Genomic DNA, 45,380 nt, shown 5'->3' with positions numbered 1-45,380 from the left:
TTGCGCACGGACAGGCCGGCGTCGAACTTTAGGCGTAGTACCTCTCGGATTTTACGCATGGATAAACGCTCCACGACGACCTCTTCGCTTCGAAAAAAGAGGTCGATAGTAGTGAATAGTCCCGCGTTGCTGCCTGCCTGAAAGTGTCCGGATGGCCGTGGAATCGGTGTCCGGATGCTTGTGGAATGAGTGTCCGGATCAGCGTGGAATCAGTGTCCGGATGTCGGTGGAATGGGTGTCCGGATGGTCATGGAATCCCCAACATGCTTGCATGATCATATGCTAACGCCTGGCCGCACAGGATTTATGGGCATTGCGCCAGAGACGATGCCGAAGTGGTGTTGAACATTCGATGACACGGGCGTTCACACCACCATAAGTCACTATTTGACGAGGGAATACTTCATGCTCCCATCCCTACTGGATGACCTCGAGTTGCACTTGGCGGGAAAATATCAATTGGGCGACTCGGCCGAGCAGCATCTGCATCGGGGACTATGGAACGGCAGCGCCCGCGCAAGCACTGCAGTGCTGGTTGAATGCGCATCCTGCGAGGATGTGCAGGCTGCTGTGAGAATCGCCAAGGCCGCTGAATTGAAGGTTTCGGTACTTGGTGGCGGCCATGACTGGGTCGGCAGAGCCATCAGCCCTAACGGCATGACGCTGGATCTGCGCAAGATGAATAGCGTGGAAGCAGGCACGGAGCCCAACCGACTCAACGTAGGGGGCGGAGCGCTTGTCAAAGACGCACTAGGCGGTCTTCCATCAGGCTCAGCATTTGTGGCAGGGGTCCACACCAAGGTAGGTGTTGCCGGACTCGCCCTGGGAGGCGGTTATGGAAAGCTCAACTATCGGTACGGTCTGGCTGCAGACGCGTTGCGGGAAGCAGAGGTTGTTCTGGCGGACGGTTCGAAAGTGATCGCCAGCCAGCAACACCATGCTGATCTGTTCTGGGCATTGCGCGGCGCCGGGAAAAATTTTGGCGTGGTAACGGCCATGCAGTTTGAAATATTCCCTGTCGTCAAGGTTCTCAGCGGCGTGTTCTTCGTCCCGCTTGAGTGCGCCCGGGCTGCGTTGCACGAGGTGCAAAAAATTCTGGATGAAGCGGGCAGCGATCTGAGCATCTTCTCGTCAATCACCGATGTTCCAGAGTCAGGCTTCGGGCTATTGCTTGAATTATTGTGGGCAGATGACGAGGAACGCGGCGCCAGCTATTCAATGCGCATCGAGAAGCTGCCTGAGGTGAAAGTGATAAAAAAGGCCTGGATGGAGTACAAGCAGATATTCGATGAAAGTGGCGATGCACTCTGGCCGCCTGGACGCGGTTACAGGATGGATGCGTACAATATTTCCAGGCTTGAAACAGAGGTCATCAATGCAATCATTCAGTTGGCTCGTGATGCGCCGTCACCGCGCTATTGCATCATGCTTCATGATTTTCATGGACTCGCCGCTGATGTGGATGTACATGCAACAGCGTTTCCTCTAAGGCGCAATCACTACAATATGCAGATCGTGGCCAGTTGGGATCCTGAGGACGCCGATGCGGCTGAGCAGGGTCACGAATGGATAATGAAAGCCAGGCAACAGATCAAGCCTTCGAGCGTTTACGGCGGTTATCCTGCCGTCCTTGATCTTGAATGCGCACCCCGTGCGCGGTTGTTCTACCGCGACAATCTGGACAGGTTGAAGGTGATCAAGAACACCTATGATCCTGGCAATATGTTTGCGGCGGCTTACGGTATTTTTTCGACGGTTTGAGGCGTTCGTCTGTCAGACCGGGTTGGCAAAAAGCGAGCGTTGCGCAACGGAAGCCGGAATGCAGGAGGCAGCGCCCCCTGCATCCTTGCGTCGTCAGTTGCCCGCCACGCGACCCTTTTCGGTCTTCTGCATGAACTGCTCCAGCTCCTTGCTGTAAAACTTTGCCATGCTGGTGGTGCCGTGGCCGCGTGTGTCGGGGCTGGCAGGGATCAACAGCAATTTCGCGTTCTTGACCTCGCGCAACGAGGCCTCCAACAGCCCCGTTTCGGGAGGGTTGCGTTCATCATCTGCCGAGTTGATGGCCAATACCGGCGCCTGAATCCTGCTCAAATCTTGCGATGCGTCGTAGTCGGCTGATGACTGCCATTGGTAAATGAAGTCATTGGCGTCCGAAGTCTGCGGGGTGTTGAGCCGCTCATCCACAAACCTGTCGGCCAGCGCACGCGTCGGAGCAATCGCCTGATAGGCCAGCGCGCCGCCGCTGGTGCCGATACTGAACATTGCGTTGGCCAGGCGTAGAGAAGGCGGTTGGCTGGTGTAGTTGCCATTGTTCCAGGCCGGGTCCTGTTTGATCGACTCCACCAGCAGTCGTCGCATCATCCAGTTGCGCGAGGACATTGCAGTAGGCTGGGAGGCCATGGGCACCAGCGCGTCCATCATGTGCGGCCAGGTCTGCCCCCACATCCAGGTCTGCATGCCGCCCATGGAGTTACCAATGATCAGGCGCAGGTGCTTGACCCCCAGACCTTCGGTGACCAGCCGATACTGTGCTTGAACCATATCGGTGTAATTGTATTCAGGGAATTTTGTGCGCAGACCGTCCGAAGGTTTGCTCGATTGGCCTACGCCAATGCCATCGGTCGAAATAATGTAGTACTTGCTCGCGCTCAACGGCTGGCCGGGTCCGAACAGCTCTCCGCCGAAGTCCTTGCTCAATATGTCACTGCCGGGCCGATAGGTGCCGTGCAGAAAGAGAATGGCGGGGTTCTTCGGGTCACCCAGGGTGGTGTAGTGCAACTTCAGGTTGGCGAACTTTTCACCGGTATGAAAGGTGAATTCCGGCGCAACCCAGTCGCCCTCAGTCGCTGGCGGCAGGGGTGCAGCGTGGATACAAGAAGCAAAGGAAAGCAGAACAAACAGCAGCCCTTTGGCGGGCTGTGAAATCAAGCGCTGCATGAGGAATATCCTGTTTGGTTTTATTGTCAGGGCGTTATGCGTGCGGGACGGATATTCCTCCGATGATCCAATCTTGTGAAGTCTTTTCTTTATTAACAATTATGAATATTTTTGACGCTGCCTCTCGGCATGGCTGGTGAGGTTGAGTCGAGGTGGGCGGCGGATTTGCGCCAGGCGCCCTCCATCGTGCCGCTGCGCTGTGAAGCGACGGTCAGTCAGGCACGTTTGACAGCGGCTTCAATGGCATCAGCTCGCAAGTAGGTGCGAAACACATGATCCCAGAGTGGCGAGGAAACGCCGAAGTTCTTCTCGATGCCCTTGCGGTGATGCAGGTCATGATTGGCGACCAGCCCGGTGATGAACCGAAAGGCCGGATGCCGAGGGCGATGCATCACGAAATGCACGCTGATGTAACAAAAGTAGCCAACGACCAGACCGATGAACGCCGAGGTCAGCCCGGTGGGCCAGGCGAGCAGCAGCAGTACGGCATAGGCCGAACTGGTCTTCCAGCTCGAAACGCCGATATAGGCCAGTACGTCCACGTGATGGGTCCAGTGCTCCTTGCGGTACAGCGAGTGAAACAGGAAACGGTGCACCCCGTATTCAAGTAACGACCAGGTCAGCAGCCCTGCGAAGGCCTGAACGGGATGGAAGGGCGCAATGCATAGAGCAAGAATCACAAACAGGGGAATGGTGAAGAAATCAAGGTAGTAAGCAACCGACGACATCAGCCACTTGTTGGAGGCAGCCATGCGCAATATGTCCTGGAAGGCCCGAAGGCGTGTGGGGTGGGTCAGCGGGATGTTGAAAGCCGGCCAATGTATCTCGACGCGGGCGGCGACGTGGTAACTATCGCAGCGGCTGGGTGAAACGGTGATGTCTGTCACGAATCCCGAATGTGAGCGGTGATCAAACGGACCGCGCAGCATGATGGCTGGCACATCAATGGGGCGGAGCAGCAGGTTCGTGCAGCGCGGCAGCTCAATCAGGGCTGACCACGAGCCATATAGCTCGAATCAAGCCCTTTATGCTTTTAAACCCGTACACAGCGTTTTTGGAGTGCGTTCTAATCCGCCCGGATTTTTCGCCTGATCAGGACATCGGCTGCTGAAACCTCTCGCGTTGTTATCTCCTGGTCTGGCAGCAACCACCGGTTGCTCGGCGCCTTTGCGCCGCCGCGCACCGTCCAGATGACTTGCCCCCCAGGAAATATCATGTCCGATCCGAAACCGCTGTGGTTTGCCCTGTATGAGCAAGCAAGTGTTGGCTGTGGAGGCGCACCCAGCCTCTGGACGCACCCGGCCGATGAACGACTCTCGATCAACTCGCTGAGCTATTGGTCAAACCTGGCACGCATTGCCGATCAGGCTCATCTCGACATGTTGTTCTTCGGCGACGTGTTGGGTTTCTACGACGTGTTTGGCGGCAACGCCGATGCCGCCATGAAATGGGCCGTAGAGGCACCGGCCAATGACCCGCTGATGATCATTCCGGCGCTGGCCGCCGTGACGGAAAACCTGGCGTTCGGCGTGACCGTCACGACCAGCTATGAACATCCATTCACCCACGCCCGGCGCTTCAGCACGTTGGATCACCTCACCAATGGCCGGGTCGGCTGGAACATTGTCACCTCGTATCTTTCCAGTGCCGCCCGAAACTTCGGCCTGGAAAACATGATCAGGCACGATGAACGCTACGAACGCGCTGAAGAGTTTCTGGATGTCGCCTACAAACTCTGGGAAGGCAGCTGGGCGGACGACGCAGTGGTCGCCGACAAGGCTCGTCAACTCTATGCACAAGGTGATCGTGTACGCCCGATTCATCACGTGGGTGAACATTACCGAGTTGCCGGGCCGCACCTGACGTCTCCCTCGCCCCAGCGCACACCGTTGCTGATTCAGGCAGGCTGGTCAGGGCGGGGCAGGGAGTTTGCAGCCAAGCACGCCGAGCTGATCTTTGTCGCCAAATCCGATCCGCTGGAGATACGCCAGGGACTTGAGCAGATATGGGCTCAGGCCGAGGCTCGTGGTCGTCAGTCTGAAGATGTCAAGGCGCTCACGGTACTGCGCATTGTCACTGCCAAAACCGGAATCGAGGCACAGCGAAAATACGATGAGCTGCAAAGCAACTATCACCTGCAGGCCCAACTGGTGAGTTACGCGGGCGATACCGGCATCGATATCAGTCGCTACGCGGACAGTGATGCGCTGTCGACTCACACTGAAGGCATGACCTCCTATGTGATGCGTCCCGACGGCAGTGGCAAGCCGTTGACCGCCGGTGACGTCAAACAGCGATTCGCCAAAGTCACCCGGGGCAGCGACCTTATCCTGGTCGGCACGCCGCACCAGATTGCTGAGCGCATCGAGGTGCATGCCCGCGTGTCGGGCACCACTGGCTACATGCTTAATCCGCTGATCAGCCCCGGCAGCCTTGAAGACTTCGTCGAGCTGATCATTCCTGAGCTGCAGAAGCGGGGCCTTTACCGCACCGAACCGCAACGCGGCACGTTTCGGTCACGTTTGCGGGCTGACGGTTCGAACCATTTGCCAGCGTCGGCGTACGGTGCTTCGTTCCGTTTCGACACTGCTCGATAAAGGCCTCTGCTTAAAAGGCTGCGGTATAGATCGCCAGCGCATCGGCCTCTGTCACAGGTCGCGGGTTGTTGACCAGCAGCCGTTGCTGGAGCATGGCGCTGCTGGCAAGTTCCGGCAGGCTCTCGCGGGTCACGCCAGCCTCTTTGAGGCTGAGCGGCAGGCCGGTGGCCACATGCAGACGTTGCAGCTCATCAATGAACTGTTGAGCCGCATCGCCCGGCTGCAGCCGATCACCCAGCACCAGCGGAGCGAGTTCGGCATACAACGCCTGAGCAGAAGGCAGGTTGAAGCGCAGCACTTGCTGCAACACCAGAGCGTTGGACAGGCCGTGGGGCAGATGAAAACTGACGCCCAGCGGGTACGCCAGCGCATGCACGGCGGCTACCGGCGCGTTGGCAAATGCCTGGCCAGCCAGACACGCCCCCAGCAACATCGCCTGGCGTGCCTCAAGGTCATCAGGTACTGCCACCACGCGCTCGAGATTGGCAGACAGCAGCTTGAGTGCTTCACGGGCCAACAAGTCAGAGAGCGGGTTTTTACGGAGTTTGCTGGTATAGGCCTCGATGGCATGCACCATCGCGTCGATCCCCGTGGCTGCCGTCACCGCTGCGGGCAGGCCAATGGTCAACTGCGCGTCGAGAATCGCCAGGTCCGGCAGCAACTGCGGGCTGACCACGCCGGACTTGCCGGTGGCGGTGGTCACGATCGAAATAGGTGTGACTTCCGAGCCGGTGCCAGCGGTGGTCGGTACTTGAATCAACGCCAGTCTTGCGCCGGTAGCCTGGTTGACCCCGTAAATATCACTCAGGCCCTGCTGCTGTTGGGGATGCGCCAGATAGGCGACCAGTTTTGCTGTGTCCATGGAGCTGCCGCCGCCAAAACCGACGATCAGGTCCGCTGAAATTGCCCGCGCCTGCGCGGTTGCCGCGAGCACCAGGTCCTCTGCCGGATCAGCCAGCACGTCGCTGTAAATCGATAGATTGATACCGCTGTTGGCGAAGCCCGGCAGCACGCTGTCGAGCAGGCCATGGCGCAGGATACCCGCGTCGGTGACCAGCAGAACGTTGCGTGCACCTCGAGCCGTGCAATGCTCAGCCAGGCTTGCGGCAGCGCCAGTGGCGCAGATCAGATGGGCAGTGCTGCTGAAGGTAAATCCTTGCATGGTTGACCTCGTATTCTTGTGAGTATTGGCGCTGCTAGTCGGATTCGGCAAGCAAACCGGCATCAATGATTTGCTGGGCGATGGCTTCCATGCTGGTGCGGCTTGCCATGGCTTCGCGCTGGAGACGCCGGTGGGCGTCGTTTTCGCCCAGATGATGGCGCGCCATCAGCAGCGCCTTGGCCATCGAGATCTTCGAGACCGCAGGTTGTCGGCTCTGCAGCTTGCGCAGTTCGGCGAGCATGTCGATGCGTGCCCGCCAGGCCGCGCGTGCCATCAACAACTGGGTCAGCAGGCCGAATGGGCGCAGCGGGCGCTCGATGATTGCCGCAGGTTGGGTTTCAAGCACCAGCTGCAGCATCGAAGGGTTCTCGTAGCCCACCACGGCAATGATCGGCGGTGCCTGTTCATTGAGGCTTGCGATCAAGGCCAGCGTGTTGCTGCGCTGACTGACTTCAACGGCCAGCAGCACCACATCGACCGCGTCAGGCAGCCTTGTTGGTACGGGCCAGCACTGTTCAACGATGCAGCCGATGCGCTGCAACTGATCCAGCACGATGTGGGCCTCTCCATCCTGAGGGTGAACGACCAGCACGCGCAGGCCTTTGAGTTCCCTCAGCAGAGCAGGGGTGCTGGTCATATCGGCCTCCGGCGCTTCATGCCTGCACGTCCATCTGATAATCGACCATGTAGGGACTGGGCTGCACCGCTTCGGTACTCTCCAGCACTAACCGAAACCGGCGCTGATGGTCGAGGCGGGCGATACGCGGCCATAGCCAGGTGTGCTGGGTCTGGGCGTCAATTTGTACCGGGCCTTGCGGCGCATCGAAGCGAGCCCCGGCAAGGGCATGTCGCAGCGCCTGCACCGAGTCATCAGCGGATCGGCGCGCAGCCTCAGCAAACAGATGCACCTGGAAGTACGCGGCTTCCGCTCCGGCTGTGATCGGTGCCTGTTCACCAAAACGTTCGCGATAGCGCCTGACGAAGGCCTGACTCGCAGGGTTTTGCAGGGTCGAAAACCACGGTGCCGCTGACACATGCCCTTCGGCTTCCTCGGCGCTCATGGCAAGCACGTCGACCTCGTTGGTGGCCAGGCTGACAATCGGCACGACGGCCGGGTCGAAGCCTGCTTGCCGATAAGCGCGGTGCAACGGCGGAATATCACTCCCGACAATGGTCGAGTAGATCGCATCGGGCGACGTCTCACGTACCCGCTGCATGACCCGCTCGAAGTCTTCGGTCGTGGCATGGAAGGGCAGGTAGATCTCATCGACAATCTCTCCGCCTGCCTGCTCGAACAGCTCGCGCATGATGCGATTCGATTCGTACGGGTAGACGTAGGAACCGCCGACGAACAGTACCCGTCCGCCATACGTCTGCAGTACGTGGCGGGCCAGTTGCAAAGAGTTCTGGTTGGGCGCCGAACCGGTGTAGTAGCAGTACGGCGAATACTCGAAGCCCTCATACAACGTTGGGTAGAACAGCAGACGACGGCGGCTTTCGACCACCGGCAGCACCATCTTCCGGGTGCTCGACATGTGCGTGCCGAACAGCACCTGCACGTGATGCTCATCGCACAGGCGCAAGGCGCTTTCCCGGTAGTCGGCTGGGTCTGCGCCGGGATGCCCGTCGATGGCCACCAGCGGCCGGCCATTCACGCCGCCAGCCTCGTTGACCTCGGCAATGGCCAGGTGGGTGGCATTGGCCTGGGTGGTTTCAGAGGCCGCGGTCAGGCTGCAGGCCGAAAACAACAGGCCGACTTTGTAGTCGTGGGTCTTCATGACGTCAGGCTTTCCCAGTCAATCTGTTGTTCGAAGCCATAGGCAGCCTGGTAAAGCGTAGCTTCGTCGTAGTCGCGGGCGATCAGCATCAGGCCTACCGGTAACCCCTGCGCCAACCCACAAGGGATCGATATGGCCGGGTGTCCGGTCACGTCGAAGGGCGCAGTATTGGCGTTCATCTCCAGGGCGCGGACGACCCAGGTGCTCGCGCTGGCGTCTGCATCGGGCAGTTTGGGGGCTTTCATCGGCACTGTCGGCATCAGCAGCAGATCGAAGCGGGCCAGTTGCTCGTCGTAGGCCGCGCGCAGTTGGCGAGCGGCGTTCTGCGCCCTGGCGTAATACTGACCCGAGTAGCGTTTATGGGCGTACTCACCGGCGAGCAGGCAAGTTTTAAGGTCGTGAGGGAACGTGTCTGCCTGTTGTTGCCAGTCGTCCTGCGCACGCATCAGGCTCTCCACATAAAGACCCTTCCAGTTCGAGCCGTAATTGTAGCCTTGCAACAGCTTGGTGGTACCTTCCACGGCAATCGGCGTCCAGATCGCATGGCCCAGGGCATGGAGCGGGATCGACACCTCTTCGACCACCGCACCCCACTCGGCGAACAGTCCGGCGGCACGACGTACTGCCGCGTCGACATCGGCCTCGGAATTGACATGACCGAACCCTTCGCTGACCACACCAATGCGCAGGCCCTTCAAGCCCTTGCCCAGTGCCTGGGTATAGGGCTGCACCGGCATATGACGATCCTGTCGGGGATCGAGCCCGTCGGCACCTGCCAGCACTTCCAGCAACAGGGCGTTGTCGGCCACGTTGGCGCTCATCACCCCGGCATGATCGAGGGTCATTTCGATCGGCATGATACCGGTGTAGGGGATCAGCCCGTGGGTGGGCTTTATGCCATAGATACCGGAATAGGCCGCCGGGATGCGCACCGAGCCGCCCTGGTCGGTGCCGATGCCCAGATCGACTTCACCGGCGGCAATCAGCGCCGCGCACCCGGATGACGAACCGCCAGTTGAATGGCCGGGATTGCGTGGGTTGTGCACCGCGCCCGTTGCATTGGTGTGGCTGCTGCCGGACACACAGAAAAACTCGCAGTGAGCCTTGCCGAGGATCAACCCTCCGGCATCCAGCACGCGGCTGACGACTGTCGCGTCGATATCAGGGACGTAGCCGTGCAGGGTCGAGGAGCCATTCATCATGGGCACGCCTGCCAGACAGATATTGTCTTTCATGGCCAGACGCTTGCCGCTCAGCTTGCCCTCGGCAGCGCCCTGCAGGTCGGTGCGTACATACCAGGCGTTGTACGGGTTTTGGGCCGGGGTGGGCAGATAACCTTCAGTGCGCGGGTATCTGATATTTGCTGGTGGTACGGCGAGTTGCTCAAGAAGGTCATAGTCTTTCCAGACCGCTTCGAGGATATCGGCGTACTCGGCCAGCAATGGCGCTTCGATGTGCAGGCCCAGTTGGTGCCCGGTGGCAGCGAGCTCCGCCTGGGTGGGACGTTGAATGGACATGTCGCAAAATCCTTATGAGTGGAAGCCCATGAAGCGCTCGGCGAGGGCTTCGGCGCTGGTGCAGGAGGGGTCGACTTCTTCGACCAGTTGGCCGTTCTCGATGATCAGGATGCGATCCGCCAGGGCAGTCAGAAACTCGATGTCCTGCTCGACCAGAATGATTCCCAGACCCTGCTCGCGACGCAGACGTTGCAGTGTTTCGATGATCTCGTCGCAGATGGAGGGCTGGATGCCTTCAGTGGGCTCATCGAGCAGTATCAGTCTGGGGTCGCCGCACAGACAGCGGGCCAGTGCCAGCAGTTGTTGTTCCCCTCCGGACAGCGCGCCACCCGGCTGATCAAGCAAGCGTTGCAGGCGCGGAAAGTAGTCCAGGATCCGTTCGATGGTCGCGTGTGCGCCGGCGAAGTCCTTGACGCAACCCATGCGCAGGTTTTCGCCAACACTGAGAAACGGAAATATCTGTCTGCCTTGCGGCACGTAGCCGATACCGGCCCGGGCGCGCTGGTGAGCTGCGGCACGGGTGAGGTCCTGCCCGCCGAAGTGCAGGCTGCCCGTGCGGGTCGGCAACTCACCGATCAGCGCACGCAGCAGGGTGGTCTTGCCCATGCCGTTGCGGCCCAACACGCCAATGCAGGCATTGGCGGGGCTGCTCAGGGCAATGTCGCGTAGCACAGGCACGCGGCCATAGCCTGCGCACAAACCGTTGACTTCAAGCATGTTTGATCTCCTGTTTGCCCAGGTATGCCTCGCGGACCGCAGGATCCTGGGTGACATTGGCAAAACTGCCCTGTGCCAGCACGGCGCCCTGGTTGAACACGGTGACCGTGCCTGCGATCAGGCGAATGAACTCCATGTCGTGTTCAACCACCACCACCGTGCTGTGTGCGTTGATCTCTTTGATCAATGCGGCGGTCTTGCGCACCTCCTGATAGGTCATACCTGCAGCCGGTTCGTCGAGCAGCACCAGCGTGGGCCGCGATGCCAGAATCATCCCCAGTTCAACCCACTGACGTTGGCCGTGCGCCAGGTCGCCAACCAGACGGTGACGCAGCTCGCCCAGACCTATACGTTCCAGGGTCTGTTCAGCGGTCTGCTGCGCCTGACTTTTGGTCTGCACCCGGCTGGCGGCCAGACGCAGATTCTCGAGCACATCAAGCCCGTCGAAAACGCTCGGGGTCTGAGTCTTGATGCCGATGCCAAGGCGAGCGATGCGGTGTGGCGCCAGACCGCTGATGCGCTGCCCCTGAAAGTCACAGGTGCCGTGGGTCGGTTTCAACTGGCCGCTGAGCAGCTTGAAGAACGTGCTTTTGCCAGCGCCGTTCGGGCCAATCAGGCAACGCAGTTCGCCGCGTTTAAGGGCAAAGTCCACGGACTTCACCGCATGCACGCCGCCGAAGCTGACGCCGAGGCCTTGTGTTTGCAGAAGAATGCTCATGCAACGCGCTCCTGTGGGTCAGGGACTGTCGGGGCGGTGCGTTGATTGAACAGACGCGACGTCAGCGAAGTCAGGCTTGGCAGCAACCCGCGCGGGAGCAACATGACGAAGGCCAACAGAATCAAGCCCAGCACCAGACTGCTGTCGATGCTTTGCTGCTGGCCCAGGCGGGCCATCAGCGCTTGCAGGCCAATGCACGCGATGATTGGGCCGAACAGCGTGCCGCGCCCGCCGACGATCACCCAGATGATGATCTGCGCAGACTGCGCCAGGCCGAACACGCCAGGGCTGACGAACGCTCCCCAGTTGGCGAACAGGCAACCTGCGAGGCCAGCAATACCGCCGCCGAGGCTGAACACGATCAGTTTGTGCAGACGTGTGTCATAGCCCAGCAGACCGGCACGCTGTTCGTTTTCACGGATGGCCACGACGACTTTGCCGAAACGGCTGGCGAGCAGCCCCCGCAACCCCAGGTAGCACAGGATCAAGGTTGCAGCGATGACCTGGAACAGCGCTTCGGGTTCCAGCACTTGCTCTGGGTTGAACGGCACATTCAGTGTGGGAATTGCCGGGATGCCATTGAAACCGCCCAGCAGCGCGCTGCCGATGTGGTATTCACTGCCTGATGTCGAGTTCATGACATTGAACAGAATCAATGTTACGGCGAGCGTGATTACCCCCAGATACACATCGCTGATGCCGCCATAAAACATGAAGTAACCCATGGCGGCAGCAAACAGCGCCGGTACGACGATGGCCAGCAACACCGGCCACGTGCTGTCACCGAGGTTGATCACGCCAATGGCATAGGCGTAGGCCCCAAGACCAAAGAACGCCGCCTGACCAAAACACAGAATGCCGCCGAACCCCCAGATAAACGCGAGGCTCAGTGCAAGCAACGCCATGACCAGATAGATGGTCAGCGACAGCAGGGTGAACAGATCCAGCCAGTGCGGCAATACCGCCACCAGCACGGCAGCCAGCGCACAGCCGAGCAAGGGCAGCCAACGAGGAAAAGTGACAGGCATCAGAAGGCCCTCCGGAAGAAACGCCCGGTGATGCCTTGCGGCAGAACGCGGATCAGCACAATGGCTGCCAGCAGCAGGGCGACCTCGCCGAACACCGGGGTACTGAGAAACGTCACCACTTGGCTGACGACGCCGAAAGCGCCCGCCGCACTGAGCGTGCCGGTGATGACCGCGCTGCCCCCACCGATCACCGTGATGAATGCTTTGGCGATGTAACTTGCGCCCAGCGTCGGGATAACCCCGGTCAGCGGCGCCAGTACTGCACCACCGAGCCCGGCCAGCGCAGCACCAAGACCAAAGGTCAGGCTGTAGATGCGTCCGGGATTGGCGCCCAGCGCAGCGGCCATTTTGGCGTTCTGCATGGTGGCCCGTGCACACAGGCCGAAGTGGGTGAAGCGCAGCAGCGCCCACATACCCAGCAACACCGCGACGGCTACGCCGATCACAAAAACCCCATAACCGCTGGTCTGGTAAGCCCCCACGGTGATGCCTGGCAACGGTGAGCTGATGCCGACCGTGGTGTTACCGAACAGCATGGTGGCGGTGCCGGTCAACGCCAGGCTGAGCCCCCAGGTGGCAAGCATGGTGTCGATCATCCGCCCGTAGAGGTGGCGCACCAGCAGGCGCTCCACCAGCATGCCGAACAGCCCGACCGTCACGGGTGCAAGCACCAGAATGGAAATCCAGATCGGTACGTGCAGCGTGTGGGTGGCCAACACCGCCACATAGCCGCCGAGCATCATGAATTCGCCATGCGCCAGGTTGATGATCTTCATCATCCCGAACACCACCGCCAGGCCGATGCTCAACAGCACCAGCGTGGCGATGGCGCCCAGTATTTGCAGCGAGAAAATTGCAGCCCAATCCATGTCAGCCTCCTTACAGCGCAATGCTGTATTGCTTCGCATCACGCGGGTTCTTCACCAGGTCGCACACGGCGGCGGTGTCAGAGGGCGCTTGTTGGGCAAAGCTTTGGACGACGTTCAGGCGACGGTCGCGCACTTCGGCAATGTGCACGTCGAGGATGCAGTGGTGGGTTGCCGGGTCGACGCTGACCTTGCCGCTTGGCAGGTCCAGACTGACGCCTTTTTCCAGCGCCTCGATGACCGCCATCCGCTCGATGGAACCCGCGCGGCGCACACCTTCGGCCCACAGCATCATGCCTTGGTAAGCGCCCATGGCCAGTTCAGTGATGTAGGGATAGTCGCTGCCGAAACGCGTGTGGAACCGTTCGACAAAGGCGGTATTCAGCGGGGTTTGCAGTTCCTGCACATAGTTCTGGCAGATCAGAATGCCGTTGCTCTCTTCGGGCGACAGCACGATATGCTCGTTACCGCCCGCGAAGGTGGTCGAGGCGATAGGCAGTTTGCCCGTCATGCCTGCGGCTTTCCATTGGCGATAGAACGACATGTGCGCGCCGCCCACCAGGGCCGACCAGACGAAGTCGGGTTTGGCTTCCTGAATCTTGGAAATGGTCGCGCCGAAGTTGGTCACGTCCAGCGGAAAAAACTCGATACCAACGCTTGAGCCGCCCGCCTGCTCGACATACTTCTTCACCCAGGCGGCGACGATCTGCCCATAGTTGTAATCGGCTGCAACGATGTAGACCTTCTTGCCCCATTTCCCGGTGACATGGGACACCAGTTTTTCGACGGTTTGCCCAGGGGTTACGCCAGTGGCAAAAAAGTTGCGGTCACAGACGCCACCTTCGTACTGGTTGTTGTAGAAGTACAACGTTTTGTAACGGTCCAGCACCGGGCGCACCACTTCGCGTGAGGACGACGTGATGCCGGCGTGCACCACTGCGGCACGATCTTTCAGGGTTGCCTGTTGCGCGTACTGTGCGTACAGCTGCATGTTCGACTGGGTGTCGTACTTGATCAGATTCAGCGGGCGACCGAGCAGGCCACCTTGAGCGTTGAGTTCTTCGGTGGCGAATGTCAGGGCGTCGACAATCGGTTTGCCATAGATGTCCAGACCGCCAGAGCTGTCGTACAGCGAAGCGATATTGATAGCGTCTTCAGCTGCAAAGGCTGAAAAGCTCTTGAAGCTCATCGCCGAAAGCGCAGCGGCGGAGATCGCTGTTGAGCGAAGGAACGTGCGACGGTTGATAGCCATGCGGTGTGCTCCTGAAACCAGACCGGCGCGGCATCACAGGATCGACTTGCAGGCAGCCGCAAGGCGACCTGAAAGGCGTTGGACTCATGATGGGGGCAGTCTGGATGAAATGCAGGCGGGAAGGGTGGGCCTGATTCCATGTACCGACGACGCTGTCGGCTGGACGAGTGAAGATCGTTTCGCTTGTAGGCCGCAGCCGCATCATTGGGGCTGGGCCACCCTTTGCCATTCAGGCATTGGGGGAAACGAATACCGCGGGGAGCGGTGTCTGGATAATGCAGAATCTGGACCAGATACCGCGTAACGCTTTATTCAGGGGCTTGCAGGCGGATTTTCGGTCCCGGGCCGTATCTTCAGCCTGCAAAAGTGGGAAGCAGTCACCCAGTGCGCTGCACGGATGTAGTGCACTGTAACAACCAGAGCAGCCAGATTCGCCCCGTTGTGGTGACCTTTCCAGCCAGCATTGCGCGTTTCGCTCACGGGGTAATGTGCGCGATGCACCAGGCCCTGCAGTCAGATCACTGGGCAAAGTAATCCGCAATGCTGTTGGCATAGCTGATTGGCGGTATACCTGTCAGCACATGTTCAGGCAGGCACCATGGATAAGTCAGAGACTGCAGCCAGTCCATGACAGGCTCAAGCGTATCTGGCGCAAACACCTGCATGTCATCGATGGTGATTTTCAGATGCTCCGCGAGGCCTGACTCCAGGGAGAAGCGCCACTGATACTCGCCAAAGCCCAGGCGTAACTCGCCGGTTTCTTTGACCGACATGCCCACCAGCCACTTGCAGTCAAAGCGCGCAACCCCAGGTTGCGGCGGTGCGCCAACGTAAAACGTATAGACGTTCTCATAACGCTGGCCAAAATCCCTGACCAGCGTGGCGGCGATGCCAGGTCGACCGCTGACCTGTGACGGGAACGAAATGGTATCGGTGTGGACCCGCATTTCCAGCGTAGCGTCAGCCGTGAAGCACTGTCGCAGCAGGTCGGGCCGGTTGCCGTCTTTCGCGTAGAGGTAATGTTCAAGGGTGTTGGCGGTAGCGTTCATGCGTCATCGTCCGTTGAGTGAAGCGGTTATGGTCGGGTGAAAGCAGCGCAGCAGCGCGTCGCGTATCAGGCCCGCTGTGCAGTGTCTTACAGCTTGAACGTCGCTACGAGACTCCTGAGCCGGCCGGCTTCGGCGTCCAGCTCGCCGCACGCCTTGAGCGTTGAACCCAGGTTGTCCGTGGTCTGGCGATTCAACTGGCTGATTTCGTGCACATCCCGGGTCAGTTGCGCGACCGCATTGGTCTGCTCTTCGGTGGCGGCAGCGACAGTCATGCACATTTCGTCAATCTCGCCGATGCTTGACACCACGGTCAGCAGACTCGCTCCAGCCTGGCCCGCCACCAACACGCTCTGGTTTCCGATTTCATGGCTGTGCAGCATGGTCTGGGCAGCCTGCATTGCCCCAGTTTGCAGGGCGTCGATCACGGCACGGATTTCCTCCGTTGCGTTCTGGGTGTGATGGGCGAGGCTACGGACTTCATCGGCTACTACGGCAAATCCGCGTCCTGCTTCCCCAGCCCTGGCCGCCTCGATGGCAGCGTTCAAGGCCAGCAGGTTGGTCTTGCCGGAGATCGTCGAAATGACCTCCAGAACCTTGCCAATGTTGGCGCTTTTCGCGTTGAGGTCTTCGATCTGCGAGCGAGTCAGTTCGATGTTGTCCTGCAAGCGACTCATGGACATGACGGTGTTCTCCACCAGCGCGCAGGTCGACTCGATCTGTCGCCTGGCATGGGACGCGCCTTTCGAGGCTGCAGACGCACTTGATGCGATTTCCTGAGCTGCGGCGCCCAGTTCTTCGATTGCTGCAGCCACGCTGGTGGTGTAGCCCGACTGGTGTTCCGATTTTTCCACCGATGAGTTGGATGCCGATAACACGCGACGTGTAGCCTCGCTCAACGCATCGGTGGTGGATGACACCTCGGTGATAGAGACGTGGATCCGGCCGCTGAAGCGATTGAAGCTGGCTGCCAGTTGCCCGAATTCGTCTTTCGACAGGATCGACAGACGTCGCGTCAGATCGCCATCGCCCATCGCGATGTCTTCCATGGCATGGCTGATGGCGTGCAGCGGCCTCATCAGCACCCTGATCAGCAAGCCGAGCAGCAAAAGCGTGGCGAGGCCTGCGACGACAGTGGCAATGATGGCCGAATTGCGGAACGCCGAGACGCTTGCCAGAGCGGCCTGTTTGTCCAGAACAATACCGATGTACCAGTTTTGCGACTGCAGACCCTTGATCGGCGAAAATAACGTGAACGTGGGACCCTCCAGTGCGGTGGCTTCAACCAGGCGATCGCTCAGCGCCAACGTGTTGCCCGGAAAAAGATCGGACAGGGTTTTACCAATCAGCGCCTTGTCGGGGTGAACCAGTATCTTGCCTGCCTTGTTGACCAGAAACGCATAACCGCCGCCGTCGAATGCCTGAACATTGAGTGTCTGCGAAATCGTCTCGATCTTCAGGCTGGCGCCCAGAACACCCAGTGTCTGCTGACCGGAAGGGATGACGACCGCCTGAGTGATGATTCTGTAGTCGATCCCGACACCGACATAGGGTTCGGTCATGGCGCTGCCGTGCTCAATGGCGTCCTTGTACCACTGGCGCTGACGTGCGTCGTAATCGGACGGCATTTCACGAGGTGGATAAATGTAAAAGCTGCCATCCTGCAGGCCGATATAGCCTGCGATGAACTGCTCCATCAGCACCTTGTTCTGCAAACTGGCGAGCAGATTTACTCCCGAGGGTGTCTGGCCCATGAATTGCGCGACACCCTTCATCAAGGTCAGCCGTCCATCCAGCCAGTTCTGAATGTCATGAGCCATGGAAGCGGCGAGGGCGCGGGTGTTCTGCTCTAGTTTTTGTGTGTTGTCGTCGCGCAGACGAACATCATTCAATACAGAAAACGCGCAAAACAAGGTCATGATCACCAATGAAGCGATCAGCAATATCTTCTGATTGAATTTGAGAGGGGTCATTGCTCACGCTCCGGGCATGCACAGGTAAATGACGTATTCGCAAGTATCTTGATGCTGGCTGCACAGGGGCTGGAGCCCTTGAACAGTCAGCATCAAGGCGCACGAAAGCCTGCCTTGCGGCATGGGTTTCAGGCGAAGAGGGAGACAGGCGTTAGCAGACCGCCGTCGTTACCACAGGGCGAGCGTGTAACTGACGATCAATCGGGTTTCATCCAGATCGTTACCGAAGTTTGACCGCACCGTTGCATTGCGAAGTTTGACGCCCACGTTTTTCAACGAGCCGCTTTGAATGACATAACCGATGTCGGTATCGCGTTCCCACTCCTTGCCTGTATTACTGCCCGCGACCAGCGCATTGTCACCGCTGACATAACGGCTCATGAACGTCAGGCCCGGAATACCCAACGTTGCGAAGTTATAGTCGTAGCGCACTTGCCAGGAGCGTTCCTGAGTGTTGGCAAAATCGTTGATCTGTACGAAGTTGACCAGGTAGGGGTCGCTGTTGGCAATGTAAGGAAAGGGGTCGTCGCCACTCATGCGCTGGTAGGCTGCCGAGAACACGTTCGCCCCCAGCGTGTAGGCGACCATGCCGTTGGCAGCTCGGTTATCGAGGGCGCGGAAGTTGCCGTCCTCGGTGCTCCTGGAATAACGCAGGTCGAACCTCAGCGATTGCCGTTCGGCAAGGGGGATCTCATAGACAACACCACCAAAGTACTGGCGATAGACATTCTCGAGGTTGCCGTAATAGAGGCTGGTGCTGAGGGCCTTGTTGAAGCTGTAAGTGCCGCCGGCAAAGTTGAAGTCGTCACTGACGCCGCCGATGCGATTGCCGGTGAAGTCCTGGTAATCGGAAGAGCTGTTGAATTTGATCTGTTCCAGCTTGCCGCCTTGCAGCATCAGTTTGTCGATGTCCTTGGAGACCAGCATGGCGCCCTCAAACGTTGCGGGCAGCAAACGGGTGTCATTGCTTGAGACCACGGGTGTACGGAAAGCGAGGGACCCGACTTTCAGCACTGTCTGAGCGATCTTCGCTTTGGCGGTCAGCTCCAGTTTCGAGTATTCATCCTGTGAGCCACGACCGTTCCGTGAACTCAGATCAGCGGGCAGCAGCCCCGTGCCGCCAGAGCCGTCCCCACCGTCGAGTTTGACGCCGAGCATGCCCACAGCATCGATGCCCAGGCCCAGTGTGCCCGCGGTATAACCGGATTCGATTCGCAACATGGCGCCTTGTGCCCACTCTGCTGCCGCATCACGCTGGGCGGTAGGTGGCCCGTTACGGAAGTCCCGATTGAAGTAGAAGTTACGCAATTCCACACTTGCCTTGCTGTCGCCAATGAAGTCGGCGGATGCCGACAATGGGAAAATCAGCGCGCACGTTCCCGCCATTGCAAAAACCTTGTGGTTCAGCATGTTATTTATGCTCCAGATAACGGCAGATTTATTGTTGGGTGGTTCGTTATTGTGGGTACACAATTGCCGCTGCGCCGAGAACGTCGCAGCGTTACAACTAAAGCATGGCGATAAACGAAACTTGATAAACAGTAAGGGTCATGCGACTTGCAAGTGTTAATACTTGATTAACAGGGTCTGTTGCCGTTGCCGGCAGTACGCGGCAACTGGAGTGTTACTCCGTTGCGCGCAGTGCCTGGCAATTGGAACTGTGTTGAATCAACCTGTTTGTTTGATACGGCCGATCACAGCGCCTGCTTCAAAATAAGCGCCGGCGTGTTTGGCAATGTGTACTTCACCGGCAAAGGGGGCCAATACCGATGTTTCCATCTTCATGGCTTCCATCACCGCGATGACTTGTCCTTCACTGACGGACTCACCTTCTTCGACCACCCAGGTATGCAAATTCCCGGCAACAGGGGTCAAAATGGCCTGCGGATCGGCAACCTGAGCGGGCGCCGTGTTTTCGCCGGCAGTGCCCGGAGCGCTCATGCTGACGCCGCGTAACAGTGCAGCCGGCAGGCCCAGCTCGTGACGCTTGCCATCGATCTCGACGAAGGTGCGCAGCACGTCAGGGTCGGCCGTTACTGCACTGCGTGGCGCAAGGGTGATCTGCTCGGCAAAGTCTGTTTCGATCCAGCGGGTGTGCACGGCAAATCGATCCGCACCGGTGAAATCGTCGTGGTCCATCACAGCCCGGTGGAACGGCAGCACCGAAGCGATGCCTTCTATCCTGAATTCGGCCAGGGCGCGGCGAGCACGAGTGATCGCCTGTTCGCGAGTGGCCCCGGTCACGATCAGCTTGGCCATCATCGAATCGAAGGTGCTGGGAACGCTCGAACCGCTGATCACGCCGCTGTCCAGGCGCACGCCGGGGCCAGAGGGCGGCAGGAACTCACTGATGAGGCCCGGCGTAGGCAAAAAGCCCTTGCCCGCATCCTCTGCGTTGATACGAAACTCGAAGCTGTGGCCACGTGGCGTTGGGGTTTCGCTGAACGACAACGGAAACCCATCGGCAATGCGCAGTTGCTCGATCACCAGGTCGACGCCGGTGGTTTCTTCGGTGACCGGGTGCTCGACTTGCAAGCGGGTATTGACCTCCAGGAAGGACAGGGTGCCGTCCTGGCTGAGCAGGAATTCCACCGTACCGGCACCGACATAACCGGCCTTGGCGCAGATATCGTGGGCAGACTGATGAATACGTTGACGCTGCTCGTCACTGATGAACGGCGCGGGGGCTTCTTCCACCAGCTTCTGGTTGCGCCGCTGCAGTGAGCAGTCACGCGTACCGACCACCACCACCTTGCCGTGTTTGTCGGCAATGATCTGCGCTTCGATGTGCCGAGGGCGGTCGAGGAACTGCTCGACAAAACACTCGCCACGGCCGAATGCCGCTTCTGCTTCACGCACGGCGGAGGCGAACAGTTCGGCCACCTCGTCCAGACGCCAGGCGACTTTCATGCCGCGTCCGCCACCACCGAACGCAGCCTTGATAGCAATCGGCAGACCGTGTTGCTCGGCAAACGCCAGCACTTCGGCTGCGCTTTCTACCGGACCAGGCGTTCCCGCCACCAGCGGTGCACCGACCTGTTGCGCCAGCTTGCGTGCCTCTACCTTGTCGCCCAGCACGTCGATGGTTTCCGGGTTGGGGCCGACCCAGATCAGCCCGGCATTGATCACAGCCCGCGCGAAGTCGGCGCGTTCCGACAGAAAGCCATAGCCTGGGTGTACCGCATCGGCACCGCTGCGCTTGGCGATGGCGAGGAGTTTTTCGATGTCCAGATAAGTCTCTGCCGGGCGTTGGCCGTTCAGAGAAAAGGCTTCATCGGCCTGTCTAACATGCACGGCGTCAATGTCTGCGTCGGCGTAGACCGCGACAGATTGGACGCCATAGTCGCGGCAGGCGCGGGCAATGCGGACAGCGATTTCACCACGGTTGGCGATCAATAATTTTTTCATGAATTGTTCTTCGCATCGGCAGTTGAAAGAGGGACGTGCGGGCTGGGCTGAATGTCGCTGAAGCCCTCTACAGGATTGAAGCGGATCTGCGCGTTGACCGGTATCTGACCCGCCAGGTCCAGGTGGTAGCTGGCGACGGCCGCAATGACCGGATAGCCGCCGGTCAACGGATGATCGGCCAGAAACAGCACCGGTTGACCGCTGGCCGGAACCTGAATGGCGCCCACGGAGGTGCCTTCGCTGGGCAACTCCTGATGGTTGCTGCGCGTCAGCGGGGTTTCACCGGCCAGCCGAATGCCGACCCGGTTGGATTGTGAGGTAACACGCCAGAGCTGGCTGCTCAGACGCTCGATGGCTTCTTCGGTAAACCAGTCGGTGCGTGGCCCCATGACCACATCAAGGGTGACGACATTGGCGGAAGTCGGCAGCTCGAATGCCGGTGTTTCGTTCAGCGATACGCTGGCGCCATGGGTCAGCGTCGCAAAACCCAGCTGGTCGCCAGCGGCGAGCGCCGGTGGACCGACCTGAGCCAGGGTGTCGGTCGAGAGGCTGCCAAGCACTGGCGTGACCTCGAAGCCGCCCCGAATCGCCAGATAACTGCGCAGCCCGGCCATGGGTGCGCCCAAGGTGACACGGTCGCCCGTGTCCAGCTCGACAGACTGATAGTTGGCGGCCTGCCATTGCAGCCCGCTGGCACTGATTACGGTCACCGGGGTATGCGCGCCTGTCACGGCGATCACGGCACGGCCATGACAGACGAAGCTCAAACCGCCGAGCACCGATTCAATGCAGGCCACGTCCGACGGGTTGCCAACGGCACGGTTGGCAGCCCGCAAGGCACCGAGGTCCAGTGCGCCGGAGCGCGAGACACCCTGACCGGTCTGGCCGGGCCGTCCCATGTCCTGCAGAACGCTGTGCAGACCGGGGCTGAGAATCTCCAGCCAGTCACCCGTTGGCGCCTGGGCGCGAGCCGGCGCTGTGGGTGAGGGCAGGCCGCCTGCGGGAAGCGGGCCCGCATCGGTAAAGCGCACTTTGTAGCCCGGACGAAGCAGGGCGGGTTCGGCACGGTTCAGGTCCCACATCTGCAAAGGCGTGACACCGATGATCTGCCATCCGCCCGGGCTGGCTTTCGGGTAGACGCCGCTGAAATCCCCCGCCAGTGCCACAGCGCCTGCCGGTATGCGGGTACGCGGAGTCTGCCTGCGGGGCACCTGGAAACCGGCACCGCCGTTGAGGTAGGCGAAGCCGGGAGCGAAACCACAGAACGCCACGCTGTAATCATGAGCCGTGTGACGCTGTATGACCTCGCTGCGGCTGATCCCCAGCAGAGTGGCAACCTCCTCGAGGTCTTCACCGTTGTAATGCACAGGTATTTCCACACGACGGTGTTCGCCCTCGCGACGCTGGCTGATGTCCTGACTCGCAATGCGGTTGACCAGCGCCTGACGCTCGATGGCGCTGGGGCGGAACTGGATCAGCAGCGTGCGGGCGGCCGGAATGATCTCCTTCACGCCCGCAATGGTTTCCGCCGTCAGGGCATCGAACAAGGCCAGGGTCTCGTCAAGATCCTTCAATTCGACGAGCAGGGCGTCCAGGTTGACCGGTAGAAAGCGCACAGAAAACTCCTAGACGTGGTAAGTGCTGTCAGGCACGTCGGTGATAAACATATAGCCGGGAGCATGGGTAATCGCGAACGGTACACCCGAAGCGGCGACTGCCGCCTGGGGCGTGACCCCGCACGCCCAGAACACCGGCACTTCACCGGCCTCGATGCGCACCGCGTCACCGAAGTCGGGCTTGTTCAAGTCCTTGATACCCAGCAGTGCGGGCTCACCGATGTGCACCGGTGCGCCATGCACCGAGGGATAGCGACCAGAGATGCCACTGGCTTCTGCCACACGGTCAGCGGGGATCGGGCGCATCGAGACCACCATTTCTCCCTGGAGACGCCCGGCAGGACGGCAGGCGCGGTTGGTCCGGTACATGGGCACGTTGCTGCCGTCGGCAATATGCCGCACTTCAATGCCCGCTTCCTGCAGCGCGGTTTCGAACGTAAAGCTGCAACCGATCAGGAACGCGACCATGTCGTCATGCTCGGCCCACGCCTGCGTGGCGTCAGTGACTTCATCGACCATTTTTCCGTCACGCCAGATGCGATACAGCGGGATATCGGTACGCAGGTCGGCGTTTGCAGCCAGCAGGGTTCTGGGGCTGCCGGCATCGCTGACGTCGAGGATCGGGCAGGCTTTCGGGTTGCGCTGTGCATACAGCAGAAAGTCGTAAGCCCATTCGCGCGGCAAAGCGATCAGGTTGGCCTGGGTCATGCCCGGTGCGATGCCTGCGGTTGGCGTGATCAGGCCTTCACGGTAAGTTCTACGGGCTTCATGAGCGGCGGCAATGGCCGCCTCGCGAGCGCGTTGAAGAGCATTCATGGACGAGTTCCTGCAAAGGACAGCAACGAAAAGTTGGCATTTTCCAGCACCCGGCGCAGTTCGCGGGCCATTTCCACGGCAGCGGGGCTGTCGCCATGCACGCAGATCGAGTCGGCCTCGATTCGTGTAAGGCTGCCGTCGATAGCTTCAAGGGTGCCGTCTTCAACGAGACGGAGCATGCGTTGCGCAACACGCACCGGGTCGTGGAGCACTGCGCCCGGCTCGCGGCGCGAAACCAGTGTGCCTTGCGGCGTATACGCACGGTCAGCGAACGCCTCGGCCACACACTGCAGACCTTCGTTACGCGCAAGCTCGATCAGGTCGGAGCCTGCGAGCGCCACCAGGACCAGCGTCGGATCAATGGCACGGATGGCTTCTATCACCGCCAGCGCCTGTCGTCGGTCATGCGCGATGGTGTTGTACAGCGCGCCGTGAGGCTTTACATAGCGCACTGAGGTGCCGGCGGCCTTGGCCAAGCCTTGCAACGAGCCGATCTGGTAGATTACATCGGCGGTCAGCTCGTCGCTGGCCACGTCCATGTTGCGTCGACCGAAGCCGACCTTGTCCGGGTAAGACACGTGGGCGCCAATGGTAACGTTCTTGGCCGCAGCGGCTTTCAGTGTCCGCAGGATGCCGGCCGGGTCACCGGCATGGAATCCGCAGGCGACGTTGGCACTGGTCACGACGTCCAGCATTGCCGCATCGTCGCCCATGCTCCAGGCGCCGAAGCTTTCTCCCAGGTCACTGTTGAGGTCAATTGCACGCATTCAGATAATCTCCGTGTAGATCAGGCTGCGCCGATGAAGGCAAAGATGGCACCTGCCGATTTGTAAGCCATGAACCAGGACAGCACGCAGGTCAGGATGCCCAGCACCAGCAGCCAGCGAGGGTAGTGATAGCCGTCCATGAGGTCCGAACGGCGCCAGCCCACGTACATGAATATGCTCAGACCCAGCGGCAGAATCAAACCGTTGAAACCCCCTGCGAAGACCAGCAACGCGGCCGGTGGCTTGCCGATAATCATGTAAACAGACAGCGAAATGAGGATAAAGACGACGGTGGCCAGGTTACGTACGCGCTCATCGATGCGTTTCGAGAAGACGGTAATGAACGACATCGAGGTATAAGAGGCACCGATCACGCTGCTGATACCGGCGGCCCAGAGCACCAGACCGAACATCATCATACCGATGTCGCCAGCGGCAGCGCCAAACGCCTGCGCGGCAGGGTTTGCGCCTTTGCCCGACACGTCGATGACCACGCCGCTGGCCACGACCCCGAGAATCGCCAGAAACAGAACGTAGCGAGCTATGCCGGTAACCAGAATACCCGTCAAGGCAGCCTTGGACACGGCTTCAATGTTTTCCACACCGACCGTGCCACGATCCAGCAGACGGTGTGCGCCTGCGTAGGTGATGTAGCCGCCAACCGTACCGCCGACGATGGTGGTGATAGAGGCGAAGTCGATGAAGTCAGGCCATACAGACTGGCGCAATGCCTCGCCTAATGGTGGATGGGTGGCGAAGGCTGCGAACAGGATCAAGCACACCTTCAGCAAGCCGAGCACCATCATGATCCGGTCCATGGCAACGCCTGCACGGTGCGACGAGAAAATCGCAATCGCAATCAGCGCACTTATCGCGCCTCCCCACTTGGGATCCAGGCCGGTGAGGGCGTTCAACCCCAGGCCCGCACCTGCAATGTTGCCGAGCATGAATACCAGACCACCGGTAAGCACCAGCACCGTCAGCAGGTAACCGCTCCCCGGAATGGCGACGTTGGCGAGGTCCGCTGCGCGCATTTTGGTCAATGACACGATTCGCCAGACGTTCAACTGAACGACAAAGTCGATCAGGATCGAAGCCAGAATACCGAAGGCAAACGCAGCACCGAGGGTCGCGGTGAACGTAGCCGTCTGAGTCAGGAAGCCGGGACCGATGGCAGACGTCGCCATCATGAAGACCGCGGCTATCAGAGATGAGCGTCGTGCTTTGGTGAACGCTTGAGTTGTAGTTGTCTGTGTCACGGCATCAATCCTGCGATGGGAGATACTTCGACTGAGCAATGTGCGTGCCAACGCTCACTCAACACGCTTGAGATGTAGGCGTATCAATGGTTTATTGTTGAACAATCCAGCATGGATGCGTGAGTCATTTGCACCACATTGTTACCCTGCGCCACCAAAGCGCTACTTAATGAAGCACTGCGCACGCCTCATCCTTGTGCGCTGCCCCAAGCTCTGATGGAATGTCGGCATAGCATTCTCATCCCGGACCTTTTATGAACGACGCTTCTCCCGCTCTTCCTCGCACACTGGGAGAATCCATTACCCACGAGATACGCAGAATGCTGGTCGAGGGCGAACTCGTTCCCGGCCAACGCCTGTCTGAAGCGGCGCTGGCTGAAAGTCTCGATATTTCCCGTAATACCTTGAGAGAAGCGTTTCGCGTGCTGACGCGTGAGGGTTTGCTCAAACACGAACCCAACCGTGGGGTCACCGTTGCGGAGCCCGACATGTCGTCGATCATCGACATCTACCGGGTGCGTCGCTTCATCGAATGCAAGGCGATAGCTCAAGGGTATCCGCAGCATCCAGGCACGCTGCACATGCGTGAAGCAGTCGATTCAGGCGTGCAGGCGCGTGAAGCGCAGGACTGGATAGCGGTTGGTACCGCCAACATGATATTCCACCGGTCGATTGTCGAACTGGCAGACAGCCCGCGACTGGTGGTGTTTTACGGACAGATCTCGGCTGAATTGCGGCTGGCGTTCGGGCTGCTCAACGATCCGCAGTTTCTGCATTTGCCGTTTCTCGACATGAATGCATCGATTCTGCGCTGCGTCGAGGAAGGCCGTTCCAACGATGCGACTCAGATGCTCGAATCTTATCTGGTGCAATCGGAGCGCACGCTCCTTGCGGCCTACGAACGCCGTATCAAGCGTTAGGGCGTTCCGGCAGGTCGGGTGCTGCTAAAAGCACGTCGACCTCACTGCCTTCCTCGGCGTCGCTGGCTGGAAAGTGTCGCGCGGCAGGGCTGCGCCAGTGACGCGCGACAACCGGCACCGTAGAGATGCCAAAGGGTGCCGCAGGCAACTCACAAACAGGCCACCTTGTCTGTTTGAGCCAGCGTAGTACCGGCACTGTCGACCAGCCTGATCTGCACTTCTTTGCGCAAGCTGTTTTCGACCAGCGTGTAATGTTGATTCGGTGAAAAATGATCATAGGAGAGTGTCGCGACGCAGCGACGCTGACTTTCCTGATGGCCCCTTTTGACCACACCCAGTTCCATTGTGTGAGAACCCTGCGAAACCCTGAAGTGGTTGAAGTGTTCCGCGCGCTGTTCATCGAGGCGCCTTGCCAACATCTCGTCGCCCAATTGTGTCTGGAAGCTGATAATGGCTTCGTGCTCGTTGGGTGAGGGCAGTTGGGTTGCGCACCCTGTCAGTCCTGAATAGACAAGAAGCGTTGTTATCAGTGTTGAAAGTTTCATGAGTTTTTCCGTAGAAGATGCCGAAGAAGGGGGATAAGCAGTCGTTCGAAATCATGTTTTATTTCGAATCGTGGCACTGATAGTTCGCTGCCCGACTACACGTATTCCTTGTCTTGAGTAGAGCGTGTTGAGCGCTGAGTCAGCGTCATCCATAACAGGCGCGCACCCCGTGTTAAACAACGGTCAAGTTGTTATCAGGGAGGGCTGATTCTACAGAGTGGCGAATCAAAGATTAGACGGCAGGTTGTTCATGCAGTACTGAGTTCCACTCACCAATACTGAACCGCTCGCAACGGCACGATTCTTTAGTGCATCTGTTCCTGGGGGCAGCGCTATTACTGAGTTTCATGCATGACTGCATGCTGCTTCGTCGGCTTTTTAGCAGAGAGTCAAGACTTTATAGTGAACTCCGCAACGCCACTGAAAAATATGAATGTCTGACGATGTCATCGTCTGATCAGGTGCAATAAAAAGACAGGGTAATGACATGCGCAACACCTATTGGCAGGCTATCGGCCTTGCGTTGGCTCTTACAGAGTCTGCTGTCGCGCAAGACCGTATTTCGATCTCATCGGAATGGGGAAGCATGACGGCGCAACTTGAAGACAACGATGCCGCACGTGCCTTGATCAACATGCTGCCCGTTACGATAGACATGCGCGACCACCTTCGTCAGGAGAAAACCGGCAGCCTTCCTCGACCCTTGCCAAACGGTGCCCGCCAACGGGACTTTTCGGCAGGCACACTGGGTCTGTGGGGCGACGACCATTTCGTCATTTACTACACCGCGGGGCGGGTCCCGTCCCCTGGCATCATTATCCTCGGGCAGGTGCAGGGTGATGTTTCGTTTCTGGATCGTCCGGGACCGATCACAGTTCGGGTTGATGATGTCAAATAATGCGTTACACGAATCGCCTGGGTCGGCAGGGCCGGGCAGACATGTCATCGCGGTCAGCAGTCTGGAAGTGCGTGTGCTTGATCAAGTCGCTCAGGACGTCGAGCGCAGATTGAGAACCTGTGCAGCAATGTTCGAGTGCTTGCCCGGCTGTCTGGGGTATAGCGTTATTCGGAGCAGGGTCGATGCGGGGCTCTGGATATTCAGCGGCTACTGGTGCTGCGAGTTATCGATGACAGCGCACTTTCGGAACCCGCTGATGACAGCGTTGGTAAATCATTTGATCGCGTCTCGCGCCAACCTGACCTTTAACAGTTTTTTGCCAGCAATCGCTGAAGAAATTTGAAACTCTTTCAAGCGGAATCTGAATTTACGCTCTCCCTGAACACTACCCCGGCTGTAGAGGCCCTGACTTGAGCGTCTGGTTAGACTGTTTATGTCTTCCAGTTGTATGCATAGCGTCTGATCGCATATCCATAGCAGCGTAAACGGCGCTATAGCAGCAATTTCAGCGGTTAAAACCCATCTAGCGGCACTGTTCGGATTGAAAACCATGTTGCAACGGGTTTAAACCCGGTCGAACACGCTTTTCCACTGTTGGATCGGCGTCTTGCAGCCTGCTCGTGTCTCTCTAGAATCGGCCCATGATTTTTAGCGTCCCTTTCGATTACGGAGTTTCGAACATGATGAATGCAATGCAGATGCCGATGAACAACACCCTGCCGATGATGCCAATGATGGGCATGCCCATGATGATGGCAACCATGACGTGCGACATGATGGCCGATGGCATGATGTGCACCATGAAGCCTGCTGCCGGCATGGACATGGCGATGTTCAAGAACAGCGCCGACATGATGGCGATGATGATGAACTGCGGCATGCCGATGATGATGCATTGCGCCAACATGTCGATGATGTGCATGTCTGAAGACGGCATGGCCATGATGAACATGATGTCGACCATGAACATGCCGATGATGATGCCGATGGGCATGCCGATGCCCATGATGAAGTGCATGATGGTCTGCACGGTCGAAGCCGATTGCATGACCTGCAAAATGATGCCGATGCCAGGCATGAGCATGGACATGATGAACAACTGCTGCGCATTGATGATGAAGATGATGAAGATGATGAACGATTGCGCGATGCCAATGATGATGAGCTGCAATGGCATGCCGATGATGTGCTGCACCTGCTGAGACGCTGTCCAGCGCCGCACCATGCGGTGCTGAGCTGAGCTGAGCTGACAGGTCTGGCATGAAAAAACCGCCCCCGAAACAGAACGTGAGTTCTGGCGTCGGGGGCGGTTTTTTACGTTTCGGCGGGCCCGTCTGCCTCGACCGTCGTTGGGCGTCAGTCGAGGCGCTCGGGGTAGGTCATGACCAGAAACGCCACGGCTTCGCTGTCGGCGGGGTTGCGATAGCGGTGCGGCTGGTCCGCATAGAACAGGATCGAATCGCCTGTGGAAAGCAGATAGCGCTCCTCGTTGAGGCTCACTTCCAGTACGCCTTGTGCGACCACCAGGTTCTCCTGCACGCCGGAGCCATGCCCCTGGGACACTTCCTCGCCCAGTGCAGCAAGCCGTACTTCATAGAATTCAGATTGCCTGGCCATGTCGAACGGGAACAGCGCACGGCTTACGAAAGCGCCGCTGGCACTGACCAACCGCTTGCTGTGCTGCGCAGGCAACAGTTCGACTCCTTCGAATGCACGGTCATCCAGAAACGCGGCGACCGAGACCTTGAGTCCCTTTGCGATCTTGCACAGAACTTTGATCGACGGCACGCTGCGGCCCGACTCGATCTGCGCGAGCATCGCCCGGCTGACGCCCGTGAGACGTCCCAGTGCATCCATGGACAGGTGTCGTTTGCTACGCAGACGTTGCAGGTTTCTCGCGACCCGAGGGCCGATGACGTCATCTTCGGAGGTCGCGCAATCGCTGCCGCCCGGCGGCAAGCCTTCTTCGTTATCAACGGTATGGAGAAAGTTCATGGGATCAAGCCTGTCGAGTCTCGGCAGCACCTGTGGTCATGACCGTGAAATTGGCAACACCGGCCCGAGCGGTGTACATCGCCCACATCAACTCAGCCATGACCCGTGCCTGACGGCGTTTGCGGTAGCTGTTGAAATCGACAACGTTGGCAGAATAAGTCATGAGGCAGCTCTCGTATGGCGGGGCATTTCCGTGAAGCCACATTAATCCCTGTTGCCATAGATCCATAAATACTGAGTTGGCATGTGTTAATTCCATTTCGGAATTAAGAGGCGCGCAACGACTTTTGCTCATGGTGGCCAACTGAACGTCTGCAGGCCGTATCGGCAAGCTCTATGCTTATTCTTAAAGGGTATTAAATTTAAATAAAACATATGGTTAAGCTATATGTCACTTTGCCCGTTCAAGGCCACATTCGATGTATTTCCCGCTAGCATGTTCCGGTCTGGAAGGGCAGCAATGACCTTCGACTATGCCTTCGCCCTCTCTACGTTGCCTGCCTTTCTCAAAGCTGTTGGCGTTACCCTTCAGGTCGGGCTTATTGCCATTCTGACGTCGCTTGCGGTGGCCATCATCAACGCCGCCATTGCGACCTTCAAGGTGCCGGTTTTGCACCGGTTGGTACCGCTGTACATCGAACTGGCACGCAACACGCCGTTGTTGATCCAGCTGTTCTTCATCTACTTTGCCTTGCCTACGTTGGGCATTCGCGTCTCTGGCTTCGCCTCGGCAGTGATCGCCATGACCTTTTTGGGCGGTGCCTATCTGACCGAAATACTGCGCGCTGGCATCGAAGCGGTGCCCAAGGCACAGATCGAGTCGGGGTTGTCCATCGGGCTGTCACGTTGGCAGCTTCTGCGCCACGTCATCCTTCCGCAGGCAGGCATCCTCAGCCTGCCTGCGCTGTTCGCCAACTTTGTGTTTCTGCTCAAGGAAACCACGGTGGTGTCGGCTGTAGCGGTGCCGGAAATCCTTTACACGACCAAAAGCTACATTGCGCTGTATTACAAGACCTACGAAATGCTCGCCGTCATGACGGGCCTGTGTGTGTTGCTGTTCCTGCCGTTGTCATTGCTGTTGGGCCTTTTGAAAAGGAGGCTCCAGCATGGCCAGTTCGGGTCTTGAGTTGTTGTGGGTATCAGCACCGCAACTGGCGACAGGTGCTGCACGCACACTGGGCATTTCGCTGCTGGCCATTGTGTTCAGTACGCTGGGCGGTGTGCTCTACGGCGTGTTGCGCAGTTTGGGCAAACGCGGGTTCGACATCCCGCTGCGTATCTATCTGGAGCTGTTCCGTGCCATTCCGGTGCTGGTCTGGCTGTATCTGTTTTTCTTCGGCCTGCCGATTTTCTTTGGCCTGAGCCTGCCTGCGTTTGGCTGTGCGGTGCTGGTGCTGTCGTTGTGGGGCACCAGTGAAGTGGGCGAGGTGGTGCGTGGCGCCTTGCGCTCGATACCTCGTGGACAGCGCGAAGCCGGGCTGGCAATCGGTCTTGACCTGGGCCAGTTGTACGGTCGGGTACTGCTGCCTCAGGCCCTCAAGCGGCTGACGCCTCCGGTGATCAACGTGTACACCCGCTTGATCAAGACCAGCTCACTGGCAGTCTTGATAGGCGTGGTGGATGTGACCAAGGTCGGTCAGCAGATCATTGAGCGCACGTACGAGTCGGTGTTGATCTACGGCTTTCTGTTTCTGTTCTTTTTTATCGTCTGTTACCCGCTGTCAGCCGCTTCACGCGTGCTTGAGCGACGTTGGAGTCACGCATGAGCGCTTTGATCGAGTTGTCCGGTTTCAGCAAGAACTTTGGCGACACGCCGGTCCTGCGAGACATCGACCTGCAAGTGGCCGAAGGTGAGGTGGTGGTGATTCTCGGCCCAAGCGGCTGCGGTAAAAGCACTTTGCTGCGCTGCCTGAATGGCCTGGAGCTCGGCCATGCCGGTACGCTGCACTTTGCCGGCCAGGCGCTGGCAGCCAATGCCGACTGGCGCAAGGTGCGCCAGCAGATCGGCATGGTGTTTCAGAGCTATCACCTGTTTCCGCACATGACCGTGCTCGACAATATCCTGCTCGGCCCGGTACAGGTTCAGAAGCGTCAGGCAGCCGAAGCACGGCAGCAAGCCGAAACCCTGCTGGAACGGGTCGGCCTGGCGGACAAGCGGGACGCCTACCCGCGTGAATTGTCGGGCGGTCAGCAGCAGCGCATCGCCATCGTCCGTGCGCTGTGCATGAACCCCAGGGTCATGCTGTTCGATGAAGTCACTGCAGCGCTGGACCCGGAAATGGTCAAGGAAGTGCTGGAGGTGATCCTCAGCCTGGCCGAAGGCGGCATGACCATGCTCATTGTCACCCACGAAATGGCCTTCGCCCGTGCGGTAGCCGACCGAATCCTGTTCATGGACCGTGGTTTGATCGCGGAACAGAACGACCCCGAAACTTTCTTCAGTTCCCCGCAGACCGCACGCGCGCAGCAATTTCTGGAGAGGTTTTCCTACGTAGAAAACATGCCAAAAAGGAAAGCATCTTGAGCTTTAAAACTGCCCTTGTATTACCCCTGATTGCCCTCGGCCTGCTGGCAGGCTGTGACAAGCCCGGCGAACAGAAGCCTGTGGCCAAGGCTGCGGCTTCGCCTTCCACCAGCTACCTGGAGACCATCAAGGCGCGCGACAAGCTGATTGTCGGCGTGTTCAGCGACAAGCCGCCGTTCGGGTTCGTCAATGAGCAGGGCGTGCACGTCGGTTTCGACACCGATCTGGGCAAGCGCTTCGCCAAGGATCTGCTGGGTGACGAAAAGAAGATCGAGTTTGTGGTGGTCGAGCCCGCCAGCCGCATTCCGTTTCTGCAAAGCGACAAGGTTGACCTGATTCTGGCCAACATGACCGTCACTCCGGAACGCCGTGAAGCCGTGGACTTCACCAACCCCAATCTGCGGGTTGCCGTGCAGGCGCTGGTGCCGGATGCCAGCCCGGTGCGCAAACTCGATGACCTTGCAGACAAGACCACCATCGTGACCACAGGCACTACTGCGGACATCTGGCTGACGAAAAATCATCCGGACTGGAAGGTGCTGAAATTCGAGAAGAACTCAGAGTCGCTGCAGGCATTGGCCAATGGTCGTGGCGATGCGTATGCGCAGGACAATCTGGTGTTGTTCAGCTGGGCGAAGAAAAACCCGGGCTACCGTGTGCTTGAGGAAAAACTCGGGGATGAGGCGCCTATCGCCCCAGCCGTGAAGAAGGGCAACATCGAGTTGCGTGACTGGATCAATACCGAGCTGGCCAGGCTGGGCGAAGAGAAATACCTGCTCAAGCTCTATGATCAGTACGTGCGCCCGGAGCTTGCCGAAGGCACCGACCCTGCCGCCGTCATCGTCGAAGGCGGGCACTGGAAGCCCTGATCAGCGTTGCCGACGAGCCGGATCAGACCGGCTCGTCGTGCATCATCTGCTGTTATAAACCTTTTGATCGCCTGAACAGCCAGGTTCGTCAGCTGGCGAAAAAGCTCAAACCCTTGCCAACCGCGCAGTCATAACTCACGGCTTTGCCGATTTGTTGATAACCCGGAACGCTCAGGGTCGTCATGCTGAAATCGGCCGTGTTGTCAGAACGAACCCGGTAACGAATAAACTGCTCGATGGGCTTGTTGTCGCGGTCCAGCGAGAAGTGCGTGTCTGAAAACGCCAGGGTGCCATCGGGTGTGATGCGGTAAGCATCGATGCGCTTGCCGCCTTGGGTCCTGGAGGGTTCGGCGCCGGCGATCGACGATTTGCACTGCCCAAGGTCGATCACGACCGACACCGATTCGCCGGTATTCAAGGCCTGGGTTATCGCAGGAAAGCTGGTCAAGGCATCGCCTGCATTCGCCAGGGCGGGCAGCGACAGGGCAAGCAGTGCAGCACAATAACGTTTCATGGCATCTCCAGTAATGCAGACCGGTGCGAGCGCTCTGGCTCGGGCCTCCGGTCAAGTCCGGGTTAAGAAGCGCCGCAAACCTAGCACAAGGCATTACTCAAGTGGGCCTCACTGCGTGATAGCGCGTGCGGGCCGCCTTCGAGCGCTCTGCGACTGGCTTTTTATATGATGAACAACAGTCATCTACTTTTTTTGCAGATCCCGCCGATAGGACTGATGAGGCAAATCATTGCCGTCATTCCAGGGAAGAGGTGTGGGTATGCTGAGACAGCTGAAGATTGCCGTTCGAACGGCCGTCTGTTTTGCGCTGATGGTGGTTCTTGTTGTCGGGCTTGGCATTTTCAGCCTGGAGCAGCTGCGCAGCATCCGTGAGCAAACACTCGAAATCGAGAATGATTCCCTGCCCGGGATTGCGCTGGGCGACGACATTGCGCTGGCTTTCGAGAAGACTCGCACCTCGGTCGCGAAAATGTTGACCACCCACGACGCAACCCAGGTCGAGCAGGTGTATGGAGAGTTCCTTGACAGGAAGGCCGACTTTCAAAAAGCCATGCAAGCCTATAGCCCGGTCATTACCGAAGACGATGAGCGGGCGCTGGTCGGTCGTTTGGGCTCCACCTACCAGACGTACATCGATCGTGCCGAGCAAGTACACACGTTTGTAATCCAGAACCAGGCAGAAGAGGGACGCAAGCTCGTCTGGGGCGAAATGAAGGCCATCGCCGAAGGGATGGAAGGCTTGCTGCATTCGCTTGAAAAGCTCAATGACGACTCTGAAGAGGCGTCCAGCTCCACGGCTGAATCGGTGTACCACAATGCCTTGGTGGTGACGATCTGGGTCATGTTGCTCAGTGTGCTGATGACGGTAACGCTGGCTTGGCGCCTGACCCGCAGTCTTGCCAGGCCCATCAGCCAGGCGCTGCTGGCCTCTGAAACCATTGCTGCCGGTGACTTGCGCCCGACGCGGGTAGACCGCGAAGGCGTCGATGAGGCAGCGTTGCTGTTGCAGTCCATGGAACGTATGCGCGGCAATCTCAGCGTTACGCTGGCTCAGGTGGGTGACGCGGCTCATCAACTGGCCTCGGCGACCGAGGAAATGAGCGCGCTGATGGTCGACAGCAACGCCGATCTGGTGGTGCAGAACAGTGAAATCGAGATGGCGGCCACGGCGGTCACCGAGATGAGCCAGGCAGTGGACGAGGTGGCGCGAAATGCAGTGGCCACGTCGCAAGAGTCCAAAGCTTCGTCGGCTTCAGCGCTTCATGGCCAGAAGGAGCTGGACCAGACCGTCAAATCCATCCTGGAGCTGACCCAGAACGTGGGGACCGCATCGGTCGAAGCTCAGGCGCTGGCGACCCGTACCCTCGACATCACCAAAGTGCTGGACGTGATTCGGGCCGTATCGGAGCAGACCAACCTGTTGGCGCTCAATGCCGCCATCGAAGCTGCAAGGGCCGGTGACGCCGGGCGCGGGTTTGCGGTGGTGGCCGATGAAGTCCGTGCGCTGGCGCATCGCACCAGCGAGTCGACGCGCGAAATCGAAACCATGATTGGTCATATCCAGCAAGGCACCAAAAGCACGCTTGCCGCGCTTGAAGTCAGCAACGAGCAGGCACAGTTGACCCGCCAGCAGGCCGAGTCGGCCAACGCAGTATTGGCGTCTATTGCCCACTCGGTAACGGTGATCGACGACCGCAACAGCGTGATTGCCAGTGCGTCGGAGCAACAGGCGCAGGTTGCCCGTGAAGTGGACCGAAACCTGGTGCGCATCCGTGATCTGTCTGCGCATTCCGCGGAACGCACAGGCCAGACCGGCAGTGCGAGCCAGGCACTGGCCGAGTTGGCCAGTGACCTGAGCAACACGCTCCGTCAGTTCAAGCTGCGCTAAGGCGCAGGGCATCGTCCCACTCCCGAAGGTTGGGAGCAGTCACAGGTTTGCTGTTGTTCAGGCAACAGCGAATCCGCAATGTGCTCATCCCATTCTGCGAATCTCTCAAGACTGCCTCACGAACTTGAGTCTGCCAGAGGCTCGCAACGGTCCTGAAAGCCTCGTCTGCGCGGGTTTGGCCCCTGGCCGAACATGCGCCGCTGCGCATCGGGCACGACCTGTGCACTGCCGGTCAGGACCCTTGTCCTGAGCCAGCGGAGCTGCCCGAATGCCTGATGCTATCCCGACCCACACACCAAACCGTCTGCCCGCCCTGTGGCGTGGCTTGGCGCTGAGCCTGCTCGCTGCCGCGCTGAGCGTGACTGCCCACGCGGACGACAGCACCGTACCGTCTCTGGCCGGCAAGCGCATCGCGATCAGCATGACGGGGACCAGTCATTACTTTGATATCAAGGCGTTCCAGGCCCAGGTCGATGAGGTCAAGCGGCTGGGCGGCACGCCGATCACGCTGGACGCCGGTCGTAACGACAAGAACCTGGTCAATCAATTGCAGACCGTGGTAACGCAAAAGCCCGACGCAGTGATTCAGACTCTGGGCACCCTGAGTGTTATCGACCCTTGGCTCAAGCGCATCAGCAAAGCCGGGATTCCGCTGTTCACCATTGATGCGCCGTCGCAGTACAGCCTCAACAACACCACGTCCGACAACGTGGCCACCGGCAAGGCGCTGGCCGGGCAGTTGATCAAGGACGCTGGCGGCAAGGGCAACATTCTGGTCTTCAACGGTTTTTACGGCGTACCGGTCTGCGCGATTCGTTACGATCAGCTCAAGCTGGCGCTGAAAGACCATCCCGAGCTGAAGATCATTGAGCCAGAGCTGCGCGATGTGATCCCCAACACGGTTCAGGATGCCTATTCGCAGGTCTCGGCGCTGCTCAACAAGTACCCGAAAGGCAGCGTCTCGGCGATCTGGTCGGCCTGGGACATCCCGCAACTGGGCGCGAGCAAGGCGCTGATCGATACGGGACGCACCGAAATCAAGACCTATGGCGTGGATGGAACCCCGGAAGTACTGGAGCTGATGCGCCGTGATAACTCACCGGTGGGCGCTGTGGTTGCGCAACAGCCTGCGTTGATCGGCAAGATCGCCGTGCAGAACGTTGCCCGCTACCTCGCAGGCCAGCGCGATCTGCCCAAGGAGACCCACGTGCCGACGCTACTGACCACGGCCGACAACCTGCCTGAAGTGCAGCAGCTCAGAGGTGACTGATCATGGTTTCAGCGGATACCAGAGTGTCGCCACCTCCCGCCTTGCAGCTGGTGGGTGTTTCCAAGCGCTTCGGTGCGACTCAGGCGCTGGACGGCGTCAACCTGCGGGTCGAGGCCGGGACCATTCACGGGCTGGTGGGTGAGAACGGTGCAGGCAAGTCGACGCTGATCAAGGTGCTGGCCGGTATTCATCGTGCCGATGCGGGCAGCCTGCATATCCATGGTCAGCCGTTCGAAAGCCTTGCACCGCGTCAGGTCGAAGCCAGAGGTGTGCACTTCATCCATCAGGAGCGCCTGTTGCCGGGCAGCTTCACGGTGGGCGAAGCGTTGTTCTTCGGGCAGGAGATCAAACGCGGGCTGTTCGTCGACCGCCGCGCCCAGGAGCGCGAGGCCGCGCGGTTGCTGGACGATTACTTTGCGATGCGCTTGCCTGAAAGAGCGTTGGTTCGGGACCTGGACAGCGCCCAGCGTCAGGTGTTGCAGATTACTCGGGCGCTGCTCGCCAAGCCCAGGGTGCTGGTGTTCGACGAGCCCAGCGTGTCGTTGGTGAAGCGCGAAGTGGACCGGCTGTTGAGCATCGTGCGGCGCTTGCGTGATGACGGGCTGACGGTGCTGTACATCTCGCATTACCTGCAGGAAATCGAATCGCTCTGCGATCAGGTTACCGTGCTGCGCAATGGTCGCGACGTGGCGGTGGTTGATCCCGCCGTCACCAGCACCGCGCAGATTGCCCGGTTGATGGTCAACCGGGACGTCGGCGAGCAGTATCCGCGTACGCAGGCAGTGCCAGGTGTGCCGGTGCTTGAGCTGAAAGGACTTGGGGCAGGGCGGGTCTACGACGACATCGACCTGAAGGTGCGTGCCGGCGAAGTGGTCGGCCTGACCGGGCTGGTCGGTTCCGGAGCCAAGGAAGTACTCAAGAGCCTGTTCGGGTTACTCAAACCGGATCGTGGCGAGTTGCTGTTGAATGGCCAGTTATTGCGGTTGACGTCACCGCGAGGTGCGGTCCGTCATGGCATTGCACTGGTGCCCGAAGAACGACGCAGTCACGGCGTGGCCCCGGCGCTTTCGGTGCTGGAAAACATCACCCTCGCCAGCCTCGACAGGTTCAGCCGTTGGGGTTTGCTGGATGTTGCGGCACAGGCCCGGGAAAGCGAGCGCCTGATCGAAGAATTGGCGATCAAGGCACCGGGCCCCGGTGCTGCGGTGCAACTGCTCAGCGGTGGCAATCAGCAAAAAGTCGCGCTGGGCAAATGGCTCAGCCGGCACTCGTCGCTTTACCTGCTGGATGAGCCCAGCGTCGGCGTGGATGTCGGTGCGAAGGTGGAGATCTACAGATTGATTGCCCGGCTGGCCGAAGGCGGTGCGGCGGTGCTGGTGTTGTCATCGGACTTGCCGGAATTGATCGGTATCACTCATCGCATCGTGGTGCTGCATCGCGGTGTTATTGCGGGTGAATTCGACGCCCGCGCCACCGACAGCGATCAGTTGCTCGCGTGTGCGACGGGGGCGGTTGAAAGCGATTCCGCCTTGTCCACCTCATACGAGGAGCGCGAACATGTCCGGGCTTGAAGCGTCCAACGCGCCGGTTGCCGATGTGTCTTCAACGTTTCTGCTGCGCGTGGCACAGCGCGGTTCGTTGTTGGTGTTTCTGATGATCCTGCTGGGCTTTGCGGTCAGTGCCCCCGGTTTTCTGAGCGTGGGCAATATCAGCAACGTCTTCGCCCAGTCCGCCACGCTGGGCATATTGGCGTTGGGCCTGACTTGCGTGGTCATCGGCGGCGGTTCTAACGTGGTGCGTGGCGGGCTGGACCTGTCGCTGGCGGCCAATCTCGGTCTGTGCGCGGCGGTATACAGCAGCCTCAACAACGCCGGCTTCGAGGCGTGGCAGTCGATTGCGCTGACCCTGGCATGCGGCCTGCTGGTGGGCGTGTTCAACGGTCTCGCCGTGGTGGTGCTGCGCCTACCGCCATTGCTGGCGACACTTGCGAGCATGAACCTGATTGCCGGGCTGGAGCTGGTACTCACCGAAAACACGGTGCTGGCCACCGATTCGGCGGTGCTGGACCTGCTGGCGTCCGGCGTATGGATGGGCATCCCGGCACTGGCGTGGGTGCTGGCAAGCGTTGCGACGTTGCTGTGGCTGCTTATTCAGCACAGCGCGTATGGCTTGCGCCTTTACGCCATTGGCGAGTACCCGCAAGCAGCGCGGGCTGCCGGTTTGAACATTGAGCGCTACGTGTTCTCCAGCTACGTGATCGCTGGAGGCTGTGCGGCTGTCGCTGCGTTCTGTTCCGCGGCATTTTTCAGCGGCAGCACCACGGGCTCCGGCGACATGTTGTTGTCCGTTGTGGCGATAGCCTTTCTCGGTGTGGTGTTTTCACGACGTCTGACCGCCAATATTCCGGGCACTGTACTGGCGACCCTGTTGTTGGGCTTTTTGATCAATGGATTCCAACTGATGAACATTTCCAACTTCTGGGTCAACGGTGTGCAGGGTGTGTTGATCCTGCTGGTGGTCGCGTTTTCCGGCGCGCTGGGCCGACAGGAGGCAGACCAATGAGCACGCTTGCACTGACAACCCCATTCAGCCTCGAGAAATTACTCCCGCGACTGCTGCCGGCTGTTTTACCACTGCTGACGCTGGTCATTCTGGTGTTCTTCGCCCTCAACGCTCCGGGGTTCCTGAGTTGGGGCAACCTGTCGAGCCTGGTGTTGAACAACTTCGTGTTGCTGGCCATTGTCGCCATCGGCATGACCTGGGCGGTTGCGGCGGGCGGCATTGATCTGTCGGTGGGCACGGCGCTGGATTTCGCCAGCCTGGGGTTCGTGGTCGCACTCAACGCCGGTCATGGGCTGGGCGCTGCGATGGCCGTGGCCTTGCTGGCAGGTGGCGCTGCGGGGGCGTTCAATGCTGTGTTGATTGCTGGCTTGCGCATTTCGCCCTTTCTGGCAACGCTGGGCACGTTGTTCATCGGCACCAGCGTGCAGCAGTTACTGTCCGACGGCGGGCAACCTATTTACATCGCCCAGGGTTCATTGCCGGGGATCAGTAGCGTGCTTGTGCTGGGCATTCCGTTGCCGCTGTATGGCGTGGCGCTGTTGGCTGGGCTCTACGGGCTCGTGCTGTCGCGTGGCTGTCTGGGTCGGGAGATTCTGGCCGTCGGTACGCAGCCACAACTGGCGTATTACTCGGGCCTGTCGACCCGACGCGTGGCGGTGCAGGTGTTTATTGGCAGCGCGCTGGCCTGCGCAGTGGCGGGTATCCTGCTCAGTTCCACGGTCAACGCTTATGTGCCGATGTCAGGCAATGCCTACCTGATCAACGCCATCGGTGCGGTGTTCATGGGGACGACATTGAGCCGTCAGGGCCGGCCGAATATTCCCGGGACGCTACTGGGGGTGCTGTTCATCAACGTCATCGCCAATGGCTTGTTGCTGATTGGCTGGAACTTCTATTGGCAACAGGTGGCGACCGGAGTCTTGATCTTTCTGGTGCTGGCGTTCAGCTTTGCCAGTCGCCACCTGCTTCGCAACGTCGGTTAGCGTCCGGCGTCAGGCCTTGTTGCTCGTGGCGCCGCTGCCGATCTGCCAGACATACGGCGGCTCGGTGCCGTTGATGCGCCAGTCGCCGACAATCCGCGCCTTGTAGATGAGCGGGTTGTGGGACGCTGCGGTGCGGGCATTGCGCCAATGGCGATCCAGTGCCTTGTTGACGCTGACACCCGATGCGCCCAGCGCGTTGAAGAGTTCAGTGGCGGAGCGCAACACCAGTTCGGACACGATCACCTGTGCCTTGGCGGTTTCGATTTCTGCAGCAATGTTGGCGTCCTTTTCCTGTTGCGGGTCATGACCGAAGCGGGCCACGTAGGCGCGCTGCAACGGCTCGGCCGAACGCAAGGTGGCGGCTTCGGCCGCGTAGACCTGCGCAGCGATCTGCCCGACCACTTGCTGCACCTGCGAATCCTGACTCACGCTGCCAGCGTTGCCATGGCTGAATATCCGTTTGCGGTCGCGTATTTCTTGCGCGATGTCGCGTTCAACTGCACGGCCGATACCGGCCAGTACGGCCAGCAGCACCAGTTGGTAGAACGCTGTCTGGTACTTGAAGCGCTCCTCGAACGGGATGACGTGGCTGGCAGGCAGCGGGACGTTGTCATAGACCGAGGTGCCGCTGCCGGTAGTGCGCTGACCGAAGCCATCCCAGTCGTCACTGTGACGCACGCCTGGGTGTCGGGCGTTGACCACGGCAATCACGTCCGCGCCGTTGTCGGCACGCTGGGCGTACACATCGATCCAGTCAGCGAAGATGCTGCCGGTGCTGTAGAACTTGGTGCCGTTCAGCAAGTAACCATCGCCCTGGGTGCTGACCTTGGTGATCACGTCGCCGATCTTCACCGCGCCCACTTCAGTCCAGCCATTGCCAACCAGATCCCCGGCCACGAAGCGTGAAAACCAGGCGTCACGCTCGGCGCTGACCGGCGCGTTCAGGCGGTCCTCGACAAAGGCGAAGTGCGCGCGCAATGCCTGCGGAATATTCGAGTCGGCTTCTGCGAGCTCGATCAACAGCTGAAACAACTGCCCGACCGAGGCCCCGGCACCGCCATATTCCACGGGTACACGAACCGCACCGAACCCGGCGTTCTTGAGCCAGGCAATCGGTTCGTAAGGCAGGGCACGAGCCTTTTCACGTTCGACAGTGCCTGCGCTGATTTCACGGAAGATCGGCCGGAAGCGATTGGCCAGGGTTTCGTAGTCGGTTCCCAGCGAGAGTGGCTGTGAGGCGTTGACTTGAGTCATGCGGTGCTCCTGAACGCGGTGATATCGGCACACTGGCCGACTGAAAGGTACGCTCAGGTCTTTGCACACTTTGTGCCTGAATATAACGCGCTGTTTTTAAAGGACTTTATTTTTTGACAACTGCCCGTGTGTTGGCCTGGCAACAGCGTCTCAACAGGCAAGGGGCAAAGCGAACAGTGTCGAAAATCAGGTTTGTCTTGCAACCTGATGATTTCAAAGACTATTCATTGATGGCACGGAGGCTGCTAAGGCTCCATGGTCCTTTATCGATGGAAACCCTACATGTCCGATTCACTGCCTCAAGCGTTGTTGCAGCAAGCGCAGGTCCGTTGCGACCGAATTGCCCTGCGCTACAAGCAGCTCGGTATCTGGCAAACCTGCAGTTGGGGTGAGCTGAGTCATGAGGTCAGCCGCCTTGCCGCTGGCTTGCAGCAGCTGGGGATGGGCGCAGGACACAGTCTCATTATCCTCAGTGACGCCAGAGCCGAGGCGCTGCTGTTGACCCTCGCAGCGCATTGGTTGGGTGGCAGCGTCAGCCTGCTGGACCCGTCGACAGACAATCGCGAGGCGCTGAGCACGCTGGCGCCGACGTTTGCGGTCGCCGAAGGGCAGGGTGCCGTTCTGCAGCTGCGCGCTGTTTCGGTCAACAACGTAGTAGTGCTCGACAGGCGAGGGCTTGATGACAGTGCTGCAGACAACCTGATCGACTATGACGCGTTGCTGCAACACGCGCCCATCGGTCCGCTGGAGCAGGTCGGTGGCGCACCGGCACCTGCTTTTCTTTTTACCCATGGCGACGTCGCCTCAGCGCATCAGACGGTGTTGGAACTCAGCCATGCGGATCTGCTGTTGGGTGCGCAGCAATTGGTCGATCGGCAAGGCCTGAACGAACGCGACCAGGCCCTGGCCGCCAGGGTATTTGCCGCCAGCGGGCAGGCGCGCTACCTGTTGGCGCCCTGGCTGGTTGCCGGTTTTTGCCTGAACTTCCCCGAGGCCTTGAGTACGCGTGACAACGACCGCCGGGAACTGGGACCGACGCTGGTGCTGGGCACTCGCGAATCCTATGCCCGGCTCGAACGGTGGGCGCACGAACGCTTGCCATTGCCAGGTACGTTCAGCCACGGCCTCTATCAATGGGCAATGGCGCCAGCCCCAGGTGTGGTGCAGCGCTGGCTGGGCCACTGGCTGATCCGTCGCCCGCTGCTGGACGTTCTCGGCATGACTCGCTTGAGCAAACCGTTGCTGGTAGGCGACGCGTTGACCGCACAAAGCGAGGCCTTTTTTGCCGCACTGGGTATTCGACCGCGCGCGCTGGGGTTGTCGGCGCCCGTTTTGGCGGCCTCGCCATTGCTTCACACCCCTGAATCTCTTCTGATGAGTGCGTCTTCATGAATGCGCCTGCTGCGTTGCTGACGCTGGATGATATTTCCTTGTCTTTCAAGGGGGTTAAAGCGGTTACTTCGATCAGTTTCTCCGTAGCGGCTGGAGAGATCTGCGCGCTGATCGGGCCCAATGGCGCCGGCAAGAGTTCGCTGCTCAACGTCATCAATGGTGTTTACCACGCGCAAAGCGGCTCCATCAGTTACGCCGGCCAGACCCGACGTCGCATGCGCCCGCATCAGGCGGCCGAAGGCGGCATTGCCCGCACGTTTCAAAACATCGCCTTGTTCAAAGGCATGAGTGTGCTGGACAACGTACTGACCGGCCGCAACCTCGAGCGCCGCAGTAGCTGGCTGGAGCAGATGCTGAGAATCGGCCGGGCGCCTGCCGAAGATGACGAGCAACGGCTGCACGCCGAGCGGGTCATTCGGTTTTTGCGCATTCATCCATGGCGTCATGCGCAGGTGGGCAAGCTTTCCTATGGCCTGCAAAAACGCGTCGAACTGGCGCGTGCATTGGCGGCCGAGCCGCGTCTGTTATTGCTGGACGAGCCGATGGCGGGCATGAACGCCGAAGAAAAACAGGAAATGAGCCAGTTCATTCGCGACATCAACCGAGAGCTGGGCACCACTGTGGTGTTGATCGAACATGACATTGGCGTGGTCATGGGCCTCTGTGATCACGTGGTGGTGCTGGACTACGGGCGCAAGATCGGCGACGGCACGCCGGAGCAGGTCCGGGCTAATCCCGAGGTGATTGCGGCGTATCTGGGCACGCGCCGTTCGTCCCGCGTCGGAGGCGTTTGAGCATGGAATTCTTCTTTGAGGTGCTGATTGGCGGGTTGCTGGCCGGGGTGATGTATTCGCTGGTGGCGATTGGTTTTGTACTGATTTACAAGGCGTCCGGGGTGTTCAATTTTGCTCAGGGCGCGATGGTGTTGTTTGCCGCGCTGACCTTTGTCAGCCTGCTGGAGCGGGGCCTGCCGTTTGGCTGGGCATTCCTGGCGACACTGGCAAGCATGGTGGTGCTGGCGCTGTTGATCGAAAAGGTCGTGCTGCGGCCTTTGGTCAATCGACCACCGATTACCCTGTTCATGGCCACCCTCGGCCTGTCGTACGTGATCGAGGGGCTGGCCCAGGCTTTGTGGGGCGCGCAGGTTCACGGCCTGGATCTGGGCATACCGGACGAGCCGCTGGAAATCCGCGGCATGCTGCTTTCGCAATTCGATCTGTTTGCTGCCGGTACCGCAGCGCTGCTGGTGATCGCACTGTCGCTGTTGTTCAACCGTACCCGCATCGGCCTGTCGCTGCGCGCAGTGGCCGATGATCCGCTGGCGTCGCTGGCGGTTGGCATCCGCCTGCCACGTATCTGGGCAGTGGTGTGGGCAGTGGCCGGCTTTGTCGGGCTGGTCGCAGGCCTGCTGTGGGGCGCTCGGCTGGGTGTGCAGTTTTCGCTGTCACTGATCGTGCTAAAGGCCTTGCCGGTGCTGATCATTGGCGGGTTTTCCTCCATCGGTGGTGCGATTGTCGGCGGCCTGATCATCGGCGCCACTGAAAAACTCGCCGAAATCTACCTCGGGCCGATCATCGGCAGCGGTATCGAAAACTGGGTGCCGTATGTGCTGGCCCTGTTGTTTCTGCTGGTTCGTCCTGCTGGCCTGTTTGGCGAGCGGGCGATAGAGCGTGTCTGACTTTCAACAAGGATCATTGCCATGCTTTATCAAGAAGCCGGACAACTGGCGAGTTCTTACGCTACCGAACGCCGCACCTTTCGTTTGCGTCAGGACCGCATCGCGCTGCTCGCCTTGCTGGTATTCGCATTCGTTGGCGTACCGCTGCTGGGTAACGATTACTGGTTCAGCGCGATTCTGATCCCGTTTCTGGTGCTGTCGCTGGCCGGTCTGGGTTTGAACCTGCTGACCGGTTATACCGGGCAACTGTCACTGGGCTCGGCGGCATTCATGGCCGTGGGCGCGTTTGCTGCCTACAACCTGCAATTGCGGGTGCCCGGCATGCCGCTGTTGCTTGGCTTCGCGCTGGGCGGTGTAGTCGCGGCGCTGGTGGCCCTGCTGTTCGGGCTGCCCAGCCTGCGTATCAAGGGCTTTTACCTGCTGGTGTCGACCCTGGCCGCGCAGTTCGTCGTCGAATGGGTCCTGACCCGCTTCAGCTGGTTCACCAACGACAACGCCTCCGGGGTCATCACCTCGCCGCCGCTGATCATTGCAGGGCTCAATTTCAGTTCGCCGCAGGGCCGCTACCTGCTGACGCTGGGGCTGGTGGTCACGCTGTTCTGGCTGGCCAGCAATCTGGTGCGCAGTGAGC

Annotated in this window: 43 protein-coding genes and 1 pseudogene (1 of these 44 running past the window's edge); 19 read left to right on the top strand and 25 right to left on the bottom strand. The window is 59.5% G+C overall.

Annotation, left to right across the window (positions count from 1 at the left end; all coding sequences use genetic code 11):
• Positions 1-405 precede the first annotated feature (405 nt).
• Positions 406-1,761: an FAD-binding oxidoreductase gene (locus tag KDX37_RS11645; protein WP_231652849.1), complete on the top strand. Its 1,356-nt coding sequence runs from the start codon at positions 406-408 to the stop codon at positions 1,759-1,761.
• A 93-nt stretch (positions 1,762-1,854) separates the two neighbouring features.
• On the opposite strand, the gene KDX37_RS11640 is transcribed toward KDX37_RS11645, so the two are convergent.
• Positions 1,855-2,937: an alpha/beta fold hydrolase gene (locus KDX37_RS11640; RefSeq protein ID WP_231652848.1), complete on the bottom strand. Its 1,083-nt coding sequence runs from the start codon at positions 2,935-2,937 to the stop codon at positions 1,855-1,857.
• A 215-nt stretch (positions 2,938-3,152) separates the two neighbouring features.
• Entirely contained in the window at positions 3,153-3,689 is a 537-nt protein-coding gene (locus KDX37_RS11635; RefSeq protein ID WP_231652847.1) for a sterol desaturase family protein, read from the bottom strand.
• A gap of 462 nt (positions 3,690-4,151) precedes the next feature.
• Here KDX37_RS11635 and KDX37_RS11630 point away from each other — a divergent pair, with 462 nt between their 5' ends.
• A complete protein-coding gene (locus KDX37_RS11630) occupies positions 4,152-5,534 on the top strand; it encodes an LLM class flavin-dependent oxidoreductase (protein WP_231652846.1) in 1,383 nt (460 codons plus the stop codon).
• Between the two features lie 10 nt (positions 5,535-5,544).
• Here KDX37_RS11630 and KDX37_RS11625 read toward each other — a convergent pair whose 3' ends face one another.
• From KDX37_RS11625 to KDX37_RS11545, 17 genes are all read right to left on the bottom strand, one after another.
• Positions 5,545-6,696: an iron-containing alcohol dehydrogenase gene (locus KDX37_RS11625; protein ID WP_231652845.1), complete on the bottom strand. Its 1,152-nt coding sequence runs from the start codon at positions 6,694-6,696 to the stop codon at positions 5,545-5,547.
• A gap of 34 nt (positions 6,697-6,730) precedes the next feature.
• Positions 6,731-7,333, bottom strand: coding sequence for an ANTAR domain-containing response regulator (locus KDX37_RS11620; protein WP_231652844.1), 603 nt, complete (start codon positions 7,331-7,333; stop codon positions 6,731-6,733).
• A gap of 16 nt (positions 7,334-7,349) precedes the next feature.
• Complete coding sequence (locus KDX37_RS11615; protein ID WP_231652843.1) at positions 7,350-8,474, bottom strand: transporter substrate-binding domain-containing protein; 1,125 nt, start codon at positions 8,472-8,474, stop codon at positions 7,350-7,352.
• Positions 8,471-9,991, bottom strand: a complete 1,521-nt coding sequence (locus KDX37_RS11610) for an amidase (protein WP_231652842.1) — start codon at positions 9,989-9,991, stop codon at positions 8,471-8,473. Before KDX37_RS11610 ends, KDX37_RS11615 begins: the two co-directional genes overlap by 4 nt.
• A 12-nt stretch (positions 9,992-10,003) precedes the next feature.
• The gene (locus KDX37_RS11605; RefSeq protein ID WP_231652841.1) at positions 10,004-10,708 is read right to left on the bottom strand and encodes an ABC transporter ATP-binding protein; all 705 of its coding nucleotides are present in this window, start codon (positions 10,706-10,708) and stop codon (positions 10,004-10,006) included.
• Positions 10,701-11,426, bottom strand: coding sequence for an ATP-binding cassette domain-containing protein (locus KDX37_RS11600; RefSeq protein ID WP_231652840.1), 726 nt, complete (start codon positions 11,424-11,426; stop codon positions 10,701-10,703). The genes KDX37_RS11605 and KDX37_RS11600 overlap by 8 nt, the downstream gene beginning before the upstream one ends.
• Positions 11,423-12,454, bottom strand: a complete 1,032-nt coding sequence (locus tag KDX37_RS11595) for an ABC transporter permease subunit (RefSeq protein WP_231652839.1) — start codon at positions 12,452-12,454, stop codon at positions 11,423-11,425. The genes KDX37_RS11600 and KDX37_RS11595 overlap by 4 nt, the downstream gene beginning before the upstream one ends.
• Positions 12,454-13,323, bottom strand: coding sequence for an ABC transporter permease subunit (locus KDX37_RS11590; protein WP_231652838.1), 870 nt, complete (start codon positions 13,321-13,323; stop codon positions 12,454-12,456). Before KDX37_RS11590 ends, KDX37_RS11595 begins: the two co-directional genes overlap by 1 nt.
• A 10-nt stretch (positions 13,324-13,333) precedes the next feature.
• A complete protein-coding gene (locus KDX37_RS11585) occupies positions 13,334-14,572 on the bottom strand; it encodes an urea ABC transporter substrate-binding protein (protein ID WP_231652837.1) in 1,239 nt (412 codons plus the stop codon).
• A gap of 518 nt (positions 14,573-15,090) precedes the next feature.
• The gene (locus KDX37_RS11580; RefSeq protein ID WP_231652836.1) at positions 15,091-15,621 is read right to left on the bottom strand and encodes a nuclear transport factor 2 family protein; all 531 of its coding nucleotides are present in this window, start codon (positions 15,619-15,621) and stop codon (positions 15,091-15,093) included.
• Between the two features lie 86 nt (positions 15,622-15,707).
• A complete protein-coding gene (locus tag KDX37_RS11575) occupies positions 15,708-17,591 on the bottom strand; it encodes a methyl-accepting chemotaxis protein (RefSeq protein WP_231652835.1) in 1,884 nt (627 codons plus the stop codon).
• Positions 17,592-17,759: 168 nt separating this feature from the next.
• Positions 17,760-19,001, bottom strand: a complete 1,242-nt coding sequence (locus tag KDX37_RS11570; protein ID WP_231652834.1) for an OprD family porin — start codon at positions 18,999-19,001, stop codon at positions 17,760-17,762.
• A gap of 258 nt (positions 19,002-19,259) precedes the next feature.
• Entirely contained in the window at positions 19,260-20,999 is a 1,740-nt protein-coding gene (locus tag KDX37_RS11565) for an acetyl/propionyl/methylcrotonyl-CoA carboxylase subunit alpha (RefSeq protein WP_231652833.1), read from the bottom strand.
• Positions 20,996-22,615 (bottom strand): 5-oxoprolinase subunit B/C family protein, encoded by a 1,620-nt coding sequence (locus tag KDX37_RS11560; protein ID WP_231652832.1) that lies wholly within the window; start codon positions 22,613-22,615, stop codon positions 20,996-20,998. Before KDX37_RS11560 ends, KDX37_RS11565 begins: the two co-directional genes overlap by 4 nt.
• A gap of 9 nt (positions 22,616-22,624) precedes the next feature.
• Positions 22,625-23,431 carry a putative hydro-lyase gene (locus tag KDX37_RS11555; RefSeq protein ID WP_231652831.1) on the bottom strand — a complete coding sequence of 269 codons (807 nt, stop codon included), beginning with the start codon at positions 23,429-23,431 and terminating at the stop codon, positions 22,625-22,627.
• The gene (locus KDX37_RS11550; protein WP_231652830.1) at positions 23,428-24,198 is read right to left on the bottom strand and encodes a LamB/YcsF family protein; all 771 of its coding nucleotides are present in this window, start codon (positions 24,196-24,198) and stop codon (positions 23,428-23,430) included. The genes KDX37_RS11555 and KDX37_RS11550 overlap by 4 nt, the downstream gene beginning before the upstream one ends.
• Before the next feature lie 20 nt (positions 24,199-24,218).
• A complete protein-coding gene (locus KDX37_RS11545; protein ID WP_231652829.1) occupies positions 24,219-25,457 on the bottom strand; it encodes an NRAMP family divalent metal transporter in 1,239 nt (412 codons plus the stop codon).
• A 254-nt stretch (positions 25,458-25,711) separates the two neighbouring features.
• Between KDX37_RS11545 and KDX37_RS11540 the strand changes: the two genes are divergently transcribed.
• On the top strand, positions 25,712-26,377 hold the full coding sequence (locus tag KDX37_RS11540; protein ID WP_406641978.1) for a GntR family transcriptional regulator: 666 nt from the start codon (positions 25,712-25,714) through the stop codon (positions 26,375-26,377).
• Between the two features lie 149 nt (positions 26,378-26,526).
• Here the strand turns inward: KDX37_RS11540 and KDX37_RS11535 are convergent, their stop codons facing one another.
• The gene (locus KDX37_RS11535; protein WP_231652828.1) at positions 26,527-26,922 is read right to left on the bottom strand and encodes a PA0061/PA0062 family lipoprotein; all 396 of its coding nucleotides are present in this window, start codon (positions 26,920-26,922) and stop codon (positions 26,527-26,529) included.
• 487 nt (positions 26,923-27,409) lie between these two features.
• Here KDX37_RS11535 and KDX37_RS11530 point away from each other — a divergent pair, with 487 nt between their 5' ends.
• Positions 27,410-27,820: a cyclophilin-like fold protein gene (locus KDX37_RS11530; protein WP_231652827.1), complete on the top strand. Its 411-nt coding sequence runs from the start codon at positions 27,410-27,412 to the stop codon at positions 27,818-27,820.
• Positions 27,762-28,163 carry an antibiotic biosynthesis monooxygenase gene (locus KDX37_RS29725; RefSeq protein WP_406646020.1) on the top strand — a complete coding sequence of 134 codons (402 nt, stop codon included), beginning with the start codon at positions 27,762-27,764 and terminating at the stop codon, positions 28,161-28,163. Before KDX37_RS11530 ends, KDX37_RS29725 begins: the two co-directional genes overlap by 59 nt.
• 321 nt (positions 28,164-28,484) lie before the next feature.
• Here KDX37_RS29725 and KDX37_RS11525 read toward each other — a convergent pair whose 3' ends face one another.
• The 3 genes from KDX37_RS11525 to KDX37_RS11515 all read right to left on the bottom strand — a co-directional run bounded on the left by KDX37_RS11525 (position 28,485) and on the right by KDX37_RS11515 (position 29,978).
• Positions 28,485-29,015: a hypothetical protein gene (locus KDX37_RS11525; RefSeq protein WP_231652861.1), complete on the bottom strand. Its 531-nt coding sequence runs from the start codon at positions 29,013-29,015 to the stop codon at positions 28,485-28,487.
• Positions 29,016-29,176: 161 nt separating this feature from the next.
• Positions 29,177-29,815: a helix-turn-helix domain-containing protein gene (locus tag KDX37_RS11520; protein ID WP_231652826.1), complete on the bottom strand. Its 639-nt coding sequence runs from the start codon at positions 29,813-29,815 to the stop codon at positions 29,177-29,179.
• A 4-nt stretch (positions 29,816-29,819) separates the two neighbouring features.
• Positions 29,820-29,978: a hypothetical protein gene (locus KDX37_RS11515; protein ID WP_231652825.1), complete on the bottom strand. Its 159-nt coding sequence runs from the start codon at positions 29,976-29,978 to the stop codon at positions 29,820-29,822.
• Between the two features lie 297 nt (positions 29,979-30,275).
• Here KDX37_RS11515 and KDX37_RS11510 point away from each other — a divergent pair, with 297 nt between their 5' ends.
• From KDX37_RS11510 to KDX37_RS11495, 4 genes are read left to right on the top strand one after another with little or no spacing between them, the layout of a single operon-like run.
• On the top strand, positions 30,276-30,941 hold the full coding sequence (locus KDX37_RS11510) for an amino acid ABC transporter permease (RefSeq protein WP_231652824.1): 666 nt from the start codon (positions 30,276-30,278) through the stop codon (positions 30,939-30,941).
• A complete protein-coding gene (locus KDX37_RS11505; protein ID WP_231652823.1) occupies positions 30,922-31,581 on the top strand; it encodes an amino acid ABC transporter permease in 660 nt (219 codons plus the stop codon). The genes KDX37_RS11510 and KDX37_RS11505 overlap by 20 nt, the downstream gene beginning before the upstream one ends.
• Entirely contained in the window at positions 31,578-32,339 is a 762-nt protein-coding gene (locus KDX37_RS11500; protein ID WP_231652822.1) for an amino acid ABC transporter ATP-binding protein, read from the top strand. The genes KDX37_RS11505 and KDX37_RS11500 overlap by 4 nt, the downstream gene beginning before the upstream one ends.
• Positions 32,336-33,208, top strand: a complete 873-nt coding sequence (locus KDX37_RS11495; RefSeq protein WP_231652821.1) for a transporter substrate-binding domain-containing protein — start codon at positions 32,336-32,338, stop codon at positions 33,206-33,208. Before KDX37_RS11500 ends, KDX37_RS11495 begins: the two co-directional genes overlap by 4 nt.
• An 88-nt stretch (positions 33,209-33,296) precedes the next feature.
• On the opposite strand, the gene KDX37_RS11490 is transcribed toward KDX37_RS11495, so the two are convergent.
• Positions 33,297-33,722 (bottom strand): VirK family protein, encoded by a 426-nt coding sequence (locus KDX37_RS11490; protein ID WP_231652820.1) that lies wholly within the window; start codon positions 33,720-33,722, stop codon positions 33,297-33,299.
• A gap of 259 nt (positions 33,723-33,981) precedes the next feature.
• Between KDX37_RS11490 and KDX37_RS29720 the strand changes: the two are divergent.
• The 6 genes and pseudogenes from KDX37_RS29720 to KDX37_RS11465 form a co-directional block, all read left to right on the top strand.
• A pseudogene (locus tag KDX37_RS29720) lies at positions 33,982-34,746 on the top strand (MCP four helix bundle domain-containing protein); the annotation flags it as partial.
• Positions 34,735-35,610, top strand: a complete 876-nt coding sequence (locus KDX37_RS29715) for a methyl-accepting chemotaxis protein (RefSeq protein ID WP_406646023.1) — start codon at positions 34,735-34,737, stop codon at positions 35,608-35,610. The pseudogene KDX37_RS29720 and the gene KDX37_RS29715, both read left to right, overlap by 12 nt.
• 268 nt (positions 35,611-35,878) lie before the next feature.
• Entirely contained in the window at positions 35,879-36,880 is a 1,002-nt protein-coding gene (locus KDX37_RS11480; protein ID WP_231652818.1) for a sugar ABC transporter substrate-binding protein, read from the top strand.
• 2 nt (positions 36,881-36,882) lie between these two features.
• A complete protein-coding gene (locus tag KDX37_RS11475; protein WP_231652817.1) occupies positions 36,883-38,451 on the top strand; it encodes a sugar ABC transporter ATP-binding protein in 1,569 nt (522 codons plus the stop codon).
• Positions 38,438-39,442, top strand: coding sequence for an ABC transporter permease (locus tag KDX37_RS11470; RefSeq protein WP_231652816.1), 1,005 nt, complete (start codon positions 38,438-38,440; stop codon positions 39,440-39,442). The genes KDX37_RS11475 and KDX37_RS11470 overlap by 14 nt, the downstream gene beginning before the upstream one ends.
• Positions 39,439-40,425, top strand: coding sequence for an ABC transporter permease (locus KDX37_RS11465; protein WP_231652815.1), 987 nt, complete (start codon positions 39,439-39,441; stop codon positions 40,423-40,425). Before KDX37_RS11470 ends, KDX37_RS11465 begins: the two co-directional genes overlap by 4 nt.
• A gap of 9 nt (positions 40,426-40,434) precedes the next feature.
• Here the strand turns inward: KDX37_RS11465 and KDX37_RS11460 are convergent, their stop codons facing one another.
• The gene (locus KDX37_RS11460; RefSeq protein ID WP_231652814.1) at positions 40,435-41,679 is read right to left on the bottom strand and encodes an acyl-CoA dehydrogenase family protein; all 1,245 of its coding nucleotides are present in this window, start codon (positions 41,677-41,679) and stop codon (positions 40,435-40,437) included.
• 282 nt (positions 41,680-41,961) lie between these two features.
• Between KDX37_RS11460 and KDX37_RS11455 the strand changes: the two genes are divergently transcribed.
• The 4 genes in view from KDX37_RS11455 to KDX37_RS11440 are tightly spaced (at most 21 nt apart) and all read left to right on the top strand, a layout consistent with a single transcriptional unit that may run on beyond the window.
• Complete coding sequence (locus KDX37_RS11455) at positions 41,962-43,071, top strand: AMP-binding protein (protein ID WP_231652813.1); 1,110 nt, start codon at positions 41,962-41,964, stop codon at positions 43,069-43,071.
• Positions 43,068-43,865 carry an ABC transporter ATP-binding protein gene (locus tag KDX37_RS11450; RefSeq protein ID WP_231652812.1) on the top strand — a complete coding sequence of 266 codons (798 nt, stop codon included), beginning with the start codon at positions 43,068-43,070 and terminating at the stop codon, positions 43,863-43,865. The genes KDX37_RS11455 and KDX37_RS11450 overlap by 4 nt, the downstream gene beginning before the upstream one ends.
• Before the next feature lie 2 nt (positions 43,866-43,867).
• A complete protein-coding gene (locus tag KDX37_RS11445) occupies positions 43,868-44,749 on the top strand; it encodes a branched-chain amino acid ABC transporter permease (RefSeq protein ID WP_231652811.1) in 882 nt (293 codons plus the stop codon).
• 21 nt (positions 44,750-44,770) lie between these two features.
• Positions 44,771-45,380, top strand: partial view of a branched-chain amino acid ABC transporter permease gene (locus tag KDX37_RS11440; RefSeq protein ID WP_231652810.1) — the 5' portion only. The gene runs 458 nt beyond the window's last position; only the first 610 of its 1,068 coding nucleotides appear in the window; it begins with the start codon at positions 44,771-44,773; its stop codon lies beyond the right edge, outside the window.

The organism is Pseudomonas californiensis (genome assembly GCF_021147775.1).
In the GTDB taxonomy this organism is placed as follows: Bacteria; Pseudomonadota; Gammaproteobacteria; order Pseudomonadales; family Pseudomonadaceae; genus Aquipseudomonas; species Aquipseudomonas californiensis.
This window is presented reverse-complemented; position numbering and strand designations above follow the sequence as displayed.

Bases quoted from the DNA above. Each gene is read 5' to 3' on its own strand.
- KDX37_RS11565 (WP_231652833.1), bottom strand. From the start codon at position 20,999: ATGAAAAAATTATTGATCGCCAACCGTGGTGAAATCGCTGTCCGCATT.
- KDX37_RS11510 (WP_231652824.1), top strand. From the start codon at position 30,276: ATGACCTTCGACTATGCCTTCGCCCTCTCTACGTTGCCTGCCTTTCTC.
- KDX37_RS11645 (WP_231652849.1), top strand. From the start codon at position 406: ATGCTCCCATCCCTACTGGATGACCTCGAGTTGCACTTGGCGGGAAAA.
- KDX37_RS29725 (WP_406646020.1), top strand. From the start codon at position 27,762: ATGTTTCGTTTCTGGATCGTCCGGGACCGATCACAGTTCGGGTTGATG.
- KDX37_RS11570 (WP_231652834.1), bottom strand. From the start codon at position 19,001: ATGCTGAACCACAAGGTTTTTGCAATGGCGGGAACGTGCGCGCTGATT.
- KDX37_RS11625 (WP_231652845.1), bottom strand. From the start codon at position 6,696: ATGCAAGGATTTACCTTCAGCAGCACTGCCCATCTGATCTGCGCCACT.
- KDX37_RS11595 (WP_231652839.1), bottom strand. From the start codon at position 12,454: ATGCCTGTCACTTTTCCTCGTTGGCTGCCCTTGCTCGGCTGTGCGCTG.
- KDX37_RS11620 (WP_231652844.1), bottom strand. From the start codon at position 7,333: ATGACCAGCACCCCTGCTCTGCTGAGGGAACTCAAAGGCCTGCGCGTG.
- KDX37_RS11630 (WP_231652846.1), top strand. From the start codon at position 4,152: ATGTCCGATCCGAAACCGCTGTGGTTTGCCCTGTATGAGCAAGCAAGT.
- KDX37_RS11610 (WP_231652842.1), bottom strand. From the start codon at position 9,991: ATGTCCATTCAACGTCCCACCCAGGCGGAGCTCGCTGCCACCGGGCAC.
- KDX37_RS11550 (WP_231652830.1), bottom strand. From the start codon at position 24,198: ATGCGTGCAATTGACCTCAACAGTGACCTGGGAGAAAGCTTCGGCGCC.
- KDX37_RS11470 (WP_231652816.1), top strand. From the start codon at position 38,438: ATGTCCGGGCTTGAAGCGTCCAACGCGCCGGTTGCCGATGTGTCTTCA.
- KDX37_RS11590 (WP_231652838.1), bottom strand. From the start codon at position 13,323: ATGGATTGGGCTGCAATTTTCTCGCTGCAAATACTGGGCGCCATCGCC.
- KDX37_RS11445 (WP_231652811.1), top strand. From the start codon at position 43,868: ATGGAATTCTTCTTTGAGGTGCTGATTGGCGGGTTGCTGGCCGGGGTG.
- KDX37_RS11520 (WP_231652826.1), bottom strand. From the start codon at position 29,815: ATGAACTTTCTCCATACCGTTGATAACGAAGAAGGCTTGCCGCCGGGC.
- KDX37_RS11640 (WP_231652848.1), bottom strand. From the start codon at position 2,937: ATGCAGCGCTTGATTTCACAGCCCGCCAAAGGGCTGCTGTTTGTTCTG.
- KDX37_RS29715 (WP_406646023.1), top strand. From the start codon at position 34,735: ATGGAACGTATGCGCGGCAATCTCAGCGTTACGCTGGCTCAGGTGGGT.
- KDX37_RS11585 (WP_231652837.1), bottom strand. From the start codon at position 14,572: ATGGCTATCAACCGTCGCACGTTCCTTCGCTCAACAGCGATCTCCGCC.
- KDX37_RS11575 (WP_231652835.1), bottom strand. From the start codon at position 17,591: ATGACCCCTCTCAAATTCAATCAGAAGATATTGCTGATCGCTTCATTG.
- KDX37_RS11475 (WP_231652817.1), top strand. From the start codon at position 36,883: ATGGTTTCAGCGGATACCAGAGTGTCGCCACCTCCCGCCTTGCAGCTG.
- KDX37_RS11555 (WP_231652831.1), bottom strand. From the start codon at position 23,431: ATGAATGCTCTTCAACGCGCTCGCGAGGCGGCCATTGCCGCCGCTCAT.
- KDX37_RS11580 (WP_231652836.1), bottom strand. From the start codon at position 15,621: ATGAACGCTACCGCCAACACCCTTGAACATTACCTCTACGCGAAAGAC.
- KDX37_RS11450 (WP_231652812.1), top strand. From the start codon at position 43,068: ATGAATGCGCCTGCTGCGTTGCTGACGCTGGATGATATTTCCTTGTCT.
- KDX37_RS11635 (WP_231652847.1), bottom strand. From the start codon at position 3,689: ATGGCTGCCTCCAACAAGTGGCTGATGTCGTCGGTTGCTTACTACCTT.
- KDX37_RS11480 (WP_231652818.1), top strand. From the start codon at position 35,879: ATGCCTGATGCTATCCCGACCCACACACCAAACCGTCTGCCCGCCCTG.
- KDX37_RS11455 (WP_231652813.1), top strand. From the start codon at position 41,962: ATGTCCGATTCACTGCCTCAAGCGTTGTTGCAGCAAGCGCAGGTCCGT.
- KDX37_RS11490 (WP_231652820.1), bottom strand. From the start codon at position 33,722: ATGAAACGTTATTGTGCTGCACTGCTTGCCCTGTCGCTGCCCGCCCTG.
- KDX37_RS11605 (WP_231652841.1), bottom strand. From the start codon at position 10,708: ATGCTTGAAGTCAACGGTTTGTGCGCAGGCTATGGCCGCGTGCCTGTG.
- KDX37_RS11535 (WP_231652828.1), bottom strand. From the start codon at position 26,922: ATGAAACTTTCAACACTGATAACAACGCTTCTTGTCTATTCAGGACTG.
- KDX37_RS11515 (WP_231652825.1), bottom strand. From the start codon at position 29,978: ATGACTTATTCTGCCAACGTTGTCGATTTCAACAGCTACCGCAAACGC.
- KDX37_RS11615 (WP_231652843.1), bottom strand. From the start codon at position 8,474: ATGAAGACCCACGACTACAAAGTCGGCCTGTTGTTTTCGGCCTGCAGC.
- KDX37_RS11505 (WP_231652823.1), top strand. From the start codon at position 30,922: ATGGCCAGTTCGGGTCTTGAGTTGTTGTGGGTATCAGCACCGCAACTG.
- KDX37_RS11465 (WP_231652815.1), top strand. From the start codon at position 39,439: ATGAGCACGCTTGCACTGACAACCCCATTCAGCCTCGAGAAATTACTC.
- KDX37_RS11530 (WP_231652827.1), top strand. From the start codon at position 27,410: ATGCGCAACACCTATTGGCAGGCTATCGGCCTTGCGTTGGCTCTTACA.
- KDX37_RS11540 (WP_406641978.1), top strand. From the start codon at position 25,712: ATGAACGACGCTTCTCCCGCTCTTCCTCGCACACTGGGAGAATCCATT.
- KDX37_RS11500 (WP_231652822.1), top strand. From the start codon at position 31,578: ATGAGCGCTTTGATCGAGTTGTCCGGTTTCAGCAAGAACTTTGGCGAC.
- KDX37_RS11460 (WP_231652814.1), bottom strand. From the start codon at position 41,679: ATGACTCAAGTCAACGCCTCACAGCCACTCTCGCTGGGAACCGACTAC.
- KDX37_RS11600 (WP_231652840.1), bottom strand. From the start codon at position 11,426: ATGAGCATTCTTCTGCAAACACAAGGCCTCGGCGTCAGCTTCGGCGGC.